The sequence below is a fragment of the Streptomyces catenulae genome, assembly GCF_000718015.1.
GTDB classification, from domain to species: Bacteria; Actinomycetota; Actinomycetes; order Streptomycetales; family Streptomycetaceae; genus Streptomyces; species Streptomyces catenulae.
The window spans coordinates 1-56835 of sequence record NZ_JODY01000036.1 but is presented as its reverse complement, the minus strand read 5'-3'; the positions used below and the strand labels follow the sequence as shown (position 1 = coordinate 56835).

Genomic DNA, 56835 nt, shown 5'->3' with positions numbered 1-56835 from the left:
GCCGGTCCGGGAGTACGCGGGTCACACCGGCACCGGCGTCGCCGTGGGGTGTGCCGCGCTCGGGTTGCGTACCGGGTTCCTCGACTTCATCGGCGACGACCCGCAGGGCGCGCTGGTCCGGGAGCGGTTGGCCGGTACCGGCGTCGACTTCCGGCCGCTGATCTCCCCGCACGGCACCCGCCGTTCGGTGAACCTCGTCGCCCCGGACGGCCGCCGCACCTCGCTCCACGACTCCCGGGACCCGCTCGATCTGCGGATGCCGCCCGAGCACTACCTCCCCGCGCTGCGCCGCGCCCGGCACGTCCATCTGTCGATCACCCATTTCACGCGGTTCCTGTACGACGACATCGCCGCGCTGGGGCTGCCGGTCTCCACGGATCTGCACGACTGGGACGGACTCACCTGCCACCACAAGGAGTTCGCGTTCCGTTCCGACCTGGTGTTCCTGAGCACCGCGGGGGCGGGTGAGCGGATCGGGGCGGTGATGCGGGAGATCCTGCGGGAGGGCCGGGCGTCCGCGGTGATCGCGACGGCGGGCGCCGGGGGCGCGTACCTCCTCAGCTCGGAGGACCGCACCCCGCGGCATGTCCCGGCGGCCGTGCCGCCCGGCGCGGTGGTGGACAGCAACGGCGCCGGGGACGCGTTCACCAGCGGGTTCCTCCACGGGCATCTCGCCGGGCGGGAGTTCGGGGAGTGTGCGCGGCGGGGTGCGCTGGCGGGCGCGCACGCCTGTGTCGCGCAGGGGACGCACACCGCGCCCCTGGACGCGGCAGCGCTGACCGCCGGTGAGGAGCCGCAGGCGGGGGCGGCGGACGCCGTTCCGGTCTGACCGCGGGCCCGGCGCCCGCGCGGTCAGTCCTTCCGGCCCACCGCCCCGTAGAAGATGGTGTTGTTCAGCTCCTCGGCGTCCGGGATCTCGCCGTCCGGGCGCCACAGCGGGACGCGGACGACGCCGGGCTCCAGCAGCGTGAAGGGGCCGAAGAGTTCGGCGACCCGGGCCCGGGAGCGGACGGTGAGGGGGGCGGTGGCGTTCTTGTAGACGTTGACGACGCCGTCGCGGGCGGTGGCGTCGACGCGGCCGCCGGGGAACTCCTCGTAGGGCTCGTCGGTGGCGTGCGAGAGCACCAGGTGGCTCCCGGCGGGCAGGGCGTCGGCGAGGGCGGTGACGATGCCCGCCGGGTCCTCCTCCTCGCGGACGAAGTGCAGCACCGCGAGGAGGAGGACGGCCACCGGCCGGTCGAAGTCGATGAGCCGCCGTACGGTCGGGTGCGCCAGGACGGACCGGATGTCGCGGACGTCGCCGAGGACGAAGCCGGTGCGGTCGGCGTCGGTCAGGCGTGCCCCGGCGTGGGTGGCGACGATCGGGTCGTTGTCGACGTAGACGACCCGGGTGTCGGGGGCGCTCGCGCGGGCCACCTCGTGGGTGTTGGGCGAGGTGGGGATGCCGGTGCCGAGATCGAGGATCTGGCGGATGCCGCCGCCGACGAGGGTGCGGACCGCGCGGCCGAGGAACGCGCGGTTGGCGCGGGCGCTCAGCCGGACCTGCGGGTGGACCTCGATGACGCGGTCGGCGGCGATCCGGTCGACCTCGTAGTTGTCGCGCCCGCCGAGGTAGTAGTCGTACATCCGGGCCGGGTGCGGGGTGCCGGTGTCGATCTCCTCGGGGCGGAAGCCGCCGTGGCCGGTGCCGTCGGGCAGCGGCGGGAGCAGCGGCCCCCGGGCGATCTCGGCGTCGCTCATACCGTTCTCCGTTCGGGGTGGCGGTGCGGGCCGCCGGTCAGCAGGAAGTCCGCGTCCCCGGCCTTGGCGCCCTCGATGAAGCTGACGATCTCGTGGTGGGTGTAGATCAGCGCGGGGCCGTCGGGGTCGGTGGACTGGCGCAGCGCGACCCGGCCGTCGCCCAGTCTCATCGCCTCGACGCACTCGCCGCCGTTGCCGCCGCTCCAGGGCTTGTGCCAGCCGTCGGTGCCCAGTTCCTTGGCGGGCATGCCGTTGTAGATGCGTATGCGATCCATGGTTCAGATCTCCTTGCGAAAGCCACCCAGGATGTCCTCGGTGGCGTGTGCCGGTGCGGCCTGCGCACACATCCGGTCGAGGGCCTCCAGGAACTGCGAGACGTCGTTGCGCTGGTCGAAGTACTGGGCTCCGACGAGGCTCTCCGCGTACGCGATGTCCGGCAGCTCCGGAATCGGGAAGCGGAAGATGTGGAACGGCCCGTACATCGCCGGGTGCGGCCCGGCGGCGAACGGGATGATCTGCAGCCGGACGTTGGGCAGCGCGGTGGCCTCCACGAGGCGGGCGATCTGGTCGCGCATCACCTGCGGGTCGTCACCGATCGGGCGGCGCAGCACGGTTTCGTCCATGACCACCCAGAGCGTCGGCGCGTTCTCGCGGGTGAGCAGGGACTGGCGCTCCATGCGGAGGGCGACGCTGCGGTCGATGTCGTCGGCGGCGGCGTGTGGCATCCCGGCGCGCAGCACGGCCCGTGCGTACTCCTCGGTCTGCAGCAGCCCGGGTACGTAGGCGGGCTGGTAGCCGCGGATGAGGTTGGCCTCGCTCTCCAGGCTGACGTAGGCGCTGAACCAGTCGGGCAGGACGTCACGGAAGCGGTGCCACCAGCCGGGGCGGTTGGCCTCGCGGGCGAGGGAGACGAAGCCCGCGATCTCGGTGGGTTCGGTGACCCCGTAGGTGGCCAGCAGCTTCTCGACGTACGGGATCTTCAGGCCGACCTCGGCCTTCTCCATCCGCCGTACCGTCGCATGGGTGACGTCGAGGGCCTCGGCGGCCTGCTCGAAGGAGAGACCGGCCTTCTCGCGCAGGTCCTGCAACCGTTTCCCGAGCACCACCCGCAGGACGGTCGGCGCCCCGCCCGACCGTGCTTCCACCACGTCCGATCCCTTCTGCCTGCTTCCGGGCAGCAGTGTGTCATGCCGTCAGTTACGCGAACAGACTGCATAATCCGATTCTGTAATTTGCAGATTGATCCTTGCCATCGCTCCTCGGCATCGCACATAGTTGCGTAGTGGCTTCCTCCAGCAACGCCCCTTCGTTGGCGCCCCGCGGCTGTTCCGCCGGGCGCCGGGACGCGTTCCATCTGCCGGCGCGCCGCACCTCCGTCCCCGAGGCGCGGCGGCGGGTCACCGCGCTGCTGCGCTCCTGGGGCACCGCACCCGGCGTCCGTGACGACGTGGAGCTGGTGGTCTGCGAGCTGTTCACCAACGCCCTGCGGCACACCGCGAGCCGATGGGTCGGCTGCGAACTGTCGCTGCACACGGGGTACGTACGGATAGCCGTCACCGACGAGGGCGGGGCGGGGGCGTCGGCGCCGCGGGTCCGCCCGGGCAGCGTGGACAAGGAGTGCGGCCGCGGTCTCTTCCTGGTCGGCGCGCTCGCGCGGAACTGGGGCACCCGGCCCGACGAGCACGGCGGTGGCCGGGTGGTGTGGGCCGAGGTCGGGCGCGAGGGAGCCACCGACTGACTCCGGGCGGCGCAGGCCCGGACATGGCGACGGCCCCGGAATCCCTTCACGGGATTCCGGGGCCGTCGTGCTCGCCCTAGAGGGGAAGCAGATCCGGGCGCTTCGGCTCGACGTGGTCGCCGGAGGACTCACCGCGCAGGCGGCGGCCGATCCAGGGCACCAGGTGTTCGCGCGCCCAGTGGATGTTGTCGCGGCGGGCGTCGGCGGCCGACCGCTCCGCCTCCGGGGGCCAGGGCTGGTCCGGGTCGGCCGGGACCTGGAGGCCGAGGACCTGACCGGCGCGGAGCGCGACCCGGGTGTGGCCGTCGGCGGACAGGTGCAGCCGGTCGTCGCTCCAGGCGCGCCGGTCCTGGACGGACTTGAGCGACCAGAGGTCGAGGACCGGGCAGCCGTGCCGGTCGGCGATGGCGCGGACGTGTGCGGTGTATGTCGCGATCTTGCCGCGCAGATGCTTCAGGACGGGGATGCCGCGGGTGTCGAAGCCGGTGCAGAGCAGGACCGTGCCGACGGTCTCGCGCAGCTCCGCGACGGCCGCTTCGTACCGCTCGGCGACATCGTCCGGGTCGGAGCCGGGACGCAGGATGTCGTTGCCGCCCGCGCAGAAGGTCACCAGCTCGGGGGCGAGCTCCTTGGCGCGGGGCACCTGCTCCTCGACGATCTGGTCCAGGAGGCGGCCGCGGACCGCGAGGTTGGCGTAGCGGAAATCGCCCTCCGCACGCTGGTCCGAGAGGAGGACCGCGAGGCGGTCCGCCCAACCGATGTACGCCCCGTCACGGCCCGGATCCCCGACTCCCTCGGTGAAGCTGTCCCCGACGGCTGCGTACGACCCGATGGCGCGCACGGCGCCGCTGCTGATGTTTTTCGAATCGTCTCCCACGTCAGGACATACTTCACCGCGAGAAGTGACTTACGCCACCGTAACCAGGGGTTGACGGGAGGTGATTAACACCACCCGGTCAAATTCTCTTCAAGTTGGAATACACAACGATCGCCCGTTGTCACCGGAGTGCGGCCCACCGTGTCGGACCCGGTCCACGCCCGGAACGGAAGCGTCACTTCCCACCATGGTTGCCTGCGGCACCCGTGTCGTATCGTCGGGACCGGCCACGTCTCGCCGGCGACCGCGCCGGCGGCCGAACCGAGGAGCGCCCGTGACGCAGACGCCGCAGGTCCCACCGGCCGATTCCCCTCTCGTGGAGGTCCGCAACTTCCGCGACGTGGGCGGGCTGCCGACCGTGGACGGGCGGCGGGTACGGAGGGGACGGCTGTTCCGCAGCGGCCATCTCGCGCACGCGACCGACGCCGACGCCGCCTTCCTCGCGGGGCTCGGCCTCCACACCGTCTTCGACTTCCGCAACGCCGCGGACATCTCCCTCGAAGGCCCGGACGTCACGCTCCCCGGCGTACGGAACGTCAACATCCCGCTGACCGACCCGGCCGACGGCGCGGAGTTCTGGACCATGGTCCGCGACGGTGCGCTGGACCAGCTGCGCCGGATACTCGGCGACGGCAAGGCGGCCGCCCGGATGGCGAGGAGCTACCGCCACATCGTCACCACCCGCACCGCCGACCACAGCCGTCTGCTGCACGCCCTCGCCGAGGACAGCACGCCCGCGCTGCTGCACTGTGCCGCCGGGAAGGACCGCGCCGGACTGTCGATCGCCGTCACCCTGCTCGCCGTCGGCGTCGAGCGGGACGCGATCGAGGCCGACTACCTCAAGTCGAACGACCCGCACCGGCGCTACAAGATCCGCCGCTCGGACAACTCCCCCGCCGCGATGTCCCCCGAGGTCATGGAGTTGCTGTCGCCGCTCTTCGGCGCCGACGCCGGGTACCTCGCAGCCGCCTACGACGCGATCTCCGCGACCTGGGGCTCGACCGAGACCTACCTCACCGAGGGGCTGGGCCTGACCCCGGCCGTCCGCGAGCAGCTGCGCGACCGGCTCCTGGAGGGCTGAGCCCGCACCCGGCTCCGTACCCGGCCTCACACCACCGGGTACGGATCGGGGTCGGTGACCCACCCGGCGACCGGCACCAGCCCGCTCGCCCGGTGCACTGCCAGAAAGCCGAACGGCCGCGTGAAGTACGCCGTCACCAGCCGGGAGCGGAGCGGCGGCGGCGACGCCATGCCCGCCGCGCGCATCCCGATCGCGGTGACCGCCGCCGCCCGGAAGCCGAGCGGCCCGAACGTCGCCGTCGCCGTCTGCCGCGCCGCGGAGACCGCCAGCGGGCGCGTGGCCATCCCCGGGAAGTGCCCGGCCGACGCCCGCGCCACCGCGCCGAGCCCGAACACCTCGGGCCACCCCAGCAGATCGTGGTCGGCGTCGACGGTCCACCGCGTGGTGCACAGCTCGGTCAGCGGACGGCCGTGCGGGGACGGCACCGAGGAGACGGCGAGCCCCGGACCGCTCCCGTCCGCGCCGGGCGCCATCGGGTACGCCCCGCCGAGCGCCGCCACACCGTGTGCCAGCACCTCCCCGCCCGGCAGCCGCTCCGGGCCGAGCAGCAGATGGACGTCGAGGCCGTCCGTGCCCGCGACCCGGGCATCGGTCAGCGGACCGTCCGGTGTGTGGTGCACCCGCAGCTGCGCACCGTCCTCCGTACGGCGGTACAGCTCCGCCAGCGTCCGCCCCGCCCACGGGCCCTCGACCGGGCGCAGCGGGCGCTCGGCGAACGGGGTCTCCCAGGTGGTGCGGAGCAGCAGCGCGCTCGCCAGCACCAGCAGCGTGCCGGGGCCGACCGCCACCGGCATCCGTTCGATCATGCCGTCGGTGCCGCGCCGCGCCCAGGCGTCCAGCGCGGCGCGGTCGGCGGCGGCGTCGCCGGTCAGCTCGCCGAGCGCGCCCTCCGGCAGCCGCGCGCACCACTCCGGGCGGAGTCCGGCGGAGCGGGCGGCCCACACCCCGGCGGCCGCGTCGGTGCCGTCCATCGCGTCCAGCGTGGCGAGCAGCGCGCGGGCCTCGTCCATCGCGTGCTCCGGGGCGGTGCCGAGGGCGGCGGCCAGCTCCGTACGGGCCGGGCCCGCGGCCGGGGTGGTGAGCAGGGCGAGCAGCGGCCAGACCCCGGCGGCGGCCAGGACCGTGCCCCGCTCCCCCACGGCCGCCCGCGCCCAGCGGGCCGTCATCGCGTTGACGGCCCGCACCGTGGCGTCGTCGCTCATCTCTCCCCCTCCTGTGGGTCGCCCCGTCAGCGGTGGGCGACTGCCTGCTTCACCAGCGTCCGGCCGAAGTCCCACATCAGGCCGGAGCCCGTGTGCGCCTCGTCCATGACGGCGGTGAACGCGTCGACGAACCGGTCCACCTCCCGCTCGCCGATGATCAGCGGCGGGATCAGCTTGATGACCTCCAGGCGGTCGCCGGAGACCTGGGTGAGGATCCGGTGGCGCTGGAGCAGCGGCACCACGACCATCTGCGCGAAGAGGCCCTTGCGGGCCGCCTGGAGCATCGTCCAGCGGCCGCGCAGCGCCAGCGACCTCGGGCGGCCGAACTCGATGCCGATCATCAGGCCCCGGCCGCGCACCTCGTGCAGCAGCTCGTACCGGTCGGTGAGCGCGGCCAGCCGGGTGCGCAGCAGATCGCCGGTGCGGCGGGCGTGGGCGACGAGCTGTTCGTCCTCCAGCACGGCGAGCACCGCCAGGCCCGCCGCCATCGCCTGGGCGTTGGCGCCGAAGCTGGCGGAGTGGACCAGCACCCGGTCCATGGACGAGTAGACCTTCTTGAAGATCCAGTCCTTGCCGAGCGTCGCGCCGACCGGGACGTAGCCGCCGGAGAGCGTCTTGGCGACGCAGACCAGGTCCGGTTCGACGCCCGCCTCGTGCTGGTAGGCGAAGAAGTCGCCGGTGCGGCCGAGCCCGGTCTGCACCTCGTCGGCGATCAGCAGCGCCTGGTGGCGGTGGAGCAGTTCCTGGGCGGCGGCGAGGAAGCCGGGCGGGGTCGGCAGCACACCCTTGCCCTGGATCGGCTCGACGACCAGCGCCGCCACGTCCCCGCGGCGCAGCTCCCGCTCCAGCGCGGCCAGATCGCCCAGCTCGATCGCAGTGTCCGGCAGCAGCGGGGCGAAGCCGTCGCGGAAGCCGTCCTCGCCGTTGACCGACAGGGAGCCGGTGGTCAGACCGTGGAAGGCGTGGGTGCAGTACAGGACGCGGGGTCTCCCGGTCGCGTAGCGGGCGAACTTCAGGGCGGTCTCGACGGCTTCGGTGCCGCTGTTGCCGAAGAACACCCGGTCCAGGTGGGGCGTGTGGGCGAGCAGCTTCTCGGCGAGCAGACCGGGCAGCGGCTGGCAGTCGAAGCGGGTGAGGTCCGCCAGTTGCGCGTCGAGGACGTCGTGCAGCGCCCGCCGGACGACCGGGTGGTGGCGGCCCAGGCCCATCACCCCGAAACCGGCGAGCATGTCGAGGTAGTCCTGCCCGTCGGCGTCCCAGAAGTAGGCGCCCTCGGCCCGCTCGTAGACCTTGTCGAAGCCGAGGGTGTGCAGCATCCGCGGCAGCTGGTGGTTGAGATGGCGGCTGTGCAGGTCGTAGCGTTCGCCGCCGCGCTCGGCCAGCAGCGCGCCCAGATCGAAGCCGGTCACCGGTGGCTCCCCTCCCCGTCGCTCCCCGTGGCCCGGGCGGTACGCGCCGCCCGGGCCACGGGCGGCGGACGTGTCAGTCACGGTTGCCCGCGACGGTCTCGCGCGCCGCGCGCAGCGACTCCTTGAGCGACCCCATGGTGGCCAGCACGGCGGTCGGCTCGTAGCCGCAGTGCGCCATGCAGTTGGCGCACCGCGGATCCTTGCCGCGGCCGTACTTCTCCCAGTCGGTCTCCTCGATGAGCTGGCGGTACGTGGGGACGTAGCCGTCGCTCATCAGGTAGCAGGGGCGCTGCCAGCCGAAGAGGGAGTAGTTGGGGATCGCCCAGGCGGTGCACGGGAAGTCCGCCTTGCCCTCCAGGAAGTCGAGGAAGAGCGGGCTGTGGTTGAGGCGCCAGCGGCCGCGGTTGCCCCCGGCGAACGCCTTCTTGAACAGCTCCCGGGTCTGCTCGACGCCGAGGAAGTGCTCCTGGTCGGGCGCCTTCTCGTACGCGTAGGCGGGCGACAGCATCATCTCGTCGACCTGGAGGTCGTCGTTGAGGAAGTTCAGCACCTCGATGATGGTCTGCGGGGTGTCGGTGTTGAAGAAGGTGGAGTTGGTGGTGACGCGGAAGCCGCGCCGCTTGGCCTCCTTGATGGCGGCCACCGCCTCGTCGAAGACGCCCTCCTTCGCGACGGACTCGTCGTGGCGCTCGCGCATCCCGTCGATGTGCACCGCGAAGGCGAAGTACCGCGAGGGCGTGAACTTCTCCAGCTTCTTCCGGAGCAGCATCGCGTTGGTGCAGAGGAAGACGTATTTCCGCCGGGCCACCAACTGCCGGACGATCTCGTCGATCTGAGGGTGCATCAGGGGTTCGCCACCGGCGATGGAGACCATCGGGGCGCCGGACTCCAGCACCGCCCCCACCGCCTGCGCCACCGGCATCCGCTGCTTGAGCACGCCCGCGGGGTGCTGGATCTTGCCGCACCCCTCGCACTTGAGGTTGCAGGCGAACAGCGGCTCCAACTCGACGATCAGCGGAAACTTGTCGCGCTTCCGCATCTTCTGTTCAAAGAGATAGGTCCCGACCCGGATGGACTGGCGGAGCGGCATGGCCATCTGGCTCACCTCCAGGGGAGCAGCAAAGAACGGTGCCATTCGAAGAAAACAGGAAGGACTGACCGCAGCACGCGGAAGGCCGATATTCCTCCGCGCAGGGTCGCCAGGCGCAGCAGTTCATGTTCTGGAGCGTCCACGACCACCCGGACGGCCGCAACCGGGCGGTCCCCGGCCCGCCGCGCCGCACGCAGCGTCGCGGCGGACTCCATGTCCACCGCGACCGCGCCCGCGGCGTGCAGCGCCGCCCGCTCCGCACCCCGCACCACATGGTCACTGCCCTGCAGCAGCCCGGTGTGGACGGTCAGCCCCCGCGCGCGCAGCGCCGCGGCCAGCGGACCCCCGTGACAGGGCACGGCGGATGCGTCCGGTCGGTGGTCACGGGTCCGCTCGGCGACCACCACGTCGCCGGGGCGCATGCCCGGGGCGAGCCCGGCGCAGAAGCCGCTGGCGATCACCGGGGAGAGCGCGGTGGCCGCGCCCGGGGCGAGCGCCCGCTCCATGGCGCGTTCGGCGGCGTGCGGCCCCATGCCGGTGCGGAGCGTGACATGGGCGGCCCCGGCGGCGCCCCGGCCCCCGCCGCGCAGCGCGAGCCGTTCGATGCCGAGCGCACAGGCGACCAGCAGCGGCGGCTCGCCCTCCGGCGGGGGCCGTCTCGGCATCAGGCCCCCAGCGGTGCGGCGGCCGGTCCGCCGCCCACGTAACGGCCCAGCGCCGTCAGCGGGAAGACCTGGCGGTACAGGTGGTAGTTGATGGAGAAGTCCCAGGGGAAGCCGGTGCCGGTGAAGTACGGCTCGTCCCAGGAGCCGTCCGCCAGCTGGGTGTCGGCCAGCCAGCGCACCCCGCGCCGGACCGCCTCGTTCTCCCGCTCCCCGGCGGCCAGCAGCGCCATCAGCGCCCACGCGGTCTGCGAGGCGGTGGAGGCGCCGCGGCCGGTCCAGGTCTCCTTGTCCTGGTACGAGCGCTGGTCCTCGCCCCAGCCGCCGTCGGTGTTCTGCACCCGCTCCAACCAGGCGACGGCGCGCCGCACGGCCGGATGCGTACGGGGGATCCCGGCCGCGGCGAGGGCGGGGAGGACCGAACCGGTGCCGTAGAGGTAGTTGGTGCCCCAGCGGCCGAACCAGGCGCCGCAGGGCTCCTGCTCGGCCAGCAGCCAGGCGATGCCGCGGCGGGCGCGCGGATGGTCGGCGCGTCCGGTGTCGGCGAACATCTCGACGACATGGGCGGTGACGTCCGCCGACGGCGGGTCGATGACCTCGCCGAAGTCGCAGAACGGCAGCCGGTTGGGGAACGGGCTGGTGTTGTCCGCGTCGAACGCGCCCCACGCGCCGTTCCGCGACTGCATCCCGGCGCTCCAGCGCACCCCGCGCGCCACCGCCTCCTCGATCCGCCGCGGGTCCGGGTGGTCGACCCGGCGCAGCGCGAGGACGACCTCGGCGGTGTCGTCGATGTCCGGGTAGTTGTCGTTCTCGAACTCGAAGCCCCAGCCGCCGGAGGCGAGACGCGGACGGCGGACCTGCCAGTCGCCGGGCCGGTCGATCTGTTCGGCGAGCATCCAGTCGGCGGCCCTGACCAGCTGCGGGTGGTCGGCGGGGAGCCCGGCGTCGGCGAGGGCGATGGTGGCCAGACAGGTGTCCCAGACCGGCGACTGGCACGCCTCGATCATCCGGGAGCCGTCCTCGCGCCAGACCGCGAAGCGGTCCAGCGAGGCCAGGCCCGCCTTGAGGACCGGATGGTCGAGGTCGTAGCCGAGCAGGTGCAGGGCGATGACGGAGTAGACGGCGGGCGGCTGGATCCCTCCCCAGCAGCCGTCGTTCTCCTGGCGTTCGATGATCCAGCGGGCCGCGGAGCGCATCGCGGCGGCGCGCACCGGACGGAGCGCGACCTTGTGGTAGAGGTGCAGCGCCCTGTCGAGACGCTGGAAGAGGCCGTCCCAGCTGGTGGCCGGTGCGAGCGGGCGCGGCGGGACGGGGACGGCCGGGTCGGTGTGCAGCTCGTCGAGGCCGAACGGCGCGGGGCGCACCGGGCGCTTGGCCGAGACGATGGTGAGCGGCACGATCGTCTGCCGCGCCCAGCACCCGAAGTCGTAGATGTTGAGCGGGAACCACTTGGGGAGGTGGATCAGCTCCGGCGGGAGTTCCGGCAGGTCCTCCCACTTCCACCAGCCGAAGAGGGCCAGCCAGATGCGGGTGAAGACGCGGGACGCGGCGATACCGCCGGCCTCGCGGACCCGGGCGGCGGCGCGCGCCATGTGCGGGGCTTCGGGGGTGTCCCCGGCGAGCCGCAGGGCGACATACGCCTCGACGGTGGTGGAGAGGTCGCCGGGCCCGCCGTGGAAGGTGGCCCAGGCGCCGTCCTCGCGCTGCTTGCCGCGGATGTACCGGGCGGCCGCCTCGGTGGTCCGCGCGTCCCGGATGCCCAGGAACTGGCGGAGCATCAGGTCCTCGGCGTCCATCGTGACGTTGGTCTCCAGGTCGCCCTTCCACCATCCGGCGGGGTCCTGGACGGAGAGGAGATATGCGGTGGCGCGCTCCGTCGCACGCCGGGCCTGCTCTGCGATGCCCGCCGGATCACCGGTGTGACCGGCGGCATCACTGGCCGAGGGGGCCCGGGGCGGCAGGGCCCCGGTGCTTCCGTCGGTCGTCGCTGTCATGGCTTCCCCTTCTGCAGTGAACTGTGAAGCGTGCTCAGGGATTCCGTCGGCCGGCGCCCGGCTGGCACCGGCCGGCGACTGCGATCAGTTCGTGTCGATAGTGCTCATCTCTGTCGTACGACGACGAAGTCCGCGAGCGCGACGAGTTGCGCGCGGACCTTCTCGGGCATCTCGACCTCGTCGAGCGCGGCGATGGCCGTGGCGTGCTGGCGGCGGGCCTCCTGCGAGGTCCACTCGCGGCCCCCGGCCTCCTCGATCAGTGCGGCGCGGGAGGCGAACTCCTCCTCCGTGAAGTCGGCGATCTCGTCCTCGGACTTCTTCGCGTCGGCCGCCAGGATCTCGGCGAGCCGCCGCGAGGCCGGGCCGTCGGCGTCCAGCGCGGCGACGACCGGCAGCGACTTCTTACGCTGCCGCAGGTCGCTCCAGGTCTGCTTGCCGGTGGACTCCGGGTCGCCCCAGATGCCGAGCAGGTCGTCGACCGCCTGGAAGGCGAGACCGAGGTGGTAGCCGTACTTCTCCAGGGTGTCGGCGGTGCGGTCGTCGGCGCCGCCGAGCACCGCACCGATGGAGACGGCACAGGCCAGCAGCGCGCCGGTCTTGTTGCCCTCCATCTCCAGACACTCCGCGACGGTGACCCGCTCGCGGTGCTCGTACGAAATGTCCTGCGCCTGACCGTCGATCAGCTTACGGGTGGCGGTGGTCAGACGGCGGGTGGCGCGGCCGGCCTCGACGGTGCCGAGTTCCAGCAGCAGTTCGTTGGCGAGGGCGAAGAGCGCGTCGCCGACCAGGATGGCCTGGGCCGGGCCGTGCACCTTCCAGACCGTGTCGCGGTGGCGGCGCTGCTCGTCGCCGTCCATCAGGTCGTCGTGGAGCAGCGAGAAGTTGTGCACCAGCTCGACGGCGACCGCGCCGGGGATGCCGACCTCCGGCGCCGCGCCCGCGGCCTCGGCGGACAGCAGGGAGAGCGCGGGACGTACCGCCTTGCCGCCGTCGCCCGCCGAGGGGTGACCCGCGGCGTCGATCCACCCGAAGTGGTAGGCGGCGACGGTGTCCATGGGAGGGGCGAGTCTGTCCACGGCGGCACGCAGCACGGGAGTGGCGAGCGTGCGCCCGCGCTCCAGCAGCGCGGTGACGCTCTCGGTGTCGATAGCTGGGGAAGCCGGGTTCACGGTTTCTCCTCTGTTTCCGATGCTCGTGCTCATGCGAGCGCTGGTGCGCGTTGTCATGCTGCCTCCCGGGGCAACCGGCCCCGGGGGAAGCCGAGTTCGGTGAGCGCGTGGCGCGCGGCCGCATGGCCGCTGCGCACAGCGCCTTCCATGGTCGCGGGCCACCCGGTGGCGGTCCACGCACCGGCCAGGTACAGGCCGGGGGTACGGGTACGGGCGGCGGGGCGGAGCCTGCCGACGCCCGGGGTGGGGGCGAACGTCGCGGTGCGTTCGCGGGTGACGAAGAAGTCGCGGACGCGGGCGCCGCGCGCCGCGGGCAGCAGCCGCTCCAGCTCCGGGAGGTAGCGGTCGCGCAGCTTGGCGACCGGCTGCCCGATCTCCTCCTGCGCGGCCGACTGGGACACCGCCAGGTACTGGCAGCCCGCGCCCTCGGGGAGCGCGGCCAGGCCGGAGGTGTCGGTGCGGTCGAAGACCCACTGGACGGGCGAGCCGACCGCGGTGAAGAACGGGCGGCGCAGCACCTTGCGGTCGTAGACGACGTGGAGGTTGAGGATCGGCGCGGTGCCGATGTCGAGCAGCCGGTCCTGGTCGTCGAGGGTGCCCGCGGGGAGCAGGGCGTGCGTCTCGCGCTGCGGGAGGGCCGTGACGACGGTGTCGGTGTCGAGCACCTCGGTGGCGTCCGGCCCGTCGGCGACGGTGACCCGCCAGCCCGAGTCCGTACGGGTGAGGTCGGTGGCGCGGGTGCGCAGCAGGACGCGGACCCCGGCCTTCTCCAGGGCGGTGCGGGAGAGGGTGTCGTGGACGTCGCCGAGCGGGACCCGGGCCCAGCCGATGTCGGCGGCGCCGGGCGCGGAGAGCAGCCCGGTCTTGAAGACCTTGGCGGCGAGCGCGAGGGAGGCGTCGGCGGCGGGGGCGTTGAGGGTGGCGACGCCGACGAGGTCCCAGAGCGCCTCGACGGCGCGGGCGGACTGGCCGTGGCGCCGCAGCCAGCTGCCGAAGTCGACCGCGTCGAGCGCCGGGTCGTCGAGGTCGAGGCCCTTGAGCGCGAGGGTGGCGCGGACCACGGAGGCGCGGTCGGCGGCGGTCAGGTGCGGGTAGCGGGCGAGGCTGCCCGCGAGGTGCAGCGGGACGGGCAGCGCGGTGCGCCGCAGTCGGCCCAGCCGCATCCGGTCGGCGTCGAGGACGGGCACGTCCATCCGGTCCTGGAGCGGGACCAGCTCGGTGGCGCCGAGCCGTTCGAGGAAGGCGCCGTAGGCGGTGCAGCAGCGCAGGAAGACATGCTGGCCGTTGTCGACGCTCAGCTCGCCGCCGCCGAACTCGCGGCGGAAGGAGAAGACCAGTCCGCCCAGGCGCGGGCGGCCCTCGACGAGGGTGACGCGCGCCCCGGCATCGGCCAGCGCCAGGGCGGCCGCCGTACCGGCCAGCCCGCCGCCGACCACCACCGCGCCGCCGGTGCGCCCTGCTCCGGCTGTCATGTGTCCTCCCCCGTCGCCGTCCACAGGGACGCCATGATCACCGGGAGGGTTGCCCCGGGTGCCGCGGGGTGCGTCGGCCGGGCCGCCGGGAGGCCGGGCCGTGCGGTGGTGCGGTCGTACATCAGCGCCTCCCGGCGGTGCGGCGGCCCGCCGCGCGGGCGTCCAGACCGGACAGACCGCGCACCGCGACGAACGCCTTCTCCCGGCCCGGCAGCGACACCCGGCCGCGGAGCACGGCCTCCGGGTCGTCGGCGATCCGGGTCAGCAGCCGGTGGTAGATCCCGGCCATCGCCGCGACGCAGGCGCCGCTGCGGCGGTCCAGCATCGGCAGCAGCCGGAAGCCCTCGGCGAAGAGCGCGCGGGCGCGGGTGGCCTCGAAGTGCACCAGACCGGCGAAGTCCGCGCCGGGCGGCGGGACCGGCGCGTCGAACCCGGCCGAGCAGCCGAACTTCGCGAGGTCCTCGGCGGGCAGGTAGGTGCGGCCGTTGGCGGCGTCCTCGCGGACGTCGCGCAGGATGTTGGTGAGCTGCAGCGCGAGGCCGAGGGTGTCGGCGTACTCGGGGGCGCGCGCGGCGTCCGGTGCGCCGGGCACCGTGCCGAACACGCCGAGCGAGAGCCGACCGATGGCCCCGGCGACGCAGCGGCAGTAGAGCTTCAGCTCGTCCCAGGTGCGGTAGGTCTCGCCGCGGACGTCCATCAGGACGCCGTCGATCAGCTCGTCGAGGCCGACCAGGGGCAGCGGGAAGCGCCGGGCGGCGTCGGCGAGGGCGACGGCGACCGGGTCGGTGTCGTCCTCCTCGATCTCGCCGTCCTTGATCCGGCCCAGCAGCGCCCGGGTGTTCTCCAGCCGGACGCGCTTGGCCTCCGGCTCCAGGGCGCCGTCGCCGATGTCGTCGACGCGGCGGGAGAAGGCGTACAGCGCCGACATGGCCTGCCGCTTGGCGGCGGGCAGCAGCCGGATGCCGTAGGCGAAGTTCCGGGCCTGGTGCCCGGTGACGGCCTCGCAGTAGCGGTATGCGGCGAGCACCGGCGCGGCTGGCTGTGCGGTTTCCTCCACGGTCCGACTCACCCCTCTCTTCGCAATGTCGCCCCCACCGCGCGCAGCAGGCTGAGCTTGGTCGGCTTGGGCGGTCCGGGGAGTACGTCGTGGCCGGCGTCGGCGACGGCCTGCAGGGCGGCGCGCCCGCCGCCGACGAAACCGGCCAGCAGCAGCCGCAGCCGGCCGTGGACGCTGCCCACCAGCGGGGCTCCGGCGTCCAGCAGCCGGGTGGCGCGGTCCGCCTCGTGGGCGATGAGCGCGCGCACGGCGGGAGAGGCGTGCGGGGCGGCGAGGTCGGCCTCGGTGACGCCGAAGCGCTTGCGGTTCTCCTCGGGGAGGTAGATCCGGTCGCGGGCCAGGTCCTCGGCGACGTCCTGGAGGTGTTCGACGATCTGCAGCGCGGTGCAGATCTCGTCGGAGCGCCGGACGCGTTCGGGGCTGGTGGTGCCGGTGATGCCGAGGACGAGGCGGCCGACGGGGTTGGCGGACAGCTCGCAGTACGCGTCGAGGTCCGCGGTGGTCGCGTAGCGCGAGATCCGCTGGTCCTGACGGTTCGCCTCGATCAGGCCGAGGAAGGGCTCCGGCGTCAGTCCGCAGCGGCGGACGGTCGGGCCCAGACGGCGCAGCAGCGGGTGGCGGGGGCCGGGGGCGCGGTCGCCGAAGACGCGGTGCAGGTCGGCTTCGAGGGCGTCGAGCAGCGCGAAGCGGTCGTCGGCCTGCTCGCGCTCCAGCCCGAGGAGGACGGCGTCGCCGCCGCCGGGGGCGAGGTCGCCGTCGCCGATGTCGTCGACCAGACGGGCGTACCCGTAGACCGCCATGAGGTCGCCGCGCCAGGCGCGGGGCAGGAAGAAGGGCGCGACCGGGAAGTTCTCGTGAGCGGCCTGGTCGAGGACGGTGCGCGAGGGATCGTCCACCGGCCGGCCTGCGGAGGCCCGGGCCGTTTCTCGGCTCACCGAAGTCTGCCCGGCGCGTTTCGGAGCCGGAGCGGTCCAGTAGCCATTGCCGTCACGTCTCCCGTTCTACACCGCCAAGCCAAAACATCCCATTTCGGACACGCCACGCCCGACAGGACCGTTCTACGCTCACAAATGGCGAGCATTGCCCGACTTATACCACTTATTCTGATCAGTACCTGTACAGCTTACGCGGTAGATCTTCGCGACGGCCGACCGGGTCCCGCACCGCGGGGCCCCGTCCGGCGCGGCACCGCGCCCGGCCCAAACACGCTCCCACCTGCGGGAGTTGACAGGCCCATGACGGCCGTCGGGCCCCCGCGAACGGTCTCGCGGGGGCCCGGGCCGGAGGCGGACTACTTGCCCGACTCCTTCTCGTACGCCTTGATGACCTCGTCGGTCGGGCCGTCCATCAGCAGCTCGCCCTTCTCCAGCCACAGCACCCGGTCGCAGGTGTCCCTGATCGACTTGTTGTTGTGGCTGACCAGGAAGACCGTACCGGCCTCCTTGCGCAGCTCACGGATGCGGGCCTCGGAGCGCTTCTGGAACTTGCGGTCGCCGGTGGCCAGCGCCTCGTCGATCATCAGCACGTCGTGGTCCTTCGCCGCGGCGATGGAGAACCGCAGCCGGGCCGCCATACCGGACGAGTAGGTGCGCATCGGCAGCGAGATGAAGTCGCCCTTCTCGTTGATCCCCGAGAAGTCGACGATGCCCTGGTAGCGCTCGCGGACCTGGTCGCGGGACATACCCATCGCCAGCCCGCCCAGCACCACATTCTTCTCGCCGGTCAGGTCGTTCATCAGCGCCGCGTTCACACCCAGCAGCGACGGCTGGCCGTCGGTGTAGACCTTGCCGCGCTCCGCCGGGAGGAGACCGGCGATGGCCCGCAGCAACGTCGACTTGCCCGAGCCGTTGGAGCCGATCAGCCCGATGGCCTCGCCGCGGTACGCGGTGAAATTGACGCCCTTGACCGCGTGCACCTCGCGGACGCTGCCGCCCGGCTTGCGGCGGATGATCCGGTTGAGCGCCGCGGTGGCGCTGCCCTTGCCGCCACCGCCGTAGACGCGGTAGACGATGTGCAGATCGTCGGCGATCACGGTGGGGCGGGTGGCCGGGGCCGCCTGCGCGGTGGCGCCGGTGTCCTGCTGCTGCTCAGCCACGGCCGTAACGCTCCTCAGCCTTCCAGAAGTACACGAAACCCGCGGCGCCGACGAGCAGCGCCCAGCCGAGGGCCAGCGCCCAGACGTGCGGCGGCAGGTCCCTGTGGTTGAAACCGTGACCCAGCAGCGAGTACCGCATCAGGTCGATGTAGACCGACGCCGGGTTCGACGCCAGAAGGTTGATGAGCCACTCGGCGGCGTGCTTGTTCCGCAGCTGCTCGGTCAGGTTGTACATGACGCCGGAGGCGTACATCCACGTCCGCATGATGAACGGCAGCAGCTGCGCCAGGTCCGGGGTCTTCGCACCGGCGCGGGCCATGATCAGGGCCAGACCGGTGTTGAAGACGTACTGGAGTACGAGCGTGGGGAACACCAGCAGCCACGACAGCGACGGGTAGTGACCGAACCCGAGCAACACGATGACCAGCACGATCATCGAGAACAGCAGTTGCTGGAGCTGCTGGAGTGCGAACGAGATCGGCAGCGAGGCGCGCGGGAAGTGCAGCGCGCGCACCAGCCCGAGGTTGCCGGAGATCGCCCGGACACCGGCCATCGCCGAGCTCTGGGTGAAGGTGAAGACGAAGACACCGGTCACCAGGAACGGGATGTAGACGTCGTTGGTCATCTTGCCCCGGCCGCCCATGAGCAGACCGAAGATGAAGTAGTACACCAACGCGTTGAGCAGCGGCGTCGCCACCTGCCAGACCTGGCCCAGCTTCGCCTGGCTGTACTGCGCGGTCAGCTTGGCGCTGGAGAAGGCGGCGATGAAGTGGCGCCGGTCCCACAGCTGCCGGACGTATTCGAACAGGCCGGGTCGGGCACCGCTCTGCGACAGCCCGTACTTCTGGGCCAGCTGGGCAGGGGTGAGCCCGTCGTCGGGGGATGGCGGGGCACTCATGGCGACCGCACTGTCGTGCGTGGTCTCGCTCACAGTTGACACTTTCGTCCTCAAGGTGCGCTGCCGGGGCCACGCCCCGGTTCGCGCCTGATGCTCTCAGATATTGAGCTTGTCAGATGACGGGAGGGCGACCCAGCCGGGTCAGGCGCCACACGGTACGCCACTTCATCGGCCGCCTGGGGCCGCACGGGGTCGTCCAGCCCTCCTTGAAACCGGCCAGCCAGACGCGCAGCGCCGGAAGGGAAGGGCGCCGGGCCAGCGTCAGCAGGAACCAGACACCGAGGTAGACCGGAACCAGCGGGGCGGGCAGATTGCGCCGGGCCAGCCAGACGCGGTTACGGGCCACCATGCGGTGGTAGACCGCGTGCCGGCTCGGCGCCATCGTCGGGTGGAGCAGCAGCATGTCCGCGCGGTAGTCGACCAGCCAGCCCGCGTCCAGCGCGCGCCAGGCCAGGTCGGTCTCCTCGTGCGCGTAGAAGAAGTCGTCGGGCAAGCCGCCGACCTGCGCGAACACCGCCGTACGGGCCGCGTTGGCGCCGCCGAGGAAGGTGGTCACCCGCGAGGAGCGCATCGGGTCGGAGGCGCGCAGCCGCGGGACGTGGCGGCGCTGGGTCTCCCCGGTGTCCGGGTCGGCGATCCGGAAGCTGATGATGCCCAGCTTCTCGTCCGCGGCGAACGCCTGACGGCACAGCTCGGCGGTGTCCTTGCGGGCCAGCAGACCGTCGTCGTCGAGGAAGAGCAGGATGTCGACGTCGGTGCCGCCGGGGCCGAACGCCTCGATGCCGACGTTGCGGCCCGCCGGGATGCCGACGTTCTCCGGCAGCTCGACGGTGCGCACCGCGAGCCCCGGGACGTCCAGCTCGGGCAGGGGTGAGCCGTTGCCGACCACCACCACCTCGACCGGATCGCCCTCCTGCGCGGCGACCGAGTCCAGCAGCGCACGGAGTTCCTCGGGGCGGTTGCCCATGGTGAGGACCACCGCGCCGACCGTCATCTTCTGAGGGGTCTTCGTCACTTGAGCCTGCTGGAAGCGAGGATGGACACGAGGTGGAGCACGGTCTGGAGCAGCGCGATACCGGCGAGCACCGCGACGCCGAGCCGCGAGAAGAACAGATCGCCGCGGACCGAGTCCACGATCGCGAGGGCCAGGATCAGCAGGGACGCCTCGACGCCGAGGACCAGCCGGTGGAACTTGAGCGCCGCGGCGGCCTTACGGGCCAGCGCCATGCCGGAGGAGCGCGGCTCGGCGGCCGACTCCTTGACCGGCGCCATGCCCTGCTGGTGCCGGGCCACGCCGACCAGGTCCGTCTCCGCCTTGATCAGGATCGCGCCGAGGGCGGCGAGGGTGCCGAGGAAGGCCCAGAGCCAGTCGATGCGTCCGCCGCCCCACAGGTCGGCGGCGCGCAGACCGAAGCCGACCAGGACCGCGGCGTCGCACAGATAGGCGGCGACGCGGTCCAGGTAGACCCCGGACATCGAGTACTGCTTCTTCCAGCGGGCGATCTCACCGTCGACGCAGTCGAACAGCAGATACAGCTGGACCATCACCACGCCGAGCACGGCGCCCCAGATCCCCGGCACCAGCAGTGCCGGGGCGGCGAGGGCACCGGCGACGGTCATCACGTAGGTCAGCTGGTTGGGCGTGACCTTCGTGTTCACCAGATGCCGGTCGATGCGGAGGGAGACCTCGCGCATGTAGAGCCGACCGGCCCAGTGCTCGCCGCTCCGCCGGTCCTTCACGCCCGGAGGGTGAACGACCGGCCGGAGTTCAGCTACGGATGGTTTTGGCATAGTCGGCGTATGCGTCCCTGATCTCGTCGGTGGACAGGTCCAGGTGTTCCAGGATGGTGTACCGGCCCGGCCGGGTCTTCGGGGCGAACTCGACGACCTGGACGAACTCCTCGTCCGTGAAGCCGATCTCGCCCGGCGTGACCGGCAGGCCGTGCCGCTGGAGCGCCTCGACCATCAGCGCGGACGTCTCCGCGTCGCCGCGCAGGTGGGTGGCGAAGGCGGCGCCGAGGCCGCACTGCTCGCCGTGGCTCGCCGCCCGCTTGGGGAAGAGGATGTCGAAGCCGTGGTTGATCTCGTGGCAGGCCCCCGAGGCCGGCCGGCTGTCGCCCGCGACGGACATCGAGATGCCGGTGAGGACGAGGCCCTCGGCCAGCACCTGGAGGAAGTTGTCGTCACCGACGCCACCGGGGTGGCGCAGCACGGCCTCTCCGGCCTGGCGCGCCATCGCGGCGGCCAGCCCGTCTATCGCCTCGCCGTTCTCCTGGTGGGCCAGCTCCCAGTCCGCGACCGCGGAGATGTTGGAGATGGCGTCACCGATGCCGGAGCGAACGAAGCGGACGGGCGCCTCGCGGATGATGTCGAGGTCGATGACGACGGCGATCGGGTTCGGCACCCCGTAGGAGCCGCGGCCCGCGTCGTTGTCGAGCGTGGCGACCGGCGAGCAGAGGCCGTCGTGCGACAGGTTCGTCGCGACGGCGACCAGCGGCAGGCCGATCCGCGCGGCGGCGTACTTCGCGCAGTCGATGATCTTGCCGCCGCCCAGGCCCACGACGGCGTCGTAGTGCCCCTTCTTCATGGCGTCGCCGAGCTTGATCGCGTCGTCGAGCGTGCCGCCGCCGACCTCGTACCAGTCCGCGCCGGGCAGCGCGGGGGACAGCCGCTCCCGCAGCCGGGCGCCCGAACCGCCGGAGATGGCGATGGCGAGCTTCCCGGATGCGGAGATGCGCTGATCGGCCAGGAGGCCCGCCAGGTCGTCCAGGGCGCCGGCGTTGATGTCGACGACGACCGGGGACGGAATGAGGCGGGTCAGTACCGGCATGCGATCTCACGGCCCTTCGCGAGGTCGTCGTGGTTGTCGATCTCGACCCACGTGACGTCGCCGATGGGGGCCACGTCGACCTGGAAGCCCCGGTTGACCAGCTCCTGGTAGCCGTCCTCGTAGTAGAGGTCGGGGTCGCGCTCGAAGGTGGCCTTGAGGGCGTCGGCCAGCTCGTCGGCGGCGGAGCCCTCGATGAGGGTGACGCCGATGTACTCGCCGGTCGCCTCGGCCGGGTCCATCAGCTTCGTGATCTTCTGGACGCCCTTGGCCGGGTCGGCGACGACCTTCATCTCCTCGTCGGCCAGCTGCTTGACGGTGTCCAGCGCGAGGATGATCTTCTGGCCGTTGCCGCGGGCGGCGAGCAGCGTCTTCTCGACGGAGACCGGGTGCACGGTGTCGCCGTTGGCGAGGATCACGTCGTGCTTGATGGCGTCACGGCCGCACCACAGGGAGTAGGCGTTGTTCCACTCCTCGGCCTTGTCGTTGTCGATCAGCGTCAGCTTGAGGCCGTACTTCGCCTCCAGGGCGGCCTGGCGCTCGTAGACGGCTTCCTTCTTGTAGCCGACGATGATCGCGACCTCGGTCAGGCCGATCTCGGCGAAGTTGCCGAGCGTCAGGTCCAGGATCGTCGTGTCCCCATCAACCGGCACCAGAGCCTTGGGCAGGGTGTCGGTGTAGGGGCGCAGACGCCGTCCGGCGCCGGCGGCCAGCACGAGGCCGATCATGCGGGTTCTCCTTCATCGTGTACGGCGGGTGCGCCGGTCTTCGCGGCACGCACCCAGAAGCGGATGCTCTCGACGAGCACCAGCAGGCCCAGCGCGCCTGCGAGGACCGCGAGCGCGAGGGGGAAATCGGAGGGGGACAGCGCGGCGGCGAGGACGGTGACCACGAGGATCCGCCCCTCGCTGCCACCGGCGGCCCGCACCAGCCACCGCGGCGGCGCACCGCTGCCACCGCGGATGCGGTAGACCGCGTCGTAGTGATGGTAGGCGACCGCCGCGACCAGCCCGAACGCCGCGGGCAGCGCGCCGTGCGCCCCGCTGCGGGCGGCGAGCACCAGGATCGTGACGTACTCGGCGACGCGCAGGAACGGCGGCACCAGCCAGTCGAGGGCGCCCTTGAGCGGGCGGGCCACGGCGGCGCCGGTGAGCAGCGCGGCGCAGCAGGCCAGACCGACGGTGAGCCAGGAGGCCGGGCGGTCCTCGAAGACCACCGCGACCAGCAGGACGGCGGCGGCGAGGAAGGCCATGACCGGGGCGAGGAACGAGCCGGTGCGGCCGCGTCCGCGCACGGGGCGGGCGATCAGCTCGGCGAGCGCGCCGGTGTCGGCGAGGTCGGCGAGCGCCCGGGCGGCGCGGTCGGTGCGCCGGGCCCGGCGGGTCAGCGAGCGCAGCACGCGCCCGGCGGTGGTGTAGCAGGCGGCCAGCGCGCAGCCGATGAGCAGGACGTAGAAGACGATGCGGGGTGTGGTGCAGGCGGTGAGCACGGCGATCAGGGCCCAGCGCTCACCGATCGGCAGCACGATCATGCGGCGCGCCCAGACGGTCCAGCCGACGCTGTCGAGCCGGTCGGAGAGGGCGGCGGTGGGGCTGGTGTTGGCCGTCGCGTCGTGGTTGGCCTCGTTGAACGAGAAGTCGACGACATGGCGGCAGGTCTGGAGGATCATCGCGCCGAGCGCCAGCGCCCAGACGTCGTCGCCGCCGCGGGCGGCGCCCAGGGCGAGACCGGCGTAGTAGGCGTACTCCTTGGCGCGGTCGAAGGTGGCGTCGAGCCAGGCGCCCATCGTCGAGTACTGCAGGGAGTAGCGGGCGAGCTGCCCGTCGGTGCAGTCCAGGACGAAGGAGAGGAGTAGCAGCACACCGGCGGCGACGAAACCGCCGCGGGTGCCGGTGGCGGCGCAGCCCGCCGCGATCAGCGCGGTGAGCAGCGAGGCGGTGGTGACCTGGTTCGGGGTCAGTCCGCGCCGGGCGCACCAGCGGGCGAGGTAGCGGGAGTACGGGCTGATGCAGTGGGTGGTGAAGAACCCGTCGCGGGACTTGACCGCGCTGCGCAGCCGGACCGCTTCCTCGTCGACCGCGGCGACGGCCTCCCGGGCCTCCTCGCGGGTGGCCGGGGTGAGCGGGACGGCGGCGACCAGGCTGCCCGGCTCGATGCGCGTCAGGCCGATGTCGGCGTGGTCCAGGGCGTCGGTCAGGGTGCCGGTGAGGACGTCGGTGAGGTGGGCGCTCCCGGCGCCGACCGGGATCCGGGCGGCCGCGCGGTCCAGCGCGGCGCGGGCCTCGGGCTGCGCGGTGAGCGCGCCCTCGACGGCGGCTGCCGGGAAGCGGGGGTCGGTGAGCGCGAGGCGCAGGGTGTGCCGGTGGCCGACGAAGCGGGGGTCCACGACGGCGATCCGCTCATGGGCGGGGACCGCGGCGATCAGCTCGGCCGCGGACGCGGGGTCCTGTGCCGTACGGATGTCGAAGCCCAGCGCGCGCAGATCGCCTTCGAGCGGCGACCCGGCGACCGGCGGACCGGTGAGGATGGCGGTCGACAGACGAACTCACTCCTTGAATGCTGACAAGGCCGCGCCGTCCGGTCCGCATTCGGCACGAACTACCCGGGCAGTGGGCGCGGCACACCTCGCCCCGTGGGGCCGGTGGCACATCGGCAGAGGCTATCGGATGCGGGTTGAGGCCGTTCACCGCGGATTCACCGCACGATCGGGTGACCGACCGCTGCGCCTGCCGCGATCATCATGGTGGATCGGGCGGTGCCGGAACAACTGGCGCCGGGGGCGACGGCACGTTTCGGCGCCGGTTATGCGGGGGCTGGTCACGGGTGGTGCGGGTTGATCCGTGACGCGTCCGGCACCTCCGGCCCACCTCGCAGGTGCGCTGGTCAGCGGCGTGCGCCGGTCCCCGGCCGGGGCGCGCGGGGTGTGGACCTTCTCACGGGCCGGGCGGAGCCGGACGAGCCGCCGGGCAAGGCGGCGCCCGGCACACCACCGCGCGCCGCCTGAACCGTGCCGGGTACCGCGGTGGGGCAGACTTGGCGTCGAAGACCGACGACAAGGATGGGCATGCCGATCACACCTGCCAACGGACAGACCGCCGAGCGCGCGGCGGTGACCGCGCCGGACGGCGCCGCCGGGCCGATCATGCTGGAGCTGGTCGACGAGGACGGCACGACGATCGGCACCGCGGAGAAGCTCTCCGCCCATCAGGCCCCCGGTCAGCTGCACCGCGCGTTCTCGGTCTTCCTCTTCGACGAGCAGGGGCGGCTGCTGCTGCAGCGCCGGGCGCTGGGCAAGTACCACTCCCCCGGCGTGTGGTCCAACACCTGCTGCGGCCATCCGTACCCGGGCGAGAAGCCGTTCGCGGCAGCCGCGCGCCGTACCGCGGAGGAGCTGGGGCTCGCGCCGTCGCTGCTGGCGGAGGCGGGCACGGTGCGCTACAACCACCCGGACCCGGCCTCCGGCCTGGTGGAGCAGGAGTACAACCACCTCTTCGTCGGTCTGGTGCGGCAGACCCCGGAGCCGGATCCGGCGGAGATCGGCGAGATCGCGTTCGTGACGCCGCAGGAGCTGGAGAAGCGGCACGCCGAGGGGCCGTTCTCGGCGTGGTTCATGACCGTGCTGGACGCGGCGCGTCCGGCGGTGCGGGAGCTCACGGGAGCCGCGGCGGGCTGGTAGACGGCCCGGCGGGCGGCCGGGCCGCCAGCGGGAACTCCACCCAGACGATCTTGCCGCCGCCGGGGGTCGGGGCGACGCCGCAGGCGCCCCCGGCCTCCGCGGTGACGGTCTTGACCAGCCACAGTCCCCGGCCGCCGAGGTCGCCCGCGTCGGCTTCGAGCGCCTTCGGGCAGTAGGGGTGCAGATCGGCGACGGCCAGGCGGAGCCGTCCGTCGCCGATGTCGAGGTGGACCGCCAGCTCCGGGGAGAAGTGGGCGGCGTGCCGGACGGCGTTGGTGACGAGTTCGGAGACGATCAGCAGCAGGCCGTCGCGGACGGCGGGGGCGAGGGGCACCCGCCGTTCGGCGAGCAGGTCCCGGACGGCGTGCCGGGTCCGGGGTACCGATGCCGTGTCGAGCGGTGCGGTGAAGCGCCAGGTGCCGTGGTGGGCAGGGGGCGCGGTCAGTTCCTCGGGGGATTCGGCGGGTGGTCCGGGAGGGGTCCTCACAGGTCGAGTGTGGGGACCGGGGCCGGTCCGATCCGGCCCACTGAACGTAAGTCAGCGTCAATCGACGCTTCCCGACCGATTCGGCGCGTTTTCCTTACTCGGATGACCGGTCTTGTCGTTTCTGCTTCTTCGTCAGGGAGCTCCAGGGCGCGGTGGACGATCGTTCCGAGCCATTCGCCACGCCGTACCCCGCCGTGCCCGGCCCCTGGCGTCCCTCCTCGACCATGCCGACGATCCGGCGGCCACCGAAGCCCATCGCGAAGAGGCCGAGTCCGTCGAAGAGCAGCGCGAGGGAGATGAAGATGCCCAGCACATAGCGGCTGCTGTGCGGCCAGTCGGCGAGCACCAGGATGCCCAGCAGAAGGTCGAAGGCGCCCTGCACCAGCGTCCAGCCGAACTGCGGTCCGCGTACCACCACCCCGCCGACCAGCCGGAAGACGCCGCCGGTGAGGAAGAGCAGCGCGGCGAACATGGTCAGCGCCGCGGCGGCCACATCGGGGCGGACGATCACCACGACACCGGCGGCGAGGTTCAGCGCCGCGACGATGACCGCCAGCCAGACGAAGTTGGTCCCCCGCGACTGGAGGGCGTGGAGCAGCCCCACCGCGCCGCCGACCAGCAGCAGCCAGCCGAAGAGCAGCATCGAGGTGAGGGTGGCGACCCCGGCGTACACCAGGCCCACCGCGCCCGCGACGACGAGGACGACGCCGAGCGCCGTCAACCGGCCGAAGCCGCGGCCCAACTCGTCGGTGTGCCGCTGCTCGGGCGTGCAGTCACGAGCGGATCTGCGGATCATGTGCCGCCTCCTCGAAATGCCTGATTCGTCCGTGTATACCGCGTTTCCACAGAGGAGGCAGCGCGAACGGGCGACGGCATACGGGAACGGCGAAGGCCCGGTGCGTGGGCACCGGGCCTTCGTTTGTGAGTAGCGGGGACAGGATTTGAACCTGCGACCTCTGGGTTATGAGCCCAGCGAGCTACCGAGCTGCTCCACCCCGCGTCGGCTCGCACCACCCTACGGGCCGCCCGGCGCAGGGCCAAATCGGTGACCGGGGGCCGCCGCGTCACACCGCCCGGTCGGTGATCCTCCCGGCGTCGACCTCGATCCGGCGGGTGGTGTGCACCGCGTCCAGCATCCGCCGGTCGTGTGTGACCAGCAGCAGCGTGCCGCCGTACGAGGCGAGCGCGGACTCCAGCTGCTCGATGGCGGGCAGGTCGAGGTGGTTGGTCGGCTCGTCCAGGACGAGGAGGTTGACGCCGCGGCCCTGGAGGAGGGCGAGGGCGGCGCGGGTCCGCTCCCCCGGCGACAGGGTGTCCGCCGGGCGCAGCACATGCGCCGCCTTCAGCCCGAACTTCGCCAGCAGGGTCCGTACGTCGGCGGGGGCCGTCTCCGGGACGGCGGCGCGGAAGGCGTCCATCAGCGGGGCGTCGCCGAGGAAGAGGCCGCGGGCCTGATCGACCTCGCCGACCACCACACCGGGGCCCAGCGCCGCCGCGCCCGCGGTCAGCGGCAGCCGACCGAGGAGGGCGGCGAGCAGCGTCGACTTGCCGGAGCCGTTGGGGCCGGTGATCGCGACGCGGTCGCCCCAGTCGATCTGGAGGTCCACCGGGCCGAAGCGGAAGGTGCCGCGCCGCGCCTCGGCGCCGCGCAGGGTGGCGACGACGGCTCCGGCGCGGGGCGCGGCGGCGATCTCCATCCGCAGCTCCCACTCCTTGCGCGGCTCCTCGACGACGTCGAGCCGGTCGATCAGGCGCTGGGTCTGCTTCGCCTTGGCCGCCTGCTTCTCGGTGGCCTCCACCCGGCCCTTGCGGGCGATCTTGTCGTTGTCGGGGGCCTTGCGGCGGGCGTTGCGGACGCCCTTCGCCATCCAGTTGCGCTGGGTGTGCGCCCGCGCCTCCAGCGACGCCTTGGTGTCGGCGTACTCCTCGTACTCCTCGCGGGCGTGGCGCCGGGCCCGCTCGCGCTCCTCCAGATACGAGGTGTAGCCGCCGCCGTAGGTGTTGACCTGCTGCTGGGCGAGGTCCAGCTCCACGACGGAGGTGACGGTGCGGGTCAGGAACTCGCGGTCGTGGCTGACCAGGACCGTACCGGCGCGGAGTCCGGAGACGAACTCCTCCAGGCGGCGCAGTCCGTCGAGGTCGAGGTCGTTGGTCGGCTCGTCGAGGAGGAAGACGTCGTAGCGGGAGAGGAGGAGGGAGGCGAGGGAGGCGCGGGCGGCCTGACCGCCGGAGAGGGCGGTCATCGGGTGGTCGAGGCCGGTGGTCAGGCCCAGCTGGGCGCAGGTCTCCTCGGCGCGTTCGTCGAGGTCGGCGGCGCCGAGGGCGAGCCAGCGCTCCAGCGCGGTGGCGTACGCGTCGTCGGCGCCGGGGCGTTCGTCGACCAGCGCCTGGGTGGTGGCGTCGAGGTCCGCCTGGGCGCGGGCGACGCCGGTGCGGCGGGCGAGGAAGGCGCGGACCGTCTCGCCGGGGCGGCGGTCGGGCTCCTGCGGGAGGTGGCCGACGGTGGCGGTGGGCGGGCTGAGGGCGAGGGTGCCCTGCTCGGGGGTGTCGAGACCGGCGAGCAGGCGCAGCAGCGTCGACTTGCCCGCGCCGTTGGCGCCCACGAGTCCGATCACCTCGCCGGGGGCGACGACCAGATCGAGGCCGGAGAAGAGGACGCGCTCACCGTGGCCGGCGGTGAGGTCTTTGGCGACGAGAGTGGCTGACATCAGACCGTCGATCGTAGCGGCCCGGCGGGCGGCGGTCGCTCTAATATCCGGGCATGGAACCGGGCCTGGAAACGCATGTCAGCGACGGCACAGCGACCGTCGTCCTCCGTAATCCCGCCAAGCGCAACGCGATGACGCCGCGGATGTGGCGGGAGCTGCCCCCGCTGCTGGCGCGGCTGGCCGCGGACGGCGCGGTGCGGTCGCTGGTGCTGACCGGCGCGGGCGGCACGTTCTGCGCCGGGGCGGACATCGCCTCGCTGCGCGAGCACGCGGGCGAGGCGCAGCGGCTGGCGGTCGCGGCGGAGGAGGCGGTGGCGGCGTTCCCCCGGCCGACGCTGGCGGCGATACGGGGGCACTGTGTGGGCGGCGGGGCGCAGTTGGCGGCCGCCTGCGATCTGCGGTTCGCCGAGGAGGGCGCGGTGTTCGGGGTGACACCGGCCAAGCTGGGCGTGGTCTATCCGGCGTCCGGCACCCGGCGGCTGGTACGGCTGGTGGGGCTCTCGGCGGCCAAATATCTGCTGTTCTCGGGCGAGTTGATCGACTGTGCGCGGGCGCTGCGGACCGGGCTGGTCGACGAGGTGTGCCCGGCGGGCGGGCTGGCGGCGCGGGTCGCGGAGTTCACCGCGGTGCTGGCGAGCCGCTCGTCGATGACGCAGACGGCGGCGAAGGAGCTGACCGACGGCGCGTGGGACGTGCCGGAGGAGGAGGCCGCCCGCCGGGCCGCGCACTGGGCGGCGCGGGCGCAGGCGAGCGGTGACACGGCGGAGGGCGCCGCGGCGTTCCTGGAGCGGCGGAAGCCGCGGTTCGGTCCGGTGGGCTGAGCGGGCGCCGGGCGGACCGTACGCGGACCCGCGTGCGGGGCCGCCCGGCCACCGCGCTTCCCGCCATACCAACGGGTCGGTAACCTGCCGGGCATGACCTCTGCGACCACGCCGGACCTGCGCGCCGGACGGCACTGCCACAACGTCGTCAACCCGTTCCACTCGACCCACTACTTCTCCCCCGACCTCGGCGCCGAACTGGCGGAGATCGGGGTCGAGGGCCGCAGCCCCGGATACTTCGCCATCCGTTCCGCCGCCATGGGGGCGGTCGGCCCCGGCACGGTCACCGCGACGTTCTACAACTTCCACCACACCCTGGTCGCCCGGCACGTCCCCGCCGTCTGGGACGTCGTCACCCCCGAGGCAGCGCTGGCGGCGCGGCTGCGGGCGGTCGACCGTACGCTGCGGCGGCTGCTCGGCGAGGAGTTGCTGACGTCGCCGGAGATGGCCGAGGCCGCGGAGCTGGCGCTGCGCGCCGCCGAGGCGGGTGGCCGCGGCGCCCGCCCGCTGTTCGCCGCCCACGCCGATCTGCCGGTGCCCGACGCCCCGCACCTGGCGTACTGGCACGGCGCGACGCTGCTGCGCGAACACCGCGGCGACTCCCATCTGATCGCGCTGGTCGGTGCCGAGCTGGACGGTCTGGAGGCGCTGGTCACCCACAACGCCAGCGGCCGTGGCATGAGCTATCTGGGCATCATGCGCACCCGCGGTTGGTCCGCGGAGGAGTGGGCCGCGGCGCAGGAGCGGCTGCGCGGGCGCGGACTGCTGGACGCTGACGGCGAGTTGACCGAGGCCGGGATAGGGCTGCGCAAGGAGCTGGAGGACACCACCGACCGGCTGGACCGGGCACCGTACGCGCATCTCGGCGCCGCGGGCGTGGCGCGCCTGACCGAGCTGGGCGGGGCGTTCACGCAGGCGGCGATGGCGGCGGGCGCGTTCCCCGCGGAGCTGTTCGGCCGGTAGCCCGCCGCCCCGGGCGCCACGCCCGTCCGCCGTTCCCGTACGGGGGCGCCGGGCGGGCGTGCGCCTTCTCACAACCCGGCGCTCCCGGCCGGGCGGTGCGACACCGCGACCGCCGAACCTGCACAATGCAGGCTCAAGCGAGCGCGGGAAGGCGGGTCTGGTTCAACGTGACGGCATCCACCGAGGTCATGGTGTCCATCGAAGCGAGGATCGCCGGGGAGCTCGGCGTCAGGGAGCGGCAGGTGACGGCCGCGGTCGCGCTGCTGGACGGCGGCTCGACGGTCCCGTTCATCGCGCGCTACCGCAAGGAAGCCACCGAGATGCTCGACGACGCGCAGCTGCGCGCGCTGGAGGAGCGGCTGCGCTATCTGCGGGAGCTGGAGGAGCGGCGCACCGCGATCCTGGAATCCGTCCGCTCCCAGGGCAAGCTGGACGAGGCGCTGGAGGCGCGGATCCGGGGCGCGGAGTCCAAGGCGCGGCTGGAGGACATCTACCTCCCGTACAAGCCCAAGCGGCGGACGAAGGCGCAGATCGCGCGGGAGGCGGGGCTGGAGCCGCTCGCCGACGGGCTGCTGACGGACCCGTCGGTGGAGCCGCAGGCGGCCGCGGCGGCGTTCGTCTCCGCCGACAAGGGCGTCGCCGATCCCGCCGCGGCGCTGGAGGGCGCGCGGGCGATCCTCACCGAGCGGTTCGGCGAGGACGCGGACCTCATCGGTGAGCTGCGGGAACGGATGTGGTCGCGCGGGCGGGTCGGCGCGAAGGTGCGCGAGGGCAAGGAGGAGGCGGGCGCGAAGTTCGCCGACTACTTCGACTTCGCGGAGCCGTTCACCGAGCTGCCCTCGCACCGGGTGCTGGCGATGCTCCGCGGTGAGAAGGAGGAGATCCTCGACCTCGCGCTGGAGCCGGACGCGCAGCCCGTCGAGGGCCGTACCTCGTACGAGCAGGCCATCGCGGCGAAGTTCGGGATCGCGGACCGCGGGCGGCCGGGCGACGGCTGGCTGCTGGACACCGTCCGCTGGGCCTGGCGCACCCGCGTCCTGGTCCATCTCGGCATCGATCTGCGGCTGCGGCTGCGGCAGGCGGCCGAGGACGAGGCGGTCCGGGTCTTCGCCTCCAACCTGCGCGATCTGCTGCTGGCGGCGCCCGCCGGGACGCGCGCGACGATGGGTCTGGACCCCGGTTTCCGTACGGGGGTGAAGGTGGCCGTGGTGGACGCGACCGGCAAGGTCGCCGCGACGGAGACGATCTACCCGCATGTGCCGCAGCAGAAGTGGGACGCGTCGCTGGCCACGCTGGCGCGGCTGGCGAAGGAGCACGGCGTCGAGCTGATCGCGATCGGCAACGGCACCGCCTCCCGCGAGACGGACAAGCTGGCCGCCGATCTGATCGCCGCGCAGCCGGAGCTGAAGCTGACGAAGGTGATGGTCTCCGAGGCGGGCGCGTCGGTCTACTCCGCCTCGGCGTTCGCCTCGCAGGAGCTGCCCGGGATGGATGTGTCGCTGCGCGGCGCCGTCTCGATCGCCCGGCGTCTCCAGGACCCGCTGGCCGAACTCGTCAAGATCGACCCGAAGTCGATCGGCGTCGGCCAGTACCAGCACGACCTGTCCGAGGTGAAGCTGTCGCGGTCGCTGGACGCGGTGGTCGAGGACTGTGTGAACGGCGTCGGCGTGGACGTCAACACCGCCTCCGCGCCGCTGCTCTCGCGGGTCTCCGGCATCAGCTCGGGGCTGGCCGAGAACATCGTGACGCACCGCGACACCAACGGCCCCTTCCGCTCCCGCAAGGCGCTCAAGGACGTCTCGCGCCTCGGCCCGAAGGCGTACGAGCAGTGCGCCGGGTTCCTGCGGATCCGCGGCGGCGACGACCCGCTGGATGCCTCCAGCGTGCACCCGGAGGCGTACCCGGTGGTGCGCCGGATGGCCTCCGCGGCGGGCGGCGCGGTGGGCACGCTGATCGGCAACGCCACGGTGCTGCGGTCGCTGCGTCCGGCCGATTTCGTCGACGACGCGTTCGGGCTGCCGACCGTCGGCGACATCCTCCAGGAGCTGGAGAAGCCGGGCCGGGACCCGCGTCCGGAGTTCCGGACCGCGACGTTCAAGGACGGGGTGGAGAAGATCGGCGACCTGACGCCGGGGATGGTCCTGGAGGGTGTGGTCACCAATGTCGCCGCGTTCGGCGCGTTCGTGGACGTCGGCGTCCACCAGGACGGTCTGGTGCATGTCTCCGCGATGTCGAAGACGTTCGTCAAGGACCCGCGCGAGGTGGTCAAGCCCGGCGACATCGTGCGGGTCAAGGTCCTCGACGTCGACATCCCGCGCAAGCGGATCTCGCTGACCCTGCGGCTGGACGACGAGCCCGGGCGCGAGGCGAGGGCCGGGGGTGAGCGGCGCGGCGGCGGTGAGCGCCGGGAGGGGCAGCGGCCGGACGGCCGACGCTCCGGCGGGCGCGGCGGCGCGCCCCGGTCGGGCGGCGGACGCGGCGGCGACCGCCGGGGCGGGCAGGGTCCGGCGCCCGCCAACGACGCGATGGCCGACGCGCTGCGCCGGGCCGGTCTGCTCGGCGGCGGCGAGGGCGGCAACGGCAGGCGCCGCTGAGCCGGGGCGCCGGACCCTGACGTACGGAGGCGGGGCCTCGCGGGTTGTCCGCGGGGCCCCGCCTCCGTGTCGTGGCCGGGCAGCGCGGGTCCGGGCCGGGCGGCCCGCTCAGAGTGCGCCCGTGTGCCCCCGCATCCGTTCCAGTTCGGCGGCGACGTCGGTGAGCGTGGCGCAGTCCGGGACGGGCGCGACCGGGCGGTCGTGGAGGTGCGGCAGTCGGTGGCCGGGGTCGGCCAGCGCGGCGGCCATCGCGGACAGCGCCTCACCGAGCCGGGCCGCCTCCTCGGGGCTGGGCCGCCGCGCACCGTGGTCGATCCGGATCGCGGCGGCGGTCGCGGCGTCCACGATGCGTTCGGCGGCGGTGAGGATCGCGGGCCAGTCCGGGTTGCGGTCGCGGGCGGCGAGGAGTTCCGCGGTGGCGGTCTCGGCGGCCGTGCGGGCCTGGCCCAGCGCGTGGTAGGCGTTCCGGCGCAGCGCCAGCCGCTCCGCGGTGGTCCCGGCGCCGGGCTCGGCCGCCAGCACATGCCGCAGATACGCCTCCGTGGCACGCAGCGCCGACACCGCCCGCTGCGCGATCCGGCGGCGGGGATCGGCCAGCCGCGGCAGATGCCCGACGACGAGGACGATGCCGCAGGCGATGGCGGTGTCCGCGATCCGCTCCCCCGCCGCCTGCGGGTCGCCGCCCACCCAGACGAACGCCAGCACCATGAAGGTGATCGCCGAGGTCTGCAGCGCGAAGTGGCGGGTGGCGAACGGCAGCACCGCGCCGCCGATGCCCGCGGCCAGCGCCGGCCACCAGGAGCCGGGCAGCACCGCGCTGCCCAGCGCGAAGACCAGGACGCCCGCGACGGTCCCGGCGAAGCGGTTGACGGTCCGCGAGAACAGCGGCCCCAGATCGGGCTTGACCAGGAAGGTCGCGGTGGCCGGGAGCCAGTACCAGTGCACGGGGTGGAGCAGCAGCGCGACCGCGGTGCTGGCGCCGATGCAGACGGCGACGCGCAGCCCGTAGTCCCGGGCCGCGGGCCCCAGCAGATCGCGGCCCCGCCGGGTACGCCGGTCCAGGAAGCCGCGGATCCGGCCGGGCCGGTCGGACGGCGCCGCGGATCCGGGCACCGCGGCCACCGCGCCCGGCTCCGCCGCCCCGTACGCCGGTGACGGCTCGGACCGGGCGAAGACGACGGCCGCGGCCAGCAGCGCGCGGTCGAAGGCGCCGCGGGCGGCCGAGTTGTTGGCGGGAGCGGAGAGGCGGCCGGGGGCCTCCCCGGTGCGCAGCGCCGCGGCGAACCGGCGGGGGCTCTCCGCGACCGCGGCGGGCAGCGGCCGTCCCTCCCACAGGAGCGCCACGCTCGCCTCGCAGAGCGCGGCCGCCGCGGCGAACCGCTCGGCCAGCAGCGCCTCTTCGGTACGGACCGTGCGGCGCAGCAGCCGGTCGGTGAGGCGGCGCAGCCGCAGCGCCTCGTCGGCCCGGTCCAGGGCCGAGGTCAGGCGGCGCCGGGCCGGTTCCGCGCCCTCGCCGCCGACCGCGGCGAGCGCGTCGGACAGTGCGTCGAAGACGGCGGCGACGGCGGCCCGCTCACCGCCGAGCGGGCCACCGGGCGGCCGGGGCGAGCGCAGCACCAGCCGCAACAGCAGCAGCCAGGCGCACCCGGCGAGGACGTAGAGGCTCTTCGCCCAGGGTGAGCCGGGCAGCGGCATCCCCGCGCCGAGGACGGCGGTGGCGAGCATCTGCACCCCGGCGGTCGAGCGGACCGGTCCGGCCACGCTCGCGGCGCCGGAGACGAAGGCGACGGCGCAGAGCGCGGGCACCGTCCACCATCCGGCGTGCGCGGACTGCAGCGAGGCGCCGATCAGCGTGCCGAGGCCGCAGGCGAGGGCGGGCAGTCCGATGTGGACCATGCCGGTGCGCCGGGTGCCGGGCCGGTCGTTGACCCCGGCCATCATCGAGCCGAGCCCGGTCAGGACGCCGGGCGCCGGGTGGCCGGTGGCGATCCCGGCGCCGAGCAGCGGGCCCGCGCAGAGTGCGCCGCGGACGACGGCGGGCCACGGCACGGGCAGCCGCTGCCAGCGGAACGGGTGGGCGAGCCAGACGGGAACGGCCCGCGGGGCGCGGGGCATGTGCCTCCTCAGTCGACGGATGACGAACACGATCCGAGGGGCGACATCGGCCGACGGTGCTGGTCTCCAGCCTACGGTCTGCCCCCGACCTGCGACGTTCCCCCCACCGCGCGCCGCCGCGCGCGCCCCGCGTCCGCGCCCCGGATCACCCGCTCGCGTGGGCCGTCCGTGGGCGGGCCCGCTCTCGCCCGTTCGGACGGCAGCCGATAGCGTCCAGGTATGACGAGCGAGGCGAACGACATTCTGGTGATCGGTGGCGGTGTCATCGGTCTGACCTCGGCCATCACGCTGGCGGAGGGCGGCTACCGGGTGCGGCTGGTGAGCCGGGACCCGGCCGCCGACTCCACCTCCGCGGTGGCCGGCGGGCTGTGCTGGCCCTACCGCATCCGGCCGCACGCCCCGGCGGTGCGGTGGTCGCTGCGCGGCTTCGAGGTCCTGGCGCAGCTCGCCGAGCGGCCGCGGGAGACCGGGGCGCGGATGGTGGCCGGGACGATGACCGAGCCCGCGGCGCCCGGCGGGCCGGACGCCGGTGCCGATCCGCTCGCCGCCTGGTACTCCGCCGTGCCGGGGCTGCGCCGGGCCCGCCCGGACGAGGTGTCCGAGGGCCACACCGGCTGGCGTGCCCTGACCTCGCTCGTCGACATGCCGACCCATCTGCACTACCTGGAGGAGCGGTTGCGCGCCGCGGGCGGTGTGGTGGAGCGCGCCACGTTCACCTCGCTCACCGAGGCGGGCCAGGAAGCCGCGGTGGTGGTGAACTGCTCCGGTCTCGGCGCCCGCGAACTGGTGCCGGACCCGCAGGTCCACCCGGTGCAGGGCCAGTTGGTCGTGGTGGCCGACCCCGGCGTCGAGGAGTGGTACGTCTCCGCCGCCCCGGGCGCCGCGGACACCACCTACGTCCTGCCGCAGCCCTACGGCGTGGTGGTCGGCGGCACCGCCCATGAGCACGCCTGGTCGACGGAGCCCGACCCGGCGGTGGCCGAGGCGATCGTGGCGCGCGCCGCCCGCCGGTTCCCCGCGCTGGCCGACGCCGAGATCCTGGCGCACCGGGTGGGCCTGCGCCCGGCCCGCCCCGCGGTCCGGCTGGAGGGCGAGCGGCTGCCCGGCGGCGCCTGGTGCGTCCACAACTACGGCCACGGCGGCGCCGGCGTCACCGTGGCCTGGGGCTGCGCCGACGAGGTCGGACGGCTGGTGCGGGAGGTTCCGGTCGCGTAGGTCCTGGCTTCACCTTCCCGCCGCGGCCAGGAAACGGTCCCGCGGCGGGACCCCGCACATGGCGCGACCGCCGGGCCGGGCCCGGCGGTCGCGTCGCTCACGGTGTCACACCCGTCCGTCAGACAGGCCCCATCCCGGACATGGTGCAGGAGCCGGGGACGGTGTGGAAGCCATGACCCTTGTGGGCGAGACGCTTCCGGTAATCCTTCTTGGCCTTCGCCTCCGCCTGTGCACGGCTGCCCGCCTTCCCCTTGCCGGTCAGATACAGCACCAGGTGCGAGTCCTTCTTCGACCTGATCGCACACTTGTAGGCGGCCGTCCAGGTGCCTGTCGTGTACACCGTGCCGGTTGTCAGCTCGGCGGCACCGGCCCCGGAGGCAACCGGCAGCACCGACGCCGTCACCGCACCGACGGCGAGGGCCGCACGAAAACGCCACTTCATCTGCTTCTCCCCGTTTGCTTCCCGTACGCGGGCAAGTGGCCCCGTACTTCGGTCGGTGCTCCGCCTACCCGACCCGGCTTTCGCCACACACCGCCGCTCCGGTGTCCGTACGCCTGCGGGGAAGTCGCGGTGAAGCAACTGGCAGCTACACAGATGTCGTTCATGTGTCATCTGGGGCCATGGACATGACGAGGGGCGGGGGCGTACATAGGGTCGGAACGGTTCCACCACCCCTACGAGTTGGAGGACTCGGTGCGTCACAGACTCCTCGTCCCGGGCGCGGCGGCGCTCAGTCTGCTGCTGGCGATCCCGGCATCGGCGGCGAGCTTCACCCCCGGCGCGCCCGGTGCGGGCGACTCCTACTACCCGGAGAGCGGGAACGGCGGCTACGACGTCTCCCACTACGACCTGCGCCTGAAGTACCAGCCGAGGACCGACCTGCTGGAGGGCACGGCGACGCTGCTCGCCAGGACCACCCAGGACCTGTCCCGCTTCAACCTCGACTTCGGGCTCAAGGTCGACGAGGTCCGCGTCGACGGCAGGAAGGCGCGGTTCACCACCTCGGGCGCCCATGAGCTGGAGATCACCCCGGCGACGCCGCTGGAGCGCGGCAAGCAGATCAGCGTCGTGGTGCGGTACGCGGGCAAGCCGTCCGAGGTGAAGATCGGCGGCTACACCGCGTGGGCCCGGACGCCCGACGGCGGGGTGGCGGCGCAGGAGCCGGAGTCCGCCGTGTGGTGGTACCCGAGCAACGACCACCCTACCGACAAGGCGACGTACGACATCTCCGTCGCGGTGCCGGACGGCACCCAGGCGATCAGCAACGGCGTGCTGGCCTCGCAGACCTCCAAGCTCGGCTGGACGCGCTACAACTGGCGTTCCGACAAGCCGCAGGCCACGTATCTGACGACGCTCGCCATCGGCAAGTTCGACCTCACCACCGGCACCACCGAGGGCGGCGTGCCGGTGATCAACGCCGTCAGCAAGGACCTCGGCGCCAACGAGGGCGCCGCCCGCGCCAGCATCGAGCGCACCTCCGAGATCACCGACTGGCTGGAGACGCTCTACGGCCGCTACCCCTTCAACGCCGTCGGCGGCTACGTCCCCAACGTTCCGGCCGGGTACGCGCTGGAGACCCAGACCCGCCCGTTCTACGGGAAGAAGGCGTTCGACCGCGGCGCCAACGTCTCCGTCGTCGTCCACGAGCTGGCGCACCAGTGGTACGGCGACAGCGTCTCGCTGAAGGACTGGAAGGACATCTGGATCAACGAGGGCTTCGCGGCGTACGCGCAGTGGCTCTGGTCCGAGAAGGAGGGCGAGGGCACCGCGCAGGAGCTGGCCGACTACGTCTACGACCAGCACCCGGCCGACGACCCGTTCTGGACCGTGAAGCCCGGCGACCCGGGCCCGGACAACCAGTTCGACGGCGCCGTCTACGACCGTGGCGCGGTGGCCCTCCAGGCGCTCCGCAACAAGGTCGGTGACAAGGTCTTCTTCGGTCTGCTCAAGTCCTGGCCGCAGGAGCACGCGTACGGCAACGCCTCGGTCGCCGACTTCGTGGCGTTCGCCGAGAAGAAGTCCGGCAAGCCGCTCGCGGACTTCTTCGACACCTGGCTGTTCCAGCCGTCCAAGCCGTCGGCGGGTGCGGCCCGGCAGGCCCTCGGCGCCCGCGGCGCGACCCCGGCGCCGCGCCCCGCGTCCTGGCCGAAGATCGCCGCCGCGCACGCGGCCCACCGGGGCTGAGCACGCACGGCGTACCAGGGGCCGGGGGCGCGCGGTGGTCGCGCCCCCGGCCCCGTCCGCTCCCGTGGGGCCGGTCGTCACCGCCGGGGAATCCCGTGCACACCCAGCGGTTACCAAGAGGTAACCGCGGCTGGTTGGATGGGCGGCGCCGGGTCATTCCCCCACCCCCCACAGGGAGTTTCCGTGTCGTACCTCTCGCCGCGCGTCCGCCGGTCCGCCGTGATCACCGCGGCGCTGACCGCCACCGCCCTCGCCGCCACCGCGCCCGGCGCCTCGGCCACGGCGCCGCCCCCGCGGCTGAAGGTCCTCACGTACAACACGTTCCTGATGAGCAAGACGCTCTACCCCAACTGGGGCCAGGACCACCGGGCCCAGGCGATACCCGACGCGGACTTCTTCCGGGGCAATGACGTCGTGGTCCTGGAGGAGGCGTTCGACAACTCCTCCTCGGACGCCCTCAAGTCCCGGGCGGCGGCGGAGTATCCGTACCAGACCCCGGTGGTCGGCCGCTCCAAGGACGGCTGGGACGCCACCGGCGGCGCCTACTCCGCGGTGACCCCGGAGGACGGCGGGGTGACGCTGCTGAGCAAGTGGCCCGTGCTCCGCAAGGAGCAGTACGTCTACAAGGACGCCTGCGGCTCGGACGCCCTCTCCAACAAGGGTTTCGTCTACGCCGTCCTGGATGTGAACGGCACGAAGGTGCACGTCGTGGGCACCCACACCCAGTCGACGGACTCCGGCTGCAAGGCGGGCGAGGCAGCCGCCGACCGCGCCTCGCAGCTGAAGGAGATGGACACGTTCCTGGACGCGAAGCAGATCCCCGCCGACGAGGAGGTGATGGTCACCGGCGACTTCAACATCGACTCCCGCTCCCCCGAGTACGACGCGCTCCTCGCCGACGCCGACCTCGCCCCCGCCGACAGCCGCACCGGCCACCCGTACTCCTTCGACACGCAGGAGAACTCCATCGCGAAGGACCGCTACCCGAACGATCCCCGCGAGGACCTGGACTACGTCCTGCACCGCAACGGCCACGCCCGCCCGACCGGCTGGAAGAACACGGTGGTCAAGGAGGAGTCGGCCCCCTGGACCGTCTCCAGCTGGGGCAAGCGGTACACGTACACCAATCTCTCCGACCACTACCCGCTGATCGGCGGCTGAGCGGGACGCGGTAGCTGACCGGCTCCGTGTCCGTCCCGGAGCCGGTCAGCCCGCGAGGAGCGTGGCGCGGTGGGCCAGGATGAACCGGACGTCCTCGCGGTAGCCGTCCGCGTGCCGCTCGTCGCGTTGTACGTCGAAGGCGGGGTTTCCGGCCCGGATCTGCTGCTCGATGTGGGCGGCGACGGCGGAGAGACGGACCACGGCGAGGTCGAGGAGCCCGTCCGGGGTGATGCCATGGCCGTAGGTGTCGGCGAGCAGCCGCAGCCGGGCGGCCCGGTCGGGCGGCGTCGGCCAGCCGAATGCCCTGGTCAGGCGGGGTGAGGAGAGCGGGACGAAGCGGTGGGCCGCATAGCTGAGGTCCCAGGCACGGTTGGAGGGTCCGGCGAAGTCCCAGTCGATGATGCCGGTCACCTCGGTGCCGTCGAAGGTCATGTTCCAGGGGGCGAGGTCGTGGTGGCCGATGCAGTCGATCCGCACCGGGACCGCGACCTCCCGGTGGCGCCATGCCCGCGGGTCGTCGGCGACGAACCCCCGGGTGGCGTCGTGCAGCGCGCGGACGGCCCGGGCCACGCTGATCAGCGCCGCGTCGGAGCGGGGTTCCTCGGCGAGGGGGTAGTGCGCGGCCCGGCCCGCGACGAAGCGGAGGAGGTCGCGCGTGCCGTCCTCGGTGGTGCCCAGGTAGCGCGGGGGCGAGCGGGAACCCGGTCCGTTCGAAGTGCCGCAGCAGGGCGTGCACACCGGGGCTGCTCCGGGCCCGTTCGACCACATCGCCCCGGCGCACGGGGCGGGAGAACCGGCCGCCCGCCATCTCCTCGTCCATGACCGAGGACTGTAGCGGCCCGGAACGGGCGGATCCGTCCCCGGCGGGCGGGCCGGTCCGGGGAGAGCCGGTACGCGCACGGGAGGGCGGTCGCGGTCGCCCCGGGGCTCCGCGACCGCCTCCCGTGAGGCCGCGCTACTCCGCCGCCGCGGTCTCCCGCTCCGCGGCGAGGCGGCGGACCCGGCCGCGGACCACGAACCAGCCGCCGGTCAGCGCCGCGGCGAGGACCGGGACCAGCATCACGGTCTGTCGGCCGACGCCGTCGTCGAACCACATCAGGACGATCACGCCGAGCAGGAACGCGATGGTCACCAGGTCCGTGACGGGCGTGCCGGGGAGCCGGAAGCGGGGCCGCTGGACGATGCCCTCCTTGGCGCGGCGGACGAAGACCATGTGGCAGATCATGATCGTGCACCAGGTGCTGATGATGCCGAGCGCCGCGATGTTCAGCACGATCTCGAACGCCTTGCCCGGGACGACGTAGTTCAGCACCACGCCGAGCACACAGACGGCGGAGGTGAGCATGATCCCGCCGAACGGCACCTGGTTGCGGTTCATGAGCCCGGCGAACTTCGGCGCGGAGCCCGCCATGGACATGGAGCGCAGGATGCGGCCGGTCGAGTAGAGGCCGGAGTTGAGGCTCGACATCGCGGCGGTGAGCACGACGAGGTTCATCACATCACCGGCGGCCGGGACGCCGACGTGGGAGAGCACGGTCACGAAGGGGCTCTCCCCGCCGACGTACTTGTTCCACGGCAGCAGCAGCGTCAGCAGCAGCACCGAGCCGACGTAGAAGACGCCCACCCGCCACATGATCGAGTTGACCGCCTTGGGGACGACCTTCTCGGGCTCGCTGGTCTCACCGGCGGTGACGCCGACCAGCTCGACGGCGGAGTACGCGAAGACGACGCCCTGCAGCACGATCACCACGGGCAGCAGGCCGGTCGGGAAGAGACCGCCGTTGTCGGAGAGGAGGTGCAGGCCCGGGGTGTGGCCGTCCACCGGGTGCTGGGTGGCCAGCAGGAAGATGCCGATGAACATGAACACGACCAGCGCGGCGACCTTGATGATCGCGAACCAGAATTCCAGCTCACCGAAGATCTTGACCGAGATGAGGTTGACAGTGAGCACCACGGCGAGAGCGATCAATGCCATGACCCACTGCGGAATGTCGGTGAAAAGACTCCAGTAGTGGGTGTAGAGGGCAATCGCGGTGATGTCGGCGATACCGGTCGTGGACCAGTTGACGACATACATCCATCCGGCGACGTAGGCACCCTTCTCGCCGAGGAATTCCCGGGCGTAGGAGACGAACGAGCCGGACGACGGGCGGTGCACGACCAGCTCACCGAGGGCACGGACGACGAAGAAGGCGAAGAGACCGCAGACCGCGTAGGCGATGGCCAGCGCGGGTCCGGCGGAGTGGAGACGGCCGCCCGCGCCGAGGAAGAGGCCGGTTCCGATGGCCCCGCCGATGGCGATCATGTTGATGTGGCGGCTCTTGAGGCCCTTGCTGTACCCGGCATCCCCCGCGTCCTGCCGTCCGCCGCCGCCCCCACCCGGCGACTGCGGTGCTTCTTCTGCGGCGATCTCTGTGCTCACTGGTGGTTCAACTCGCTTTCAGGCAGGCGCCGGGAACCATGGCCGAATCCCACGGTTCGCACGAATGGCCGATGGCACACCTTCCCCGAACCCGGACCCCTCGTCTGTGGTGCGGATCACAAGGGTTATCAGCCAATCTGAAGTTCGGCCTGTTTGCCCACTGTTGCCCCGGCGGGACATTTTGAAATCGCTGGTCCGTACGCACCCGGATGAATTCCCGGCGATCTTCACGGGAATTTACGACGGACGGGCGCATCGTTCCCGAAACCGCACCGAAGCGACCGCCCGCGGCGCCACGGGGATTCCGACGGGGCGTTCGCGAGGTTTCACACTATTGGTGAGACAGCAATACTGTTCCGCATGAAAGAGTCCGCCACGGAGACCGGAACCGAGCCCGGCACCGCTCTGACCGTCGACGAACTGGCCGCCCGCGCCGGCGTCACCGTCCGTACGATCCGCTTCTACGGCACCCGGGGCCTGCTGCCGCCGCCGGAGATCGGCCCGCGCCGCGTCGGACGCTACGGCCCCGACCATCTCTCCCGGCTGGCACTGATCGAGGAGCTGCAGCACCAGGGCATGACGCTGTCCGCGATCGAGCGCTATCTGGAACAGCTGCCGCCCGATCTGAGCGCCCAGGATCTGGCCATCCACCGGGCCCTGGTGGCGAGCTGGATCCCGGACAAGGCGGAGGACACCACCCGCGACCAGCTGGAACGCCGGGTCGGCCGGGAGCTGACCGAGGACGATCTGGACCGGCTGGCGGCGATGAGCGTGCTGGTCCGCACCGACGCCCCGGACGTCTTCCAGGTCGATCCCGGGCTGCTCCATCTGGGCGTCCGGCTGCTGGACGTGCCGATCGCGCTGGAGACGATCCTGGCGGCGCGCACCGTCGTGCTGGAGCACTCCCGGTCGGCGGCGCGGGAGCTGAGCCGACTCTTCAAGGACGAGGTCTGGGAGCCGTACCGCGAGGCCGGACCGGACGCCGAGGACGTCGCCCGGATCAAGTCCCTCTCCGCCCATATGCAGCCGATGGTGGTACAGGCGCTGGTCACCGCGTTCCAACGCTCGATGAAGGAGGAACTGCGGGAGGCGTTCGGGGAGGGGTAGGCCGTTCCGGCGGGGCTGGGGTCAGGGCCTGCGGCCCGGACTGTGGTCAGAGCTGCGGTCGGGGCTGCGGAAGGCGTTCGGGGGCTTGTGGGCTCGGGGCGGGTGCGGGGCCGGGGCGGGCGGAGCCCGAGAGCGTGGCGGCGGGTCCCGGGCGTGGCGGCGCCGGGACGGGCGCGGCGGCCGGGGAGGCTCCCCCGCCGCGCCCCCGGTGGCGTCGCCGCCCGCCCGGCCCCGCCCGGCCCGCCCGGCCCGTCCGGTCAGGCGTCGCGGAAGATCTCTCCCTTCTCCGCCTTCTCGACCAGGAGCGCGGGCGGCGCGAAGCGGTCGCCGTACGCCGTCGCCAGTTCCCGGGCGCGGGCCACGAAACCGGGCAGACCGCCCTCGTAGCCGTTGATGTACTGGAGCACGCCGCCGGTCCAGCCGGGGAAGCCGATGCCGAGGATGGAGCCGATGTTGGCGTCGGCGACCGAGGTCAGCACGCCTTCCTCCAGGCAGCGGACGGTGTCCAGCGCCTCGGAGAACAGCATCCGCTCCCGCATGTCGCGGAAGGGGACGTCGGCGTCCGGCCGGGTGAAGTGCTCGCGCAGGCCGGGCCACAGGCCGCCGCGGCTGCCGTCCTCGGCGTAGTCGTAGAAACCGGCGCCGCCGCTGCGCCCGGTGCGGCCGAACTCGTCGACCATCCGGTCGACGACCGCGTCGGAGGGGTGGGGCGCCCAGGTGCCCCCGGCCGCCTCCACGGCGCGCTGGGTCTCCCGGCGGATCTTGCGCGGCAGCGTCAGCGTCAGCTCGTCCATGAGGGAGAGCACCTTGGCCGGGTATCCGGCCTGGGCGGCGGCCTGTTCGACGGAGGCCGGGTCGAGGCCCTCGCCGACCATCGCCACGCCCTCGTTGATGAACTGGCCGATGACCCGCGAGGTGAAGAAGCCCCGCGAGTCGTTGACCACGATGGGGGTCTTGCGGATCGTGCGGACCAGGTCGAAGGCACGGGCCAGCGCCTCGTCGCCGGTGCGCTCCCCCTTGATGATCTCCACCAGCGGCATCTTGTCGACCGGTGAGAAGAAGTGCAGACCGATGAAGTCGGTGTCCCGCTCCACGCCCTCGGCGAGCTGCGAGATCGGCAGCGTCGAGGTGTTGGAGCAGAGCAGCGCGTCGGGCGCGACGATCTGCTCGATCTCCTGGAAGACCTTGTGCTTGAGCGCGGCGTCCTCGAAGACCGCCTCGATCACGACATCGCAACCGGCGAGGTCCTGCGGATCGGCGGTGGGGGTGATGCGGGCGAGGAGTTCGTCCCGCTTGCGCTCGGTGGTGCGGCCCCGGGCCAGCGCCTTGGCGAGCAGCCCCTCGGAGTACGCCTTGCCCTTGGCGGCGGCTTCCGGCGAGACGTCCTTGAGGACGACCTCCAGCCCCGCGCGGGCGCAGCTGTAGGCGATGCCCGCGCCCATCATTCCGGCGCCGAGGACGGCGACCTTCCCGACGGTGCGGGGCTCGATGTCCTTGGGGCGGCTGGCGCCGGAGTTGACGGCCTGGAGGTCGAAGAAGAACGCCTGGATCATGTTCTTCGAGATCTGGCCGGTGACCAGCTCGGTGAAGTACCGCGCCTCGATGGTCTGCGCGGTCTCGAAGTCGACCTGGGAGCCCTCGACCGCGGCGGCGAGGATGTTGCGGGGCGCCGGGTAGGGCGCACCGTTGAGCTGCTTCTTGAGGTTGGCGGGGAACGCCGGGAGGTTGGCGGGGAACGCCGGGAGGTTGGCGGCGAACTTGGGCTGCGCGGGGGTGCCGCCCGGGATGCGGTACCCCTTGACGTCCCAGGGCTGCTGGGATGCGGGGTGCTCGTCGATGAACGCGCGGGCCTTGGCGAGGAGTTCCTCGGGCGTGGCGGCGACGTCGTGGATCAGCCCGGCATCCTTGGCCCGTACGGCGTTGTACTGGGTGCCCTGGAGGAGGACCTTGAGCAGGGCGTCGGCGATGCCGAGGAGGCGGACGGTGCGGGTGACGCCGCCGCCCGCGGGCAGCAGGCCGAGGGTGACCTCCGGCAGGCCGATCTTGGTGCCGGGGGTGTCGAGGGCGATGCGGTGGTGGCAGGCGAGCGCGATCTCGTAGCCGCCGCCCAGGGCCGCGCCGTTGAGGGCGGCGACGACGGGCTTGCCGAGGGTTTCGATACGGCGCAGATCGCGCTTGATGCGCATGCCCGCGTCGAACGCCTGCTGGGCGCCCTCGGGGGTGACGGCGATCAGTTCGCGCAGGTCACCGCCTGCGAAGAAGGTCTTCTTGGCGGAGGTGACGATGATGCCGCGGACGGTGTCCGCCTCGGCCTCCAGGCGGTCGGCGACCGCGGTGAGGGAGGTCTTGAAGGCGTCGTTCATGGTGTTGGCGGACTGGCCGGGATCGTCCAGGACCAGGGTGACCACGCCGGTCTCGTCCTGCTCCCAGCGGATGGTCGACATCGCAGAGGTCTCGCTCACTGTGGCTTCTCCGTAAGGGGTGGGACGGGCGGTCAGAGGCGCTCGATGACGGTGGCGATGCCCATGCCGCCGCCGACGCAGAGGGTGGCCAGGCCGTACCGCTTGTCCTGGCGTTCCAGTTCGTCGACGAGGGTGCCGACGAGCATGGCGCCGGTGGCGCCCAGCGGGTGGCCCATGGCGATGGCGCCGCCGTTGACGTTGATCTTGTCGAGGGAGAGCCCCATGTCGTCGGCGAACCGCAGGACGACGGCGGCGAAGGCTTCGTTGATCTCGACGAGGTCGATGTCGTCGATGGTCAGACCGGCCTTGGCCAGCGCCTTGCGGGCCGCGGGCGCGGGGCCGGTGAGCATGATCGTCGGGTCGGCGCCGGAGACCGCGGCGGCGGCGATCCGGGCGCGGGGGGTGAGGCCGTGGCGCTCGCCGACGGCGGCGTTGCCGATGGCGACCAGGGCGGAGCCGTCGACGATGCCGGAGGAGTTGCCCGCGTGGTGGACGTGGTCGATCTTCTCGACCCAGTGGTACTTCTGCAGCGCGACGGCGTCGAAGCCGCCCGCGTCGCCGATCGTCGCGAAGGACGGCTTGAGCGCGGCCAGCGACTCGGCGGTGGTGCCGGGGCGGATGTGTTCGTCGCGGTCGAGGACGACCAGGCCGTTGCGGTCGCGTACGGGGACGACGGAGCGCTCGAAGCGGCCTTCCTTCCAGGCCCGGGCGGCGCGTTCCTGGGAGAGCGCGGCGAAGGTGTCGACGTCGTGCCGGGTGAAGCCGCCGAGGGTGGCGATGAGGTCGGCGCCGACGCCCTGCGGGACGAAGTTGGTGTCGAAGTTGGTCATCGGGTCCAGGTGCCAGGCGCCGCCGTCGGAGGCCATCGGCACCCGTGACATGGACTCGACGCCGCCGGCCAGGACCAGGTCCTCCCAGCCGGAGCGGACCTTGGCGGCGGCGAGGTTGACGGCTTCCAGACCGGAGGCACAGAAGCGGTTCTCCTGGACTCCGGCCACGGTGTCGGGCAGCCCCGCGGCGATGGCCGCGATCTTGGCGATGTCGGCTCCCTGGTCGCCGACCGGGCTGACCACGCCGAGGACGATGTCGTCGATGGCTGCCGGGTCCAGTCCGGGGAAGCGGCGGCGCAGTTCGTGGATGAGGCCGACGACGAGGTCGACGGGCTTGGTGCCGTGCAGGGCGCCGTTGGCCTTGCCGCGGCCGCGCGGGGTGCGGATCGCGTCGTACACGTACGCTTCGGTGCTCAAGTCGGGCAGCCTTTCGGGAGAGGGAGAAGTCGCGGCGGGGCGGGCCGGGCGGGGCCGGGTCAGCCGAGCAGGGAGCGGCCGATGATCTCTTTCATGATCTCCGTCGTCCCTCCGTAGATGGTCTGGATACGGCCGTCGGTGTACGCCTTGGCCACCGGGAACTCGGCCATGTAGCCGTAGCCGCCGTGGAGTTGCAGACAGCGGTCGGCGACGCGTTTGTGCAGTTCGGTGGCCCACCACTTGGCCATCGAGGCGTGTACGGCGTCCAGCTCCCCGGCGGAGTGGTCGGCTATGCAGCGGTCCAGGAAGGCGCGGGTGACGGCGCATTCGGTGGCCATCTCGGCGATCTCGAAGCGGATGTGCTGGAGGCGGGCGAGGGGGCGGCCGAACGCCTCGCGCTCCTTGACGTACCGCGTGGTGATCTCCAGCAGATGCTCGGCGCCCGCGATCCCGGCGACGGCGATACCCATCCGCTCCTGTGCGAGGTGGGTCATCAGATGGAGGAAGGCGCCGTTCAGCTCGCCGAGGAGGTTCTCCTTGGGCACCCGGACGTCGTGGAAGAAGAGTTCCGCGGTGTCCTGGGCCTTCTGGCCGATCTTGTCGAGGTTGCGGCCGCGTTCGAAGCCGTCCATACCGCGCTCGACGACGAGGAGGCTCAGGCCGTGGGCCCCGCCCTCGGGGGTGGTGCGGGCGACGACGATGACGAGGTCGGCGAGGATGCCGTTGGAGATGAAGGTCTTGGAGCCGTTGAGGCTCCAGTGGTCACCGTGGTCGGTGGCGGCGGTGCGGATGCCCTGGAGGTCGGATCCGGCGCCGGGCTCGGTCATCGCGATGGCGGTGATCAGCTCACCGCTGCAGAAGCCGGGCAGCCACCGGCGCTTCTGTTCATCGGTGGCGAGGGTGGTGAGGTAGGGGCCGATGATGTCGTTGTGCAGTCCGACGGCGAGGCCCGGGGCCCCGGCGCGGGTGAACTCCTCGGCCAGCACGGCGCTGTAGCGGAAGTCGGTGGTGCCTCCGCCGCCGTACTCCTCGGGGACGGCCAGGCCCAGGAGCCCCTGCCGCCCGGCGGCCCGCCAGGCGTCCCGGCTGACGATGCCGTCCTGCTCCCACTGTGCGTAGTACGGGGTGACCTCCTTGGCGAGGAAGGTGCGTACCGTCTCGCGGAAGGCTTCGTGGTCCGCGGTGAAGATCTGGCGCTTCATGGTGTGCTGGCCCTCCTGGGAGCCGGGGTGCGGTGGGCGGCGGATGGGGCGGGCGGCCGTCAGTGGGCCTCCCCCGGGCCGGTGCCGGGCTCGGGGTCAGGGTCTGTCACGGTCGGCCGCGGGGTCGGCGCTGGTGCGTCCGGCGGGTCGCCGAGCAGTCCGGGGACGGCCCAGTCGCGGGCGACCTCCGCGGTGTCGGCGCCCGGTTGGGCGGGCGGGCGGCGGACGGCTCCGGGGGTACGGGAGAACCGTGGCGCGGGGGCGGGCTGGGTGAGCCCTCCGTGGTCGAGGAAGGTGCCGCGGGCGGCCAGGTGCGGATGGTGCGGGGCCTCGCGGAGCGACAGCACCGGGGCGACACAGGCGTCGGTGCCCTCGAAGACGGCGGTCCACTCGGCGCGGGTGCGGGACCTGAACCGGGCGGCGATGGTGTCGCGCAGCGCCCCCCAGGAGGCGAGGTCGTCGCGTGCGGGTGCCTCGTCCTCGATGCCGAGCAGGCGGATGAACTCGGCGTAGAACCGCGGCTCCAGCGCGCCGACCGCCATGTGGCCGCCGTCCGCCGTCTCGTAGGTGCCGTAGAAGGGGGCGCCGCCGTCGAGGAGGTTGCTGCCGCGCCGGTCCTGCCAGGCACCGGCGGCGAGCATGCCGTGGATCATCGAGGAGAGGTGGGCGGTGCCGTCGACGATGGCGGCGTCGACGACCTGTCCGCTGCCTCCGGGGGCGGTGGCGTGCCGGAGTGCGGCCAGGAGTCCGATGACGAGGTAGAGCGAGCCGCCCGCGTAGTCGCCGAGGAGGTTGACGGGGACGGTGGGCGGGGCGTCGGGCGCGCCGATCATGCCCAGGGCGCCGGTGAGCGCGATGTAGGAGAGGTCGTGTCCGGCGGTGTCGGCGAGCGGACCCCGCTGGCCCCAGCCGGTCATCCGGCCGTAGACCAGCCGTGCGTTGCGCGCCAGACAGGCGTCGGGGCCGACGCCCAGTCTTTCGGCGACGCCGGGGCGGTACCCCTCGACGAGGATGTCGGCGCGCTCGGCCAGCTCCAGCACCTGCGCCACGCCCCGGGGTGTCTTGAGGTCGACGACGACCGAGCGTTTGTTGCGGTTGGTGAGGTCGTACGCCGGGTCGATGCCGAGTGCGGCGCCGCCGGGGCGGTCGACGCGTACGACGTCGGCGCCGAGGTCGGCGAGGGTCATGGCGGCGAAGGGGCAGGGGCCGATGCCTGCCAGCTCCACCACGCGCACCCCGCTGAGCGGGCCGTGGCCTGACTCCGTCATCACGCTCCTCGCGCACTGTGACACTTCTGATGTAACACTCGTGATGTTAAGAACGTGTTCCACTTTCCACAAGCCCCCTGAGCATCGCTTCCGCACCCCTGGAAAGGCGACGGCGGCGAGGCTCAACCGCCTTCGCCGCCACGGGTCTTGCGCGCTGCACCGCGCGCCGCTATCCCCCGTCGAACCCGGCGATGGGCCACGGCAGGGCTATGCCGCGGTACGGTCCCGCCGCCCGGCCGCACATCGCCGCGCCACACACCTTCGCCATACCGCCCTCCCCTTCCGTTCCGTCCGGCTCCGCCGGGCGTGCCCGCCTCGCCGCGTTCCGGTCGTTCCGGCGCCTTTCCCGGCCGCTTCCGTGCCGTGCCCGGAGCGGGTCGGCGCCCTCGTCCGATCTCATCACCCACGCTAACGGCGCCCACTGACAACGGCCCGCGGAGCCACTGCGCGAAGGCGTCCGGGAGGAGAATGCAGGCATGTCTCACCTTCCTCTCGCCACCCCGTTGTTCGCCCTTCATCCGGGTCAGGGTCCGCGTCAGTTCGCAGAGTTGGCGCTCGCGCTGCTGTTGTCGTCGCTGATCGGGATGGAACGGGAGGCCCGGCAGAAGAGTGCCGGGCTGCGCACCCATACGCTCGTCGGGGTCGGCAGCGCCCTCTTCATGGAGGTGTCGATCCACGGATTCGGCGCGATCCTGGGCACGGACGGCGTGGCGCTGGATCCCTCCCGCGTCGCGGCGCAGGTCGTCTCCGGTATCGGCTTCATCGGCGGCGGTCTGATCTTCGTGAAGAAGGACGCGGTCCGGGGCCTGACGACCGCCGCGACGATCTGGCTGACCTGCGCCATCGGCATGGCGTGCGGCGGCGGGCTGCCGCTGCTGGCCCTCGGGGCGACGGCGGTGCACTTCCTGATCGTGCGCGGGTTCACGAAGGTGTCGGAGCGGATCGGCACCACGCCGTCGCCGGACCGGTTCGAGCTGCGGCTGGCCTACCGCCCCCAACGGGGACTGCTGGGACGGATGCTGGAGCTGTGCACCGGCAGCGGCTTCCTCGTCTCCGACGTACAGGTGGAGACCGGGCCTCCGGAGGGCGCCGTCTCCGCGGAGGTCCTGCTCCGGCTGGAAGGTACCGGGTCGGCGCACGCCCTGGTGGACGCGCTCGCCGACCTCGACGGCGTACGTGGGGTGCAGCTGGGGCGGCAGGCGGACGCGACCGAGTGACGGCCGCGCGCCCTCAGAGCAGTTCCGCCTCCTCCAGCGCGCGGCGCACCGCATCGCGCGCGGGGCCGTCCAGCGGGATCTGCGGCGGTGCGGTGTCCGGGCAGCCGATGACGTCCAGGAGGTGCAGGGCCGCCTTGAGCGCCCCGAGGGCGGACGACCCGCGGCCCATCGCCGTCGCGTCCCCGGCGTCGGTGAGCGCGAACAGCGCGGCGAGCCGGTCCTGTTCCGCGGCGGCGGCGCGCCAGTCCCCCGCGCGGGCGTGCTCGTAGAGCCGTACGAAGGCCGCGGGGTCGACGTTGCCGAGCCCCGGGACGACGCCGTGCGCCCCGGCCAGCAGGGCGCCGTCGGCGGAGAGTTCGCAGCCGGTGAGCACCGAGAACGGCCGGTCGAGGGCGGGCAGCCGCACCAGGAGGCGGCGCAGGGCGCCGATGTTGCCGCTGCTGTCCTCGATCCCGTCCAGGATGCCGTCCGCCGCCAGGTCGAGCACGGTGTCCGCGGGGAGTTCGGTGGGGAGGGACGCGGGGGCGTTGCAGGCGAAGAGCGGCAGGTCCACGGCGGCGCGGATGCGGCGGTAGTGGTCGGCGATCTCGGCCGGGTGGGTGCGGGTGCAGAGCGGCGGGGTGGCCACGATGGCGTCGGCGCCCAGGGCCTGGGCGGTGCGGGCGTGGTCGAGGACGCGGCTGGTCGCCATGTCGAGGGCCCCGGCCAGTACGGGGAGCCGTCCGCGGGCCGCCGCGACGACGGTTTCGATGACGGTGCTGCGCCTGCCGTCCGACAGACACGCCGCCTCCCCGGTGGAGCCGAGCACGAACAGGGCGTTCACTCCGGCGTCGATGAGGCGCTCGGTGAGGGCGGCGAGCGAGTCGACGTCGACGCGACCGGACGCGGTGAGGGGTGTGCACACGGGCGGCACGACGCCCGTGAGTGGTGCGGGGAGGGGCATGCAGGTCCAGCCTTCTGCCGTACGGGGCCGGTGGCGCGGGTGCGCTGCGGGGCACACAGGGCGGTGGGGGCCCGTACCCGTGCCGCCGTCCGGACATGGGACGTCCCATGTCATCGGTGAATGTGGACCAGGCCAGGCGGGGTGTCAAGACCGCGCGCCTCGGGGGCACTTCCCCAACGGACGGGAAACAGCGGCCGGACTCCATGCGTACGGGGCCCGGGGAGGTCACCCGGAAGTGGCGGCCGGGCCCGCGAGTTCAGGGGTGATTCCTCTTCCCTTGGGGCTCGGCGGGGAGGGTTTCCCGGCGCGCCGGAGGTCCGGCGCCGCCCCTGCTGAACGGTCCGGCGGGGGCCGGAATGCCACCCCGGCCTGGCCTGGTCCGGCCTTGAGGGAGGCGGACTCTCAGCTGGCGGCCAGTGCCCGACGGCAGAGGGCGTCGGCCGCGCGGGTCGTCTCGGGGAGCCGGTACTTCGGCGCCAGCCGGAGCGTGTGTGCGCAGGCGCCGTCGAGGCCGGTGCGGTGGCCGACGGAGACGAAGACGGGCTTGACGCCCGGCTGGGTGCGGAGCGCCCGCCCCACTTCTTCCGTGGCGCCGTCGCGGTCGTCCAGGAGTGGCGAGGTCGCCCCGCGTCCGTCGTCGGGGGCGTCGTAGCGGAAGGTGAAGGGGTTCTTGGCGACGCCGATGGTGGGCAGGCCGGTCAGGACGCCGAGGTGGCTGGCGAGGCCGAAGCGCCGCGGGTGCGCCCGGCCGTAGCCGTCGCACACCACCAGACCGGGCGGCTGCGCAAGGGCGGCCAGCGCGTCGACGACCGTCGGTATCTCCCGGAAGGCCAGCAGCCCCGGGACGTACGGGAAGGAGATCCGGCCGACCGCGGTGGCCTCGTCCACGATCTTCAGGGTGCGGGCGTCCAGCGCCACGGCTGCGGCCGCGACGACATCCCGCTCGTCGTCGTACGCCACATCGACACCGACGACGGTGCCCTCGAAGTCCGGGGGCGGGCCGGGCTCGTCGAGGCGCACATGGCGCCGCAGCCGGTCCTGGACCGCGCGTGCCTCGGCCTCGTCGGTCGGCCAGTTCCGCAGTTCGTCATCGAGGGAGACGGGGCTGGTGTTGTCCATGGTGACGCCACGGTATCGAACAGGCGGAGCGGTGAGTCCGCCGCCGACCCGGGCCGCCGCGGTCGGCGGGCCGGGTCGGCGGCCACGGGGTCAGCGCACCACCTCCGGGGCGGGTGCGGGGGCGGAGGTGGCGGCGGGCCAGCGGCCTCCGTTGCTCCAGTAGCTCTGGATCTCCTCCAGGGGACGCCCCTTGGTCTCGGGTGCGGTGAAGGAGGCGAAGACCAGTGCGGCCAGCGCCAGCACGCCCAGCCCGGCGAAGGTCAGGGAGGCGCCGATCCAGGCCATCAGGGTCGGGAAGAACTGCGCGATGAGGAGGTTGGCGACGAGGTCGGCGGTGAGCATCACCGACGCGCCCGTCGACCGGAGCTGCGCGGGGAACGCCTCGCTCGCGTAGACCCATATCAGCGAGCCGAAGCCGAAGTTGAAGGCCGCGGTGAAGAGCAGTATCGCCCCGAAACCGATCCAGGTCAGGGTGCCGTGCAGTTCTCCCGTGGCGAAGACGGCCGTGAGCACGGCGAGCATGACGACCATCGTGCCGATGCCGGTGAGCAGGACCACCCGGCGGCCCAGCCGGTCGATGATGAGTATCGCCAGCACGGTGGCGGCCAGCGAGGCGAGTTGGACGAACGCGGGCAGCAGGAAGTTGAGTCCGTCGCCGGTGAATCCCATCTGTGTGAAGATCTGCGGGCTGTAGTAGGTGACGGCGTTGATGCCGGTGATCTGGCAGAAGAAGCCGAGTCCGATGACGAAGACCGTGGCACGGACGTAGGGCTTGTGCAGCAGGGAGCGGGCGGATCCGCCGCTCTCCGCGCTGAGCGCCGCACCGACCGCCGCCACCTCGGTGCGGGCGTCGACCTCCGGATCCGTCATCGCCATGACCTCGACCGCACGCTCGGTCCGCCCTTTGAGGACGTACCACCGAGGCGTGTCCGGCAGCCGGAGCAGCGGAATCATCACCAGCGCCGCGGGAATCGCCGACGCCCCCAGCATCCAGCGCCAGTGTCCGCCGTCCGACAGGCCCCAGTTGACGAAGTACGTGATGACGATGCCGGTGACGGTCGCGACCTGGTAGGCGGCGACGGAGGCGCCGCGGATACGTGCGGGGGTGGATTCCGCGATGTACAGCGGGGCGGCGACGATCGAGATGCCGATCGCGACCCCGAGCAGGAAGCGCACCGCGTCGAGCACGACGACGTTGGGCGCGAGCGCGGAGAGCGTGACGAAGAGGGCGTACGAGCCCGCGACGATCAGCATCGCGGCCTTGCGGCCGAAGGCGTCCGCGAGCTTGCCGCCGAGCAGTGCGCCCACGATGCAGCCGCCCACGAGGATGCTGTTGACCAGGCCCTTTTCCGCTTCGGTGAGCTGGAAGTCCCGGCTGAGGAACACCAGCGCGCCGGAGATGCTGCCGGAGTCGTAGCCGTAGATGACGCCGACGAAGGCTCCCGTCAGCGCGAAGAGCCGCCCCGTGCGGCGGGCCTTCCCGGGCGGTGGCGGCGGGGGCGTCCCGGAGAGCGTTGCAGTGGACATGGCGGGTCCTTCGCGCAGCGTGCCGACCTACTCATGACTGATCTTGCAAGTATCGAAGTCCTTTCGCGCAACTGTCAACAGTCTCCAGTGAACCTCGCTCACCCGACATTCACCGCACAAAGGGGCCAGTCGAGCGACACCCCGCGCCACGCCTTTCGAACACTTCACTCGCACGAGGGATGGCTCGACCCACCAACCATGCGTAGAGTTGCTCGCAACAGCCGAGAAGAATGCACTTTCACTCACTTTCCCGGCAGGCGAGAAGCCGAGCAGTCCGACCCACCGTTCACGAAGGGTGTGCCATGAGCGAGACGTCCTACATGGAGCAGGAGCTGCGCAGTCAGCCGGAGACCTGGGCCGAGGCCGCCGGGATCGGCGCCGCGGGCGGTCCGCTGCCGGAGCCGGGCCGACGGGTCGCCGTCGTCGGCTGCGGTACCTCCTGGTTCATGGCGCAGTCGTACGCCGCACTCCGCGAGAGCTCCGGAGCCGGGGTCACCGACCCCTTCGCCGCCTCGGAGGCTTTCCTCGGTCACGCCCGCGACTACGACGCGGTGGTGGCGATCACCCGCTCCGGCACCACGACCGAGGTGCTGCGTGTCCTGGAAGCCGTCCAGGGGCGCATCCCGACGGTGACCATCCTGGGCGACCCGGACACCCCGGCGAAGGAACTCTCGGATGCGACCGTCACCCTGCCCTTCGCCGACGAACGCTCGGTGGTCCAGACCCGCTTCGCCACCACCGCCCTGACACTGCTCCGCGCCCACCTGGGCGAGGACCTGACCGGGGCGATCGACGACGCACGCGATGCCCTCAGCGCTCCCGTCGCGCCGGAGTGGGTGGAAGCCGAGCAGTTCACCTTCCTGGGCACCGGATGGACGTACGGCCTGGCCAACGAAGCGGCCCTCAAGATGCGGGAGGCGTCCCAGAGCTGGACGGAGTCCTACCCCGCGATGGAGTACCGCCACGGTCCGATCGCCATAGCCGCCCCCAACCGCGTGACCTGGCTCTTCGGCACCGCTCCGGCGGGCCTGGAGGCGGAGGTGACCCGCACGGGCGCCCGCTTCGTCCGCCACGACCGTGACCCGCTCGCAGACCTGGTGCTGGTGCAGCGTGTCGCCCTGGAGCGGGCCCGCGCCCGGGGCCTGGACCCCGACAGCCCCCGCAGCCTCACCCGGTCCGTGATGCTCACCGTTCCGGCAGCCCGGTAGGCAGCCGCCCCACCCGACCTGCAGACAAGGGAGTCAGCGTCCCATGCCTCTCGTTTCGACCTCCTCGCTCCTCGACGCCGCGCGGGTGAACGGCGTCGGCGCCGCGGCCTTCAACGTCATCCATCTGGAAACCGCCGAGGCGCTGGTCACCGCCGCCGAGCGGGCCGAAGCACCACTCATCCTGCAGATCAGCGAGAACTGCATCCGGTATCACGGCAGTCTGCGCCCGATCACTCTCGCCACCCTGGCACTCGCGGAGGACTCGTCCGCCGCCGTCGCCGTCCATCTGGACCATCTCACCGACCCGGAACTGGTCCATGAAGGCGCCGCCGCCGGTGTGCGGTCCTTCATGGTGGACGCCTCGGCACTCCCCTACGACCAGAACGTCGCCACCACCGCCGCGCTCACCGCCTGGTGCCATGAGCGTGACGCCTTCGTCGAGGCGGAGCTGGGCGAGGTCGGCGGGAAGGACGGCGTGCACGCGCCCGGCGCACGGACCGATCCGGACGAGGCGCTGGCGTTCGTCGATGCGACAGGCGTCGATGCGCTGGCGGTCGCCGTCGGCTCCTCCCATGCGATGCGGGAGCGGACAACGGTGCTGGACAAGGAGTTGATCTCCCGCCTGCGGGAGACGCTCCCGGTGCCACTGGTGCTGCACGGGTCGTCCGGTGTACCGGACGACGAGTTGCAGCGCGCCATCGCAGCCGGAATGACGAAGATCAACATCTCCACGCATCTGGTGTCGGTGTTCACCCGCTCCATACGGGAGACCTTGGGAGCCGATCCCCGGCTCATCGACTCGCGTAAGTATCTGAAGCCGGCCAGGGAGGAGGTGGCCAGAGAAGCCGCCAGATTGCTGGGGGTGGTGAACACGGCGCCCGGACTGCCCGAGCAGTACGCGGCGCAGGCACCGGCGGCGCGGGGGTGAGCGGCGGGAACGCCATCGCCGCGCGGCTAGGCTCGCCGCATGAAGCGCCATGAACGGATGAACGCACTGCTTGAGCTGCTCGGCGAACGGGGCCGGGTGGACGTCGAGGAGGCGGCGACCGCGCTGGAGGTCTCCGCCGCCACGATGCGGCGCGACATGGACGCACTCGCCGAGCAGCAGCTGCTGACCCGCACCCGGGGCGGGGCGGTGCTCAGCTCGGTCGCGTACGACCTGCCGATCCGCTACAAGCACGCGCATCGGTCCGAGGAGAAGGAGGCAGTGGCGCAGGCGGCGGCACGGTTGGTCGAGCGCGGCGATGTGGTCGGTCTGAGCGGAGGCACTACCACCACCGCCATCGCCCGGGCACTGGCCGTCCGTCCGGACTTCGCCGAAGCCGGTCCGCAACCCCACCTGACGATCGTGACCAACTCCCTCAACATCGCCAATGAGCTGGCGGTACGCCCCCAGATCAAGATCGTGCTGACGGGTGGCGTGGCGCACTCCCGTTCCTTCGAGCTGGTGGGTCCGTTCAGCGAGTTGGTGCTCCAGCAGATCTCGGTGGACGTCGCGTTCATCGGTGCCAACGGGATGGACCCGGTGATGGGGGCCACCGTTCACGACGAGGCGGAGGCCAGGATCAACCATCTGATGGCCGAGCGGGCGCGGCGAGCGGTCGTCGTCGCCGACTCGTCGAAGATCGGCGAGCGCTGCTTCGCCCGGATCGGTGGGGCGGATGTGTTCGACACCTTCATCACGGACGGTGGCGCGCCCGAACAGGCGTTGAGGGAGTTCGCCGATCGTGGTCTGAAGGTGGTGACGGCGGGGGCTGTCGAGGCTGGGTGAGCTGCGGGATCGCTGCGGGAGCGCCCCCTGGCCTGGTGGTGGGGGTGACAGCTGGGGTGGCGGGGTGGGGCGGCCAGGTTCGGTCAGGGACTGGCTGGTCCAGGGG

General features: G+C 72.5%; 49 protein-coding genes and 1 tRNA gene (1 of these 50 only partly in view). 15 read left to right on the top strand and 35 right to left on the bottom strand.

Annotated features, from left to right (window positions below):
* Positions 1–829 carry the 3' portion of a carbohydrate kinase family protein gene (locus tag IF23_RS0126215; RefSeq protein ID WP_030287835.1) on the top strand. Its footprint begins 119 nt before the window's first position, so the window shows 829 of its 948 coding nt (coding positions 120–948); the start codon falls outside the window, past its left edge; the stop codon is at positions 827–829.
* Between the two features lie 23 nt (positions 830–852).
* Here IF23_RS0126215 and IF23_RS0126210 read toward each other — a convergent pair whose 3' ends face one another.
* The 3 genes from IF23_RS0126210 to IF23_RS0126200 are packed head-to-tail and all read right to left on the bottom strand — an operon-like array spanning position 853 to position 2888.
* Positions 853–1740 carry an SAM-dependent methyltransferase gene (locus tag IF23_RS0126210; protein ID WP_078654268.1) on the bottom strand — a complete coding sequence of 296 codons (888 nt, stop codon included), beginning with the start codon at positions 1738–1740 and terminating at the stop codon, positions 853–855.
* Entirely contained in the window at positions 1737–2015 is a 279-nt protein-coding gene (locus IF23_RS0126205) for a DUF397 domain-containing protein (protein WP_030287833.1), read from the bottom strand. Before IF23_RS0126205 ends, IF23_RS0126210 begins: the two co-directional genes overlap by 4 nt.
* Before the next feature lie 3 nt (positions 2016–2018).
* Positions 2019–2888, bottom strand: coding sequence for a helix-turn-helix domain-containing protein (locus IF23_RS0126200; RefSeq protein WP_030287831.1), 870 nt, complete (start codon positions 2886–2888; stop codon positions 2019–2021).
* A 134-nt stretch (positions 2889–3022) separates the two neighbouring features.
* Between IF23_RS0126200 and IF23_RS0126195 the strand changes: the two genes are divergently transcribed.
* Positions 3023–3478, top strand: coding sequence for an ATP-binding protein (locus IF23_RS0126195; protein ID WP_245655115.1), 456 nt, complete (start codon positions 3023–3025; stop codon positions 3476–3478).
* Positions 3479–3554: 76 nt separating this feature from the next.
* Here IF23_RS0126195 and IF23_RS0126190 read toward each other — a convergent pair whose 3' ends face one another.
* A complete protein-coding gene (locus tag IF23_RS0126190; protein ID WP_030287827.1) occupies positions 3555–4355 on the bottom strand; it encodes an SGNH/GDSL hydrolase family protein in 801 nt (266 codons plus the stop codon).
* A 274-nt stretch (positions 4356–4629) separates the two neighbouring features.
* Between IF23_RS0126190 and IF23_RS0126185 the strand changes: the two genes are divergently transcribed.
* Positions 4630–5436 (top strand): tyrosine-protein phosphatase, encoded by an 807-nt coding sequence (locus tag IF23_RS0126185; RefSeq protein ID WP_030287825.1) that lies wholly within the window; start codon positions 4630–4632, stop codon positions 5434–5436.
* 26 nt (positions 5437–5462) lie between these two features.
* Here IF23_RS0126185 and IF23_RS0126180 read toward each other — a convergent pair whose 3' ends face one another.
* The 16 genes from IF23_RS0126180 to IF23_RS0126100 form a co-directional block, all read right to left on the bottom strand.
* On the bottom strand, positions 5463–6638 hold the full coding sequence (locus tag IF23_RS0126180; RefSeq protein WP_030287824.1) for a serpin family protein: 1176 nt from the start codon (positions 6636–6638) through the stop codon (positions 5463–5465).
* A gap of 26 nt (positions 6639–6664) precedes the next feature.
* Positions 6665–8047, bottom strand: a complete 1383-nt coding sequence (locus IF23_RS0126175; protein WP_030287822.1) for an aspartate aminotransferase family protein — start codon at positions 8045–8047, stop codon at positions 6665–6667.
* A gap of 73 nt (positions 8048–8120) precedes the next feature.
* On the bottom strand, positions 8121–9143 hold the full coding sequence (gene hpnH, locus IF23_RS0126170; protein WP_030287821.1) for an adenosyl-hopene transferase HpnH: 1023 nt from the start codon (positions 9141–9143) through the stop codon (positions 8121–8123).
* Positions 9144–9148: 5 nt separating this feature from the next.
* Complete coding sequence (locus IF23_RS0126165; protein WP_030287819.1) at positions 9149–9802, bottom strand: phosphorylase family protein; 654 nt, start codon at positions 9800–9802, stop codon at positions 9149–9151.
* Positions 9802–11793: a squalene--hopene cyclase gene (gene shc / locus IF23_RS0126160; protein WP_030287818.1), complete on the bottom strand. Its 1992-nt coding sequence runs from the start codon at positions 11791–11793 to the stop codon at positions 9802–9804. The genes IF23_RS0126165 and shc overlap by 1 nt, the downstream gene beginning before the upstream one ends.
* 104 nt (positions 11794–11897) lie before the next feature.
* Positions 11898–12995, bottom strand: a complete 1098-nt coding sequence (locus IF23_RS0126155; protein WP_037679711.1) for a polyprenyl synthetase family protein — start codon at positions 12993–12995, stop codon at positions 11898–11900.
* Positions 12996–13015: 20 nt separating this feature from the next.
* Positions 13016–14434: a hydroxysqualene dehydroxylase HpnE gene (hpnE, locus tag IF23_RS0126150; RefSeq protein ID WP_030287814.1), complete on the bottom strand. Its 1419-nt coding sequence runs from the start codon at positions 14432–14434 to the stop codon at positions 13016–13018.
* 121 nt (positions 14435–14555) lie between these two features.
* The gene (gene hpnD / locus IF23_RS0126140) at positions 14556–15503 is read right to left on the bottom strand and encodes a presqualene diphosphate synthase HpnD (protein ID WP_030287813.1); all 948 of its coding nucleotides are present in this window, start codon (positions 15501–15503) and stop codon (positions 14556–14558) included.
* Positions 15500–16387, bottom strand: coding sequence for a squalene synthase HpnC (gene hpnC / locus IF23_RS0126135; protein ID WP_030287811.1), 888 nt, complete (start codon positions 16385–16387; stop codon positions 15500–15502). Before hpnC ends, hpnD begins: the two co-directional genes overlap by 4 nt.
* A 395-nt stretch (positions 16388–16782) precedes the next feature.
* Positions 16783–17586: an ABC transporter ATP-binding protein gene (locus IF23_RS0126130; protein ID WP_030287809.1), complete on the bottom strand. Its 804-nt coding sequence runs from the start codon at positions 17584–17586 to the stop codon at positions 16783–16785.
* Positions 17579–18517 carry an ABC transporter permease gene (locus tag IF23_RS0126125; RefSeq protein ID WP_030287808.1) on the bottom strand — a complete coding sequence of 313 codons (939 nt, stop codon included), beginning with the start codon at positions 18515–18517 and terminating at the stop codon, positions 17579–17581. The genes IF23_RS0126130 and IF23_RS0126125 overlap by 8 nt, the downstream gene beginning before the upstream one ends.
* Positions 18518–18596: 79 nt before the next feature.
* The gene (locus IF23_RS0126120) at positions 18597–19478 is read right to left on the bottom strand and encodes a glycosyltransferase family 2 protein (RefSeq protein ID WP_030287806.1); all 882 of its coding nucleotides are present in this window, start codon (positions 19476–19478) and stop codon (positions 18597–18599) included.
* A gap of 17 nt (positions 19479–19495) precedes the next feature.
* A complete protein-coding gene (locus tag IF23_RS0126115; RefSeq protein ID WP_078654269.1) occupies positions 19496–20275 on the bottom strand; it encodes a CDP-alcohol phosphatidyltransferase family protein in 780 nt (259 codons plus the stop codon).
* Positions 20253–21314 (bottom strand): iron-containing alcohol dehydrogenase family protein, encoded by a 1062-nt coding sequence (locus IF23_RS0126110; protein WP_030287802.1) that lies wholly within the window; start codon positions 21312–21314, stop codon positions 20253–20255. Before IF23_RS0126110 ends, IF23_RS0126115 begins: the two co-directional genes overlap by 23 nt.
* Positions 21302–22039 (bottom strand): phosphocholine cytidylyltransferase family protein, encoded by a 738-nt coding sequence (locus tag IF23_RS0126105; RefSeq protein ID WP_030287800.1) that lies wholly within the window; start codon positions 22037–22039, stop codon positions 21302–21304. The genes IF23_RS0126110 and IF23_RS0126105 overlap by 13 nt, the downstream gene beginning before the upstream one ends.
* Positions 22036–23850, bottom strand: a complete 1815-nt coding sequence (locus IF23_RS0126100) for a DUF5941 domain-containing protein (RefSeq protein WP_030287798.1) — start codon at positions 23848–23850, stop codon at positions 22036–22038. The genes IF23_RS0126105 and IF23_RS0126100 overlap by 4 nt, the downstream gene beginning before the upstream one ends.
* A gap of 525 nt (positions 23851–24375) precedes the next feature.
* On the opposite strand from IF23_RS0126100, the gene idi reads away from it, so the two are divergent.
* Positions 24376–24987 (top strand): isopentenyl-diphosphate Delta-isomerase, encoded by a 612-nt coding sequence (gene idi / locus IF23_RS0126095; protein WP_030287796.1) that lies wholly within the window; start codon positions 24376–24378, stop codon positions 24985–24987.
* Here the strand turns inward: idi and IF23_RS0126090 are convergent.
* The 4 genes from IF23_RS0126090 to IF23_RS0126075 all read right to left on the bottom strand — a co-directional run bounded on the left by IF23_RS0126090 (position 24962) and on the right by IF23_RS0126075 (position 28182).
* Positions 24962–25474 (bottom strand): ATP-binding protein, encoded by a 513-nt coding sequence (locus tag IF23_RS0126090; RefSeq protein ID WP_030287794.1) that lies wholly within the window; start codon positions 25472–25474, stop codon positions 24962–24964. The genes idi and IF23_RS0126090 overlap by 26 nt on opposite strands.
* Before the next feature lie 94 nt (positions 25475–25568).
* The gene (locus IF23_RS0126085) at positions 25569–26270 is read right to left on the bottom strand and encodes an HdeD family acid-resistance protein (RefSeq protein WP_030287792.1); all 702 of its coding nucleotides are present in this window, start codon (positions 26268–26270) and stop codon (positions 25569–25571) included.
* Between the two features lie 130 nt (positions 26271–26400).
* Positions 26401–26474: transfer RNA gene (locus IF23_RS0126080), tRNA-Met, on the bottom strand.
* Positions 26475–26538: 64 nt separating this feature from the next.
* Positions 26539–28182, bottom strand: coding sequence for an ABC-F family ATP-binding cassette domain-containing protein (locus tag IF23_RS0126075; RefSeq protein ID WP_030287790.1), 1644 nt, complete (start codon positions 28180–28182; stop codon positions 26539–26541).
* Positions 28183–28235: 53 nt separating this feature from the next.
* On the opposite strand from IF23_RS0126075, the gene IF23_RS0126070 reads away from it, so the two are divergent.
* The 3 genes from IF23_RS0126070 to IF23_RS0126060 all read left to right on the top strand — a co-directional run bounded on the left by IF23_RS0126070 (position 28236) and on the right by IF23_RS0126060 (position 32560).
* Positions 28236–29003 carry an enoyl-CoA hydratase/isomerase family protein gene (locus tag IF23_RS0126070; protein ID WP_030287788.1) on the top strand — a complete coding sequence of 256 codons (768 nt, stop codon included), beginning with the start codon at positions 28236–28238 and terminating at the stop codon, positions 29001–29003.
* A gap of 93 nt (positions 29004–29096) precedes the next feature.
* A complete protein-coding gene (locus IF23_RS0126065) occupies positions 29097–29966 on the top strand; it encodes an SCO6745 family protein (protein WP_030287786.1) in 870 nt (289 codons plus the stop codon).
* Between the two features lie 188 nt (positions 29967–30154).
* Complete coding sequence (locus IF23_RS0126060; RefSeq protein WP_030287784.1) at positions 30155–32560, top strand: Tex family protein; 2406 nt, start codon at positions 30155–30157, stop codon at positions 32558–32560.
* A gap of 108 nt (positions 32561–32668) precedes the next feature.
* Here IF23_RS0126060 and IF23_RS0126055 read toward each other — a convergent pair whose 3' ends face one another.
* Positions 32669–34675, bottom strand: a complete 2007-nt coding sequence (locus IF23_RS0126055) for an FUSC family protein (RefSeq protein ID WP_030287782.1) — start codon at positions 34673–34675, stop codon at positions 32669–32671.
* Between the two features lie 219 nt (positions 34676–34894).
* Between IF23_RS0126055 and IF23_RS0126050 the strand changes: the two genes are divergently transcribed.
* Positions 34895–35890 carry an FAD-dependent oxidoreductase gene (locus IF23_RS0126050; RefSeq protein WP_030287780.1) on the top strand — a complete coding sequence of 332 codons (996 nt, stop codon included), beginning with the start codon at positions 34895–34897 and terminating at the stop codon, positions 35888–35890.
* A gap of 118 nt (positions 35891–36008) precedes the next feature.
* Here the strand turns inward: IF23_RS0126050 and IF23_RS0126045 are convergent, their stop codons facing one another.
* Entirely contained in the window at positions 36009–36332 is a 324-nt protein-coding gene (locus tag IF23_RS0126045) for a hypothetical protein (RefSeq protein WP_030287778.1), read from the bottom strand.
* Between the two features lie 252 nt (positions 36333–36584).
* Between IF23_RS0126045 and IF23_RS0126040 the strand changes: the two genes are divergently transcribed.
* The gene (locus IF23_RS0126040; RefSeq protein ID WP_030287776.1) at positions 36585–38075 is read left to right on the top strand and encodes a M1 family metallopeptidase; all 1491 of its coding nucleotides are present in this window, start codon (positions 36585–36587) and stop codon (positions 38073–38075) included.
* A 138-nt stretch (positions 38076–38213) separates the two neighbouring features.
* Positions 38214–39236: a sphingomyelin phosphodiesterase gene (gene sph / locus IF23_RS0126035; RefSeq protein WP_078654264.1), complete on the top strand. Its 1023-nt coding sequence runs from the start codon at positions 38214–38216 to the stop codon at positions 39234–39236.
* Between the two features lie 45 nt (positions 39237–39281).
* Here sph and IF23_RS32250 read toward each other — a convergent pair whose 3' ends face one another.
* Positions 39282–39974: a phosphotransferase gene (locus IF23_RS32250; protein ID WP_051739902.1), complete on the bottom strand. Its 693-nt coding sequence runs from the start codon at positions 39972–39974 to the stop codon at positions 39282–39284.
* Positions 39975–40191: 217 nt separating this feature from the next.
* A complete protein-coding gene (locus IF23_RS0126025) occupies positions 40192–41646 on the bottom strand; it encodes an amino acid permease (RefSeq protein ID WP_051739903.1) in 1455 nt (484 codons plus the stop codon).
* 372 nt (positions 41647–42018) lie between these two features.
* On the opposite strand from IF23_RS0126025, the gene IF23_RS0126020 reads away from it, so the two are divergent.
* A complete protein-coding gene (locus IF23_RS0126020; protein ID WP_030287770.1) occupies positions 42019–42765 on the top strand; it encodes a MerR family transcriptional regulator in 747 nt (248 codons plus the stop codon).
* Between the two features lie 257 nt (positions 42766–43022).
* Here IF23_RS0126020 and IF23_RS0126015 read toward each other — a convergent pair whose 3' ends face one another.
* The 4 genes from IF23_RS0126015 to IF23_RS0126000 are packed head-to-tail and all read right to left on the bottom strand — an operon-like array spanning position 43023 to position 48944.
* On the bottom strand, positions 43023–45209 hold the full coding sequence (locus tag IF23_RS0126015; RefSeq protein WP_211266201.1) for a 3-hydroxyacyl-CoA dehydrogenase NAD-binding domain-containing protein: 2187 nt from the start codon (positions 45207–45209) through the stop codon (positions 43023–43025).
* Positions 45210–45259: 50 nt separating this feature from the next.
* Positions 45260–46474, bottom strand: a complete 1215-nt coding sequence (locus tag IF23_RS0126010; RefSeq protein ID WP_030287766.1) for an acetyl-CoA C-acetyltransferase — start codon at positions 46472–46474, stop codon at positions 45260–45262.
* Positions 46475–46533: 59 nt separating this feature from the next.
* Positions 46534–47676 carry an acyl-CoA dehydrogenase family protein gene (locus IF23_RS0126005; protein WP_030287765.1) on the bottom strand — a complete coding sequence of 381 codons (1143 nt, stop codon included), beginning with the start codon at positions 47674–47676 and terminating at the stop codon, positions 46534–46536.
* Positions 47677–47735: 59 nt separating this feature from the next.
* Positions 47736–48944, bottom strand: a complete 1209-nt coding sequence (locus IF23_RS0126000) for a CaiB/BaiF CoA transferase family protein (protein WP_051739901.1) — start codon at positions 48942–48944, stop codon at positions 47736–47738.
* Positions 48945–49420: 476 nt separating this feature from the next.
* Between IF23_RS0126000 and IF23_RS0125995 the strand changes: the two genes are divergently transcribed.
* Positions 49421–50161, top strand: coding sequence for an MgtC/SapB family protein (locus tag IF23_RS0125995; protein ID WP_030287762.1), 741 nt, complete (start codon positions 49421–49423; stop codon positions 50159–50161).
* Positions 50162–50174: 13 nt separating this feature from the next.
* Here IF23_RS0125995 and IF23_RS0125990 read toward each other — a convergent pair whose 3' ends face one another.
* From IF23_RS0125990 to IF23_RS0125980, 3 genes are all read right to left on the bottom strand, one after another.
* Complete coding sequence (locus tag IF23_RS0125990) at positions 50175–51104, bottom strand: dihydrodipicolinate synthase family protein (RefSeq protein ID WP_030287760.1); 930 nt, start codon at positions 51102–51104, stop codon at positions 50175–50177.
* A 402-nt stretch (positions 51105–51506) separates the two neighbouring features.
* Complete coding sequence (locus IF23_RS0125985) at positions 51507–52223, bottom strand: endonuclease V (RefSeq protein ID WP_051739900.1); 717 nt, start codon at positions 52221–52223, stop codon at positions 51507–51509.
* A 90-nt stretch (positions 52224–52313) separates the two neighbouring features.
* Positions 52314–53750, bottom strand: coding sequence for a sugar porter family MFS transporter (locus IF23_RS0125980; RefSeq protein WP_030287757.1), 1437 nt, complete (start codon positions 53748–53750; stop codon positions 52314–52316).
* A 302-nt stretch (positions 53751–54052) separates the two neighbouring features.
* Between IF23_RS0125980 and IF23_RS0125975 the strand changes: the two genes are divergently transcribed.
* From IF23_RS0125975 to IF23_RS0125965, 3 genes are read left to right on the top strand one after another with little or no spacing between them, the layout of a single operon-like run.
* A complete protein-coding gene (locus tag IF23_RS0125975) occupies positions 54053–54958 on the top strand; it encodes an SIS domain-containing protein (protein WP_030287756.1) in 906 nt (301 codons plus the stop codon).
* Positions 54959–55001: 43 nt separating this feature from the next.
* Positions 55002–55886: a class II fructose-bisphosphate aldolase gene (locus tag IF23_RS0125970; protein WP_030287754.1), complete on the top strand. Its 885-nt coding sequence runs from the start codon at positions 55002–55004 to the stop codon at positions 55884–55886.
* A gap of 39 nt (positions 55887–55925) precedes the next feature.
* On the top strand, positions 55926–56729 hold the full coding sequence (locus IF23_RS0125965) for a DeoR/GlpR family DNA-binding transcription regulator (protein WP_030287753.1): 804 nt from the start codon (positions 55926–55928) through the stop codon (positions 56727–56729).
* Positions 56730–56835 lie beyond the last annotated feature (106 nt).

Excerpts from the sequence above, each read along its gene's own strand:
- IF23_RS0126210 (WP_078654268.1), bottom strand. The coding sequence starts at position 1,740 with ATGAGCGACGCCGAGATCGCCCGGGGGCCGCTGCTCCCGCCGCTGCCC.
- IF23_RS0126205 (WP_030287833.1), bottom strand. The coding sequence starts at position 2,015 with ATGGATCGCATACGCATCTACAACGGCATGCCCGCCAAGGAACTGGGC.
- IF23_RS0126180 (WP_030287824.1), bottom strand. The coding sequence starts at position 6,638 with ATGAGCGACGACGCCACGGTGCGGGCCGTCAACGCGATGACGGCCCGC.
- hpnH (WP_030287821.1), bottom strand. The coding sequence starts at position 9,143 with ATGGCCATGCCGCTCCGCCAGTCCATCCGGGTCGGGACCTATCTCTTT.
- IF23_RS0126165 (WP_030287819.1), bottom strand. The coding sequence starts at position 9,802 with ATGCCGAGACGGCCCCCGCCGGAGGGCGAGCCGCCGCTGCTGGTCGCC.
- shc (WP_030287818.1), bottom strand. The coding sequence starts at position 11,793 with ATGACAGCGACGACCGACGGAAGCACCGGGGCCCTGCCGCCCCGGGCC.
- IF23_RS0126155 (WP_037679711.1), bottom strand. The coding sequence starts at position 12,995 with ATGAGCACGAGCATCGGAAACAGAGGAGAAACCGTGAACCCGGCTTCC.
- hpnE (WP_030287814.1), bottom strand. The coding sequence starts at position 14,434 with ATGACAGCCGGAGCAGGGCGCACCGGCGGCGCGGTGGTGGTCGGCGGC.
- IF23_RS0126120 (WP_030287806.1), bottom strand. The coding sequence starts at position 19,478 with ATGACGGTCGGCGCGGTGGTCCTCACCATGGGCAACCGCCCCGAGGAA.
- IF23_RS0126115 (WP_078654269.1), bottom strand. The coding sequence starts at position 20,275 with ATGCCAAAACCATCCGTAGCTGAACTCCGGCCGGTCGTTCACCCTCCG.
- IF23_RS0126110 (WP_030287802.1), bottom strand. The coding sequence starts at position 21,314 with ATGCCGGTACTGACCCGCCTCATTCCGTCCCCGGTCGTCGTCGACATC.
- IF23_RS0126105 (WP_030287800.1), bottom strand. The coding sequence starts at position 22,039 with ATGATCGGCCTCGTGCTGGCCGCCGGCGCCGGACGGCGTCTGCGCCCC.
- idi (WP_030287796.1), top strand. The coding sequence starts at position 24,376 with ATGCCGATCACACCTGCCAACGGACAGACCGCCGAGCGCGCGGCGGTG.
- IF23_RS0126085 (WP_030287792.1), bottom strand. The coding sequence starts at position 26,270 with ATGATCCGCAGATCCGCTCGTGACTGCACGCCCGAGCAGCGGCACACC.
- IF23_RS0126075 (WP_030287790.1), bottom strand. The coding sequence starts at position 28,182 with ATGTCAGCCACTCTCGTCGCCAAAGACCTCACCGCCGGCCACGGTGAG.
- IF23_RS0126070 (WP_030287788.1), top strand. The coding sequence starts at position 28,236 with ATGGAACCGGGCCTGGAAACGCATGTCAGCGACGGCACAGCGACCGTC.
- IF23_RS0126065 (WP_030287786.1), top strand. The coding sequence starts at position 29,097 with ATGACCTCTGCGACCACGCCGGACCTGCGCGCCGGACGGCACTGCCAC.
- IF23_RS0126060 (WP_030287784.1), top strand. The coding sequence starts at position 30,155 with ATGGTGTCCATCGAAGCGAGGATCGCCGGGGAGCTCGGCGTCAGGGAG.
- IF23_RS0126055 (WP_030287782.1), bottom strand. The coding sequence starts at position 34,675 with ATGCCCCGCGCCCCGCGGGCCGTTCCCGTCTGGCTCGCCCACCCGTTC.
- IF23_RS0126050 (WP_030287780.1), top strand. The coding sequence starts at position 34,895 with ATGACGAGCGAGGCGAACGACATTCTGGTGATCGGTGGCGGTGTCATC.
- IF23_RS0126045 (WP_030287778.1), bottom strand. The coding sequence starts at position 36,332 with ATGAAGTGGCGTTTTCGTGCGGCCCTCGCCGTCGGTGCGGTGACGGCG.
- sph (WP_078654264.1), top strand. The coding sequence starts at position 38,214 with ATGGGCGGCGCCGGGTCATTCCCCCACCCCCCACAGGGAGTTTCCGTG.
- IF23_RS0126020 (WP_030287770.1), top strand. The coding sequence starts at position 42,019 with ATGAAAGAGTCCGCCACGGAGACCGGAACCGAGCCCGGCACCGCTCTG.
- IF23_RS0126015 (WP_211266201.1), bottom strand. The coding sequence starts at position 45,209 with ATGTCGACCATCCGCTGGGAGCAGGACGAGACCGGCGTGGTCACCCTG.
- IF23_RS0126005 (WP_030287765.1), bottom strand. The coding sequence starts at position 47,676 with ATGAAGCGCCAGATCTTCACCGCGGACCACGAAGCCTTCCGCGAGACG.
- IF23_RS0126000 (WP_051739901.1), bottom strand. The coding sequence starts at position 48,944 with ATGACGGAGTCAGGCCACGGCCCGCTCAGCGGGGTGCGCGTGGTGGAG.
- IF23_RS0125995 (WP_030287762.1), top strand. The coding sequence starts at position 49,421 with ATGTCTCACCTTCCTCTCGCCACCCCGTTGTTCGCCCTTCATCCGGGT.
- IF23_RS0125990 (WP_030287760.1), bottom strand. The coding sequence starts at position 51,104 with ATGCCCCTCCCCGCACCACTCACGGGCGTCGTGCCGCCCGTGTGCACA.
- IF23_RS0125985 (WP_051739900.1), bottom strand. The coding sequence starts at position 52,223 with ATGGACAACACCAGCCCCGTCTCCCTCGATGACGAACTGCGGAACTGG.
- IF23_RS0125980 (WP_030287757.1), bottom strand. The coding sequence starts at position 53,750 with ATGTCCACTGCAACGCTCTCCGGGACGCCCCCGCCGCCACCGCCCGGG.
- IF23_RS0125975 (WP_030287756.1), top strand. The coding sequence starts at position 54,053 with ATGAGCGAGACGTCCTACATGGAGCAGGAGCTGCGCAGTCAGCCGGAG.
- IF23_RS0125970 (WP_030287754.1), top strand. The coding sequence starts at position 55,002 with ATGCCTCTCGTTTCGACCTCCTCGCTCCTCGACGCCGCGCGGGTGAAC.
- IF23_RS0125965 (WP_030287753.1), top strand. The coding sequence starts at position 55,926 with ATGAAGCGCCATGAACGGATGAACGCACTGCTTGAGCTGCTCGGCGAA.